Source organism: Burkholderia sp. Bp9015, assembly GCF_003853505.1.
Taxonomy (GTDB): domain Bacteria; phylum Pseudomonadota; class Gammaproteobacteria; order Burkholderiales; family Burkholderiaceae; genus Burkholderia.
Genome location: NZ_QTPZ01000017.1, coordinates 1 through 55853, shown reverse-complemented (window position 1 = coordinate 55853; position 55853 = coordinate 1). Strand labels below are relative to the sequence as shown.

Annotated in this window: 50 protein-coding genes and 1 pseudogene (1 of these 51 running past the window's edge); 19 read left to right on the top strand and 32 right to left on the bottom strand. The window is 69.3% G+C overall.

The annotated features are described in order from the left end of the window. The 5 genes from DIE12_RS19400 to DIE12_RS19380 form a co-directional block, all read right to left on the bottom strand. Window positions 1–691 carry the 5' portion of an SDR family NAD(P)-dependent oxidoreductase gene (locus tag DIE12_RS19400; protein ID WP_124520372.1) on the bottom strand. 53 nt of this gene lie to the left of the window's left edge, so 691 of the gene's 744 nt are visible here — the first part of the coding sequence; its start codon is at window positions 689–691; its stop codon lies beyond the left edge, outside the window. 56 nt (window positions 692–747) lie between these two features. Next, window positions 748–1872, bottom strand: a complete 1125-nt coding sequence (locus DIE12_RS19395; protein ID WP_124520371.1) for an amidase — start codon at window positions 1870–1872, stop codon at window positions 748–750. Window positions 1873–1902: 30 nt separating this feature from the next. After that, window positions 1903–2373 carry a nuclear transport factor 2 family protein gene (locus DIE12_RS19390; RefSeq protein WP_124520412.1) on the bottom strand — a complete coding sequence of 157 codons (471 nt, stop codon included), beginning with the start codon at window positions 2371–2373 and terminating at the stop codon, window positions 1903–1905. Window positions 2374–2498: 125 nt separating this feature from the next. After that, the gene (locus DIE12_RS19385) at window positions 2499–2876 is read right to left on the bottom strand and encodes a hypothetical protein (RefSeq protein ID WP_011356094.1); all 378 of its coding nucleotides are present in this window, start codon (window positions 2874–2876) and stop codon (window positions 2499–2501) included. A 53-nt stretch (window positions 2877–2929) separates the two neighbouring features. Then, complete coding sequence (locus DIE12_RS19380; protein ID WP_124520370.1) at window positions 2930–4123, bottom strand: acyl-CoA dehydrogenase family protein; 1194 nt, start codon at window positions 4121–4123, stop codon at window positions 2930–2932. A gap of 127 nt (window positions 4124–4250) precedes the next feature. Here DIE12_RS19380 and DIE12_RS19375 point away from each other — a divergent pair, with 127 nt between their 5' ends. After that, window positions 4251–5807, top strand: coding sequence for an ATP-binding protein (locus DIE12_RS19375; RefSeq protein ID WP_124520369.1), 1557 nt, complete (start codon window positions 4251–4253; stop codon window positions 5805–5807). Between the two features lie 107 nt (window positions 5808–5914). Here the strand turns inward: DIE12_RS19375 and DIE12_RS19370 are convergent, their stop codons facing one another. From DIE12_RS19370 to DIE12_RS19355, 3 genes are all read right to left on the bottom strand, one after another. Then, window positions 5915–6301 carry a 2-hydroxymuconate tautomerase family protein gene (locus tag DIE12_RS19370; protein ID WP_044845361.1) on the bottom strand — a complete coding sequence of 129 codons (387 nt, stop codon included), beginning with the start codon at window positions 6299–6301 and terminating at the stop codon, window positions 5915–5917. 318 nt (window positions 6302–6619) lie between these two features. Further along, window positions 6620–7120 (bottom strand): aromatic-ring-hydroxylating dioxygenase subunit beta, encoded by a 501-nt coding sequence (locus DIE12_RS19360; protein WP_124520368.1) that lies wholly within the window; start codon window positions 7118–7120, stop codon window positions 6620–6622. Beyond that, window positions 7120–8403 (bottom strand): Rieske 2Fe-2S domain-containing protein, encoded by a 1284-nt coding sequence (locus DIE12_RS19355; RefSeq protein ID WP_044845359.1) that lies wholly within the window; start codon window positions 8401–8403, stop codon window positions 7120–7122. The genes DIE12_RS19360 and DIE12_RS19355 overlap by 1 nt, the downstream gene beginning before the upstream one ends. A gap of 139 nt (window positions 8404–8542) precedes the next feature. Between DIE12_RS19355 and DIE12_RS19350 the strand changes: the two genes are divergently transcribed. The 3 genes from DIE12_RS19350 (at window position 8543) to DIE12_RS19340 (ending at window position 10593) form a co-directional block, all read left to right on the top strand. Beyond that, a complete protein-coding gene (locus tag DIE12_RS19350; protein WP_124520367.1) occupies window positions 8543–9463 on the top strand; it encodes a LysR family transcriptional regulator in 921 nt (306 codons plus the stop codon). Window positions 9464–10008: 545 nt separating this feature from the next. Next, on the top strand, window positions 10009–10347 hold the full coding sequence (locus tag DIE12_RS38115; RefSeq protein WP_185640967.1) for a hypothetical protein: 339 nt from the start codon (window positions 10009–10011) through the stop codon (window positions 10345–10347). A 9-nt stretch (window positions 10348–10356) separates the two neighbouring features. Continuing rightward, window positions 10357–10593: a hypothetical protein gene (locus DIE12_RS19340; RefSeq protein ID WP_124487663.1), complete on the top strand. Its 237-nt coding sequence runs from the start codon at window positions 10357–10359 to the stop codon at window positions 10591–10593. Between the two features lie 58 nt (window positions 10594–10651). Here DIE12_RS19340 and DIE12_RS19335 read toward each other — a convergent pair whose 3' ends face one another. Together DIE12_RS19335 and DIE12_RS19330 are read right to left on the bottom strand one after the other, a co-directional pair. Further along, window positions 10652–11632 carry a PDR/VanB family oxidoreductase gene (locus DIE12_RS19335; protein WP_124520366.1) on the bottom strand — a complete coding sequence of 327 codons (981 nt, stop codon included), beginning with the start codon at window positions 11630–11632 and terminating at the stop codon, window positions 10652–10654. 288 nt (window positions 11633–11920) lie between these two features. Further along, on the bottom strand, window positions 11921–13324 hold the full coding sequence (locus tag DIE12_RS19330) for an MFS transporter (protein WP_124520365.1): 1404 nt from the start codon (window positions 13322–13324) through the stop codon (window positions 11921–11923). Window positions 13325–13734: 410 nt separating this feature from the next. Here DIE12_RS19330 and DIE12_RS19325 point away from each other — a divergent pair, with 410 nt between their 5' ends. Further along, complete coding sequence (locus DIE12_RS19325) at window positions 13735–14865, top strand: porin (RefSeq protein WP_124520364.1); 1131 nt, start codon at window positions 13735–13737, stop codon at window positions 14863–14865. Between the two features lie 32 nt (window positions 14866–14897). On the opposite strand, the gene DIE12_RS19320 is transcribed toward DIE12_RS19325, so the two are convergent. Further along, window positions 14898–15929: a LysR family transcriptional regulator gene (locus DIE12_RS19320; protein WP_124520363.1), complete on the bottom strand. Its 1032-nt coding sequence runs from the start codon at window positions 15927–15929 to the stop codon at window positions 14898–14900. After that, window positions 15926–16900: an AraC family transcriptional regulator gene (locus DIE12_RS19315; protein ID WP_124520362.1), complete on the bottom strand. Its 975-nt coding sequence runs from the start codon at window positions 16898–16900 to the stop codon at window positions 15926–15928. The genes DIE12_RS19320 and DIE12_RS19315 overlap by 4 nt, the downstream gene beginning before the upstream one ends. Before the next feature lie 149 nt (window positions 16901–17049). On the opposite strand from DIE12_RS19315, the gene DIE12_RS19310 reads away from it, so the two are divergent. Together DIE12_RS19310 and DIE12_RS19305 are read left to right on the top strand one after the other, a co-directional pair. Continuing rightward, the gene (locus tag DIE12_RS19310) at window positions 17050–18156 is read left to right on the top strand and encodes an NAD/NADP-dependent octopine/nopaline dehydrogenase family protein (protein WP_124520361.1); all 1107 of its coding nucleotides are present in this window, start codon (window positions 17050–17052) and stop codon (window positions 18154–18156) included. Beyond that, window positions 18153–19163 (top strand): 3-hydroxybutyryl-CoA dehydrogenase, encoded by a 1011-nt coding sequence (locus tag DIE12_RS19305; protein WP_124520360.1) that lies wholly within the window; start codon window positions 18153–18155, stop codon window positions 19161–19163. The genes DIE12_RS19310 and DIE12_RS19305 overlap by 4 nt, the downstream gene beginning before the upstream one ends. A gap of 110 nt (window positions 19164–19273) precedes the next feature. Here DIE12_RS19305 and DIE12_RS19300 read toward each other — a convergent pair whose 3' ends face one another. The 8 genes from DIE12_RS19300 to DIE12_RS19265 form a co-directional block, all read right to left on the bottom strand. Next, complete coding sequence (locus DIE12_RS19300) at window positions 19274–20611, bottom strand: MFS transporter (protein ID WP_044845351.1); 1338 nt, start codon at window positions 20609–20611, stop codon at window positions 19274–19276. Window positions 20612–20783: 172 nt separating this feature from the next. Next, on the bottom strand, window positions 20784–21830 hold the full coding sequence (locus DIE12_RS19295; protein ID WP_124520359.1) for an ABC transporter substrate-binding protein: 1047 nt from the start codon (window positions 21828–21830) through the stop codon (window positions 20784–20786). After that, window positions 21827–22978, bottom strand: coding sequence for an FAD-binding oxidoreductase (locus DIE12_RS19290; protein ID WP_124520358.1), 1152 nt, complete (start codon window positions 22976–22978; stop codon window positions 21827–21829). Before DIE12_RS19290 ends, DIE12_RS19295 begins: the two co-directional genes overlap by 4 nt. After that, a complete protein-coding gene (locus DIE12_RS19285; protein ID WP_124520357.1) occupies window positions 22971–24410 on the bottom strand; it encodes an NAD(P)/FAD-dependent oxidoreductase in 1440 nt (479 codons plus the stop codon). Before DIE12_RS19285 ends, DIE12_RS19290 begins: the two co-directional genes overlap by 8 nt. Further along, a complete protein-coding gene (locus DIE12_RS19280) occupies window positions 24407–24754 on the bottom strand; it encodes a (2Fe-2S)-binding protein (protein ID WP_124520356.1) in 348 nt (115 codons plus the stop codon). The genes DIE12_RS19285 and DIE12_RS19280 overlap by 4 nt, the downstream gene beginning before the upstream one ends. Beyond that, window positions 24754–25548 (bottom strand): ABC transporter permease, encoded by a 795-nt coding sequence (locus DIE12_RS19275; protein WP_124520355.1) that lies wholly within the window; start codon window positions 25546–25548, stop codon window positions 24754–24756. The genes DIE12_RS19280 and DIE12_RS19275 overlap by 1 nt, the downstream gene beginning before the upstream one ends. After that, window positions 25545–26543, bottom strand: a complete 999-nt coding sequence (locus tag DIE12_RS19270; RefSeq protein ID WP_124520354.1) for an ABC transporter permease — start codon at window positions 26541–26543, stop codon at window positions 25545–25547. Before DIE12_RS19270 ends, DIE12_RS19275 begins: the two co-directional genes overlap by 4 nt. Beyond that, window positions 26544–27626 (bottom strand): ABC transporter ATP-binding protein, encoded by a 1083-nt coding sequence (locus tag DIE12_RS19265; RefSeq protein WP_044845344.1) that lies wholly within the window; start codon window positions 27624–27626, stop codon window positions 26544–26546. It abuts the gene before it with no gap. 294 nt (window positions 27627–27920) lie between these two features. Here DIE12_RS19265 and DIE12_RS19255 point away from each other — a divergent pair, with 294 nt between their 5' ends. The 6 genes from DIE12_RS19255 (at window position 27921) to DIE12_RS19230 (ending at window position 34072) form a co-directional block, all read left to right on the top strand. Next, complete coding sequence (locus DIE12_RS19255; protein WP_044845343.1) at window positions 27921–28811, top strand: IclR family transcriptional regulator; 891 nt, start codon at window positions 27921–27923, stop codon at window positions 28809–28811. 315 nt (window positions 28812–29126) lie between these two features. Beyond that, on the top strand, window positions 29127–30242 hold the full coding sequence (locus DIE12_RS19250) for a porin (RefSeq protein WP_409362233.1): 1116 nt from the start codon (window positions 29127–29129) through the stop codon (window positions 30240–30242). A 39-nt stretch (window positions 30243–30281) separates the two neighbouring features. Then, complete coding sequence (locus DIE12_RS19245; protein ID WP_124487649.1) at window positions 30282–30494, top strand: DUF3311 domain-containing protein; 213 nt, start codon at window positions 30282–30284, stop codon at window positions 30492–30494. After that, window positions 30491–31969, top strand: coding sequence for a sodium:solute symporter (locus tag DIE12_RS19240; RefSeq protein WP_044845341.1), 1479 nt, complete (start codon window positions 30491–30493; stop codon window positions 31967–31969). Before DIE12_RS19245 ends, DIE12_RS19240 begins: the two co-directional genes overlap by 4 nt. Before the next feature lie 103 nt (window positions 31970–32072). Next, window positions 32073–33557: an amidohydrolase family protein gene (locus DIE12_RS19235; RefSeq protein ID WP_124487648.1), complete on the top strand. Its 1485-nt coding sequence runs from the start codon at window positions 32073–32075 to the stop codon at window positions 33555–33557. Between the two features lie 131 nt (window positions 33558–33688). After that, window positions 33689–34072 (top strand): hypothetical protein, encoded by a 384-nt coding sequence (locus DIE12_RS19230; RefSeq protein ID WP_124487647.1) that lies wholly within the window; start codon window positions 33689–33691, stop codon window positions 34070–34072. 112 nt (window positions 34073–34184) lie between these two features. On the opposite strand, the gene DIE12_RS19225 is transcribed toward DIE12_RS19230, so the two are convergent. The 7 genes from DIE12_RS19225 to DIE12_RS19195 all read right to left on the bottom strand — a co-directional run bounded on the left by DIE12_RS19225 (window position 34185) and on the right by DIE12_RS19195 (window position 42991). Continuing rightward, the gene (locus DIE12_RS19225) at window positions 34185–35747 is read right to left on the bottom strand and encodes a methyl-accepting chemotaxis protein (RefSeq protein ID WP_124487646.1); all 1563 of its coding nucleotides are present in this window, start codon (window positions 35745–35747) and stop codon (window positions 34185–34187) included. Between the two features lie 435 nt (window positions 35748–36182). After that, window positions 36183–37682: an alkaline phosphatase family protein gene (locus DIE12_RS19220; RefSeq protein WP_124487645.1), complete on the bottom strand. Its 1500-nt coding sequence runs from the start codon at window positions 37680–37682 to the stop codon at window positions 36183–36185. Between the two features lie 313 nt (window positions 37683–37995). Beyond that, window positions 37996–38766, bottom strand: a complete 771-nt coding sequence (locus DIE12_RS19215; RefSeq protein WP_124487644.1) for an ABC transporter substrate-binding protein — start codon at window positions 38764–38766, stop codon at window positions 37996–37998. Between the two features lie 150 nt (window positions 38767–38916). After that, window positions 38917–40146, bottom strand: coding sequence for a cyanate transporter (locus tag DIE12_RS19210; RefSeq protein WP_124487643.1), 1230 nt, complete (start codon window positions 40144–40146; stop codon window positions 38917–38919). A 202-nt stretch (window positions 40147–40348) separates the two neighbouring features. Continuing rightward, window positions 40349–41725, bottom strand: coding sequence for an FAD-containing oxidoreductase (locus DIE12_RS19205; RefSeq protein ID WP_124487642.1), 1377 nt, complete (start codon window positions 41723–41725; stop codon window positions 40349–40351). Between the two features lie 226 nt (window positions 41726–41951). Next, window positions 41952–42527: a hypothetical protein gene (locus DIE12_RS19200; protein ID WP_124487641.1), complete on the bottom strand. Its 576-nt coding sequence runs from the start codon at window positions 42525–42527 to the stop codon at window positions 41952–41954. Continuing rightward, window positions 42527–42991, bottom strand: a complete 465-nt coding sequence (locus DIE12_RS19195) for a GNAT family N-acetyltransferase (protein ID WP_044845332.1) — start codon at window positions 42989–42991, stop codon at window positions 42527–42529. Before DIE12_RS19195 ends, DIE12_RS19200 begins: the two co-directional genes overlap by 1 nt. A 178-nt stretch (window positions 42992–43169) precedes the next feature. On the opposite strand from DIE12_RS19195, the gene DIE12_RS19190 reads away from it, so the two are divergent. Continuing rightward, a complete protein-coding gene (locus DIE12_RS19190; protein ID WP_044845331.1) occupies window positions 43170–43808 on the top strand; it encodes a LysE family translocator in 639 nt (212 codons plus the stop codon). 279 nt (window positions 43809–44087) lie between these two features. Here DIE12_RS19190 and DIE12_RS19180 read toward each other — a convergent pair whose 3' ends face one another. After that, the gene (locus DIE12_RS19180) at window positions 44088–45299 is read right to left on the bottom strand and encodes a hypothetical protein (RefSeq protein ID WP_124487640.1); all 1212 of its coding nucleotides are present in this window, start codon (window positions 45297–45299) and stop codon (window positions 44088–44090) included. 489 nt (window positions 45300–45788) lie between these two features. Between DIE12_RS19180 and DIE12_RS19175 the strand changes: the two genes are divergently transcribed. Genes DIE12_RS19175 through DIE12_RS19160 form a run of 4 tightly spaced genes read left to right on the top strand, consistent with a single transcriptional unit; the run spans window position 45789 to window position 50876 of the window. Next, window positions 45789–46538: a DUF3348 domain-containing protein gene (locus DIE12_RS19175; RefSeq protein WP_124487639.1), complete on the top strand. Its 750-nt coding sequence runs from the start codon at window positions 45789–45791 to the stop codon at window positions 46536–46538. A 10-nt stretch (window positions 46539–46548) separates the two neighbouring features. Continuing rightward, entirely contained in the window at window positions 46549–49596 is a 3048-nt protein-coding gene (locus DIE12_RS19170; RefSeq protein WP_124520352.1) for a DUF802 domain-containing protein, read from the top strand. A 3-nt stretch (window positions 49597–49599) separates the two neighbouring features. Further along, window positions 49600–50244 carry an OmpA family protein gene (locus DIE12_RS19165; protein WP_124487637.1) on the top strand — a complete coding sequence of 215 codons (645 nt, stop codon included), beginning with the start codon at window positions 49600–49602 and terminating at the stop codon, window positions 50242–50244. Beyond that, a complete protein-coding gene (locus tag DIE12_RS19160) occupies window positions 50241–50876 on the top strand; it encodes a DUF2894 domain-containing protein (RefSeq protein WP_124520351.1) in 636 nt (211 codons plus the stop codon). Before DIE12_RS19165 ends, DIE12_RS19160 begins: the two co-directional genes overlap by 4 nt. Before the next feature lie 30 nt (window positions 50877–50906). Here DIE12_RS19160 and DIE12_RS19155 read toward each other — a convergent pair whose 3' ends face one another. The 4 genes from DIE12_RS19155 to DIE12_RS19140 all read right to left on the bottom strand — a co-directional run bounded on the left by DIE12_RS19155 (window position 50907) and on the right by DIE12_RS19140 (window position 55476). Next, a complete protein-coding gene (locus DIE12_RS19155; RefSeq protein ID WP_124520350.1) occupies window positions 50907–51479 on the bottom strand; it encodes an NADPH-dependent FMN reductase in 573 nt (190 codons plus the stop codon). Window positions 51480–51533: 54 nt separating this feature from the next. Continuing rightward, window positions 51534–52211, bottom strand: a complete 678-nt coding sequence (locus tag DIE12_RS19150; protein ID WP_185500348.1) for a histone acetyltransferase — start codon at window positions 52209–52211, stop codon at window positions 51534–51536. A gap of 586 nt (window positions 52212–52797) precedes the next feature. Further along, window positions 52798–54081, bottom strand: a complete 1284-nt coding sequence (locus DIE12_RS19145) for an isoprenylcysteine carboxylmethyltransferase family protein (RefSeq protein ID WP_124487633.1) — start codon at window positions 54079–54081, stop codon at window positions 52798–52800. 120 nt (window positions 54082–54201) lie between these two features. Continuing rightward, complete coding sequence (locus DIE12_RS19140) at window positions 54202–55476, bottom strand: collagen-like triple helix repeat-containing protein (RefSeq protein WP_221624281.1); 1275 nt, start codon at window positions 55474–55476, stop codon at window positions 54202–54204. Between DIE12_RS19140 and DIE12_RS38945 the strand changes: the two are divergent. After that, window positions 55388–55853, top strand: a pseudogene (locus tag DIE12_RS38945) (highly repetitive protein); the annotation flags it as partial. The gene DIE12_RS19140 and the pseudogene DIE12_RS38945 overlap by 89 nt on opposite strands.

Here is a 55853-nt window from a genome sequence, read left to right as displayed (position 1 = left end):
GCGCGTCGCCCGACGCGAGCAGCACGGCCGCATCGGCGACGAAGCCGGCCGACCCGAGCTTGCCGCCCGGCAGGCTCGCGAGCACCTGCCGCAGCTTGTCCGGCGCGACGCTCTCGTACACGATCGGCAGGTCGAGCGGCCCCGGCGAGATCGCGTTGACGGTCACGCCTTGCGCGGCGAGGTCGCGCGCGAACACCTTGGTCAGCGTCAGCGTGCCGCCTTTCGCGGCCGCGTAGTGCGCGCCCGTCGCCGAGCCGCCGTTCTGCCCGGCGAGCGACGCGATGTTGACGATGCGGCCCGCACCGCGCGTCGCGAAATACTGGCCGAACACCTGGCAGCCGAACAGGACGCTGCGCAGGTTCACGTCGATCACCTGGTCGAACTGCTCGGCCGTGATCTCCATCGCGGGCACGACCTTCGATGCGCCGGCATTGTTGACGAGCACGTCGATCGCGCCCCAGCGCGCGACGAGCGCGTCGCGCGCGGCTTCGAAATCGCGTTTCGACGTGACGTCGAGCGGCAGCGCGACTGCGCGTGCGCTGCTCGCGTCGAGGTCGCGCGCATGCGCGTGAATGGCGTCGACGGCGATGTCGGCCAGCGCGACGCGATAGCCGGCCGCATGAAAGCGTTCGGCGATGACGGTGCCAAGCCCGCGCGCGGCGCCGGTGACGAGGACGACTCGGTCTGACATGGTGCGTGATTCCGTTGGTTCGCGGATCGTGGCCACAGCCGCGCCCGCATCGTGGTTCATGCGGCGAGCGCCGCTTCGAAGTGCGCGGCGACCGCGCACACGTGTTCGTCCGCGCCCTTGCGTCCGACGATCTGCAGCCCGGCCTTCAGCGGCGTTCCCGCGAGCGGCAGCGGCAGGCTGAGCGCCGGATGGCCGCTCAGGTTGAACGGCCGGATCAGCGACGACATTGCGATGACCGATACGCCGTCGCGTGCCTGCCGAAGCGTGATCGGCAGCGCGGGCAAGGTCGGCAGAACCAGCACCTCCGCGCGCTCGAGCGCGGCATCGACCTGCGCCGTGAAGCGCGCACGCACGGCTTCCGCTTGCGCGAGCGCGGCGGGGGGCGTCGTCGCGGCCGAGCGCAGCCGCGCATCGAGATCCGCGCCGAGCTTGCCGGTTTCGACGAGATGACCGAATGCACGCGACGTTTCCGCGTTGATGACGGCAAGCCCCGCGGCGAACGCATCCTGCATCGCATCGAGCACGACGTCGTGCGTACGCAGGCCCGACGCGCCAATCGCCGCGTCGAGCGCGGCCGCGATGGCCGGCTCGGCCTCAACGATCACGCGTGCGACCGTGCAGCCGGCAACGGGTGCCGCCGCGCGTGCCCGGTCGAAGCCCGGCGCGATGGCGGCCATCACGGCCGCAAGCGTGCGGATGTCGCGCGCGAACGGCCCGACACAGTCGAGTGTGGTGACGTCCGGCGCGACGCCGTGCCGCGACACGCGGCCGAACGTCGGCTTGAGCCCGGCCACGCCGCAGCAGGCGGCCGGCCCGCGGATCGAGCCGCCGGTATCGGTGCCGAGCGCGGCGTCGACGGCGCCGAGCCCGACGAGCGATGCCGACCCGCTCGACGAGCCGCCCGGGATGCGCGTCGGATCCTGCGGATTGACCGGCGTGCCCGTGTAGTCGTTGATGCCGGTCATGCCGAACGCGAGCTCGTGCATGTTCGCCTTGCCGGCGATCTGCCAGCCGGCGTCGAGCAGCAGGCGGACCACGTCCGCGTGCTGCGCGGCAGGCGCTGCGTCGGCAAGCGCGCGGCTGCCCGCGCGGGTCGGATGGCCGGCGATGTCGATCGTGTCCTTGATCGCGATCGTCGGGCCCGGGCCGCCCAGCGTGAAGGTGTCGATGAAGCCTGTCATGGTCGATGGCGTGCGAGTGCGGTGAAGGGTTCAGGCGTGCGGCGCGGCGGCGAGCGGCCACGGGCCGTCGAGCACGCGCTCGGTGCGGAAATGGCGGATCAGCCAGGTCGCGCTGTCGGGGGCCGGCGCGAAATCGATGGTCAGCCGCGCGGCGATCAGCTCGGCCGTGCCGTCCGCGTAGCGCGACGCCTGCAGCATGATCCAGCGGCCGCGCGCGCTTGCATGGTCGGCGCCGACGTCGATCGACTCCGACGTCAGGAAGTGCAGGTTCGCCGAGAAATGCGATTCGGGCGGCAGATAGCGGCGCAGCATCGCGACGATCGCGTCCGTGCCTTCGAGGCGGCCGAACTTGCGCGCGTACTGCGGGCCGATGCCTTCCCACACCGCGTCGGCCGTGAATAGCGCGGCGAGCGCCGGCCCGTCGCCGGCATCCTCCGGCACGTCGCACAGCGCCATGTAGCGCGTGATCGTCGCGCGTACCGCGCGTTCGGCGTCGAGCATCGCCACGCGCCGCGCGAGCGCGTCGAGCGCTTTGACGGCTTCGCGTGCGTCGGGCGCTTCGCGTGCGTCGGGCGCTTCGAGCGCTTCGAGCGCGCGCGTCGAATCGGGTCCGGTCATCGCGCGCCTCACGCCGCGGGCTTCGCGGCCGGCGGCACGGTCAGCGCACGGCCGACCCGCGCCTCGATCTTGCCGTAGCGCCACAGGTTGTATTCGCCGACGGGCGTCGTGCGATACAGGTTGCATACCGCGACCGTCGTGTCGAAGTCGGCGACGTCGGCCATGATGTAGAACGTCCACGGCGCGCCGTCGGCCTGGCCGACGACGAGGCGATCGTCATCCATCACGCCGAGCACGCGCACGCCGGGCATCGCCTCGACGGCGGCGAGCATCGCGCCGTACGCTTGCCACACTTCGCCGATCTTCTCGCGCGGCAGGTCGAAGAAGTTTTGCGACACGCCGCAGCAGAACAGCACGCGCAGCGGCAGCGGATTCGAATCGGACATGAAAGGTTCTCCTGAACAATGCGTTGTGCGGCGTCGAAGCGAATCGACGCGGATTACAGATAGCCGGGAAACGGCGTGACGCCGGTGAACACCGCACCCGCGCCGTCGAAGTTGCCTTCGCCGAGAAACGCGTGCTGCGTGACGACCATCGCGTCGCGCAGCAGGCGCTGCAGCGGATGCGTGCGATAGATCGCGGCCGTGCCGCCGAGGCGGTACGCGCGCTCGACGACGCTCGCGCCTTCGCGGGCGATATGCGTGGCCGCGAGCCGCAGCAGGCTGACCTGCTCGGGCGTGACCGGGTTGCCGGCCAGGATCGACTGCCAGACCGAGTCGGTCGCGTCGTAGAAGAACGCGCGCGCCGAGCGCAGCTGCGCTTCTGCCTTCGCGAGCTCGATGCGGAAATACGCGCGATCGGCGAGGCGCGGGGCGCCGGTGGTCGTCTGGCGGCCACCCGACATCCGGTTCGCGACGTCGAGCGCCGCGCGGGCCAGCCCGAGGTTGACCACGGCGAGCACCTGCGCCGCATACGCGACGGTCGGATAGCGGTACAGCGGCTCGTCGACGGTCGGCTCGCCGCCGCGCACGAAGGTCCACGCGTCGGGCACGAAGCGGTCGTCCACGCGCAGGTCGTGGCTGCCGGTGCCTTGCATGCCGACCACGCTCCAGTTCTCGACGATCTCGACGTCGGCGGCACGGAACACGGCCGTGCGCGGCTTGTTCGGCGCGGCGTCCTGCGCGCCGGGCACCGCGATGCCGACGCCGAGCCAGTCGGCGCCCTTGCAGCCGCTCGCGAATTTCCACGTGCCGTTCACGCGCCAGCCGCCGGGTGCCGCCTGCGCCGGCTGGACCGGGAACAGCCCGCCCGCGAATACCTGGTCGGGGCCGCCCGCGTACAGCTCGGCCTGCGTGGCGAGCGGCAGCGCGGCGAGATAGACATTGGCCGAGCCGAAGCTCGCGACCCAGGCGGCCGACCCGTCGGCGGTCGCGATCCGCTCGATCATGTCGAGGAACGCGGTGGGCGCGAGCGCATCGCCGCCGAAGCGGCGCGGCGTGCCCGCGCGATAGATGCCGGCCTCCTTGAACAGCGCGATCACGTCGCGCGGCACGTGCGACAGGCGGTCGAATTCGTCGCGGCGCGCGGCGACGGTCTCGATCACCGCGTCGAGCGGCGACACCCGCGCGGCCGCTTCGCGGACCGCATGCGGCGAGGGGGACGCGGCGTCGATGGCGAGGGCGGCGTTGGGCATGAGTGGCTCCTGGGAATGGGGTTCGAAAGACGATGCAATCAGTCTAGAAACGCCGAAAACACGCAGCAATTGGTGCGTAAGGCCGCGCGACTGGTGTGGCTCCGTGCCGGACTAAAGAAATCTTCAGATGCGGGCCGTGCACGCCGGTGCTATGTTGGACATCCGGCCGCGCGACGCCGCGCGCCTTCAACCGAATCCGCTCATGAGCTTCCCCGACGAAGACGATTTCCACCGGCTGCTCGACGCATTGACGACCTGCGTGCTGCTGCACGACGCGCAGACCAAGGCGATCGTGTGGGCGAACCGCGCCGCGTGCATCGCGCTCGGCTTTTCCGTCGAGGAGCTGCTGCCGCTGAAGGCGCCTGACATGACGCGTCCCGAACCGAAATACCGGCGCGAGATCGGCGTGGGCGCGATGGATCGCGCGATTGCCGAAGGGCGGCCGCAGGTGTACGAGTGGTGCTATCGGTCGCGCACCGGCGTCGACATGCTGTCGGAGGCGATCGCGACGCACGTGCCGCTGCGCGGGCGCGACGTCGTGATGGTGCAGTTCCGCGACATCAGCGCGGAGGAGGCGATCCGTCAGCAGCTGCGCCGCTACGAGGCGCGGCTGCGCGAATTCATGCAGGACCTCGACGAAGGCATCGCGGTCGTGACGCCGAACGGCGGCGCGCAGTTCATCAGCGAGTCGGGGCGCCGCGTGCTCGGGCTCGCGCCCGACGAAGCGCTCGGCGGCGTGCTCGACTACTGCACCGCGGCCGATCGCGACCGGCTCGTCGCGCAGCTGCGCGATGCGCCGTCGACGTGCCCGTCCGAGCCGCAGCGCTACCGCTTCGTGCGGCGCGACGGCTCGGCGTGCTGGCTGCGCATCACGTGCCGGCAAGTCGAGATCGAAGGCGACCTCGACGGCTTGCTCGTGCATTTCCGCGACGTCAGCGACGAGGTCGCGATCGAGGAGGCGCGCCGCGCCGAAGCGCGCATGCTCGAATACGCGGGCCGCTACAACGCGATGGGCGAGATGGCGACGGTGATCGCGCACGAGCTGAGCCAGCCGCTCGCGGCCGTGCGCAACTTCATCGAGGGTGCGGTGCAGCGGCTGAACACGCGCGGCGCCGTCGACGATGCGATCTGGGGGCTGCGCAGCGCGGACCGGCAGGCCGAGCATGCGGCGCTGATCATCAAGAGCGTGCGCGAGTTCATCGTGAAGCGCGAGCCGGTCGTCGCGCTCGCCGACCTGCGCGAGATCCTCGCCGACGTCGCGTATTTCATCGAGCTGCGTGCGAAGGAAGCGGGCGTGACGGTCGCGATCGTGCAGGCCGACAAGCCGCTGCCGATTCGCTGCGAGCGTGTGCTGATCGGGCAGGTGATCCTGAATCTGGCCTTCAACGCGATCGAGGCGTTCGCCGGCTGCGCGCGCGCGCCGTGCACGCTGACGCTCGGCACCGCCGACGTCGGCGGCCACGCGGAGCTGCGGGCGATCGACAACGGGCCCGGTATCGCCGAAGGGGCGCACGACCGGCTGTTCGACGGTTTCTCGTCGTCGAAGGCCGGCGGCAACGGGATCGGGCTGTCGCTGTGCAAGAGCATCGTCACGCGTCATGGCGGGCGCATCGGCGCGAGCCCGGCCGAAGGCGGCGGGCTCGACTGTCGCGTGACGCTGCCGCTTGTCGGTACGCAGGCGTAACCGGTGCGTCGCGGCGCAAGCGTAACGGGCGCCATGCACGTTGCGCGCATCACTCGTATCACGCACATCGCGCACATCGCGACCGGCCAGCGACGCGCGGCACACGATCAGCGCCCCAGCGCCCGCGCGGTTTGACCACCGATCCCGAAGTCGGTGTTCGGGATGTCCTTGATGATCACGCGCGTCGCCTGCAACGGCGCATCGAGCACGTTCGCGCCGGCGTCCGACAGCGCCGCGATCAACGCGCGTTTCTGCTCGTCGGTGCGGCCGGCGATCAGGATCGCGACGATCACCGGCAGCGACGGCGGTGCGCCATCGGCGGCCGTGCGGCCGCCAAGGCCGATGTGCGTGGCGGGCAATTCGGTGAGCAGGACGCGCACCGATTCGAGCGGTGCGCCGATCGCGTCGACGGTCGCGCCGCTGAGCCGCGCGATCAGCTCGGCCTTGCGCGCGTCGTCGTGGCCGGCCGGCAGAAAAACTTCGAGTGTGGGCATGGTCGTCCGGAAAGGTGAAGGTGGCCGGCTCACCGTTGCGCTGGCGACGGCGAACCGGTGGCCGCTTGCAGCAGGAAGCCGATCTCGCTGCGCGCATCGGTCGAGCCGATCAGGTGGACGACCGTTTCCGCATTCGAGTGTGGGCTGGGTCGTCCGGAAAGGTGAAGGTGGCCGCCTCACCGTTCCGATCGCGCCGAGTGATTCGGCCGAACCGATCGGACGGACGACCGTTTCCGCATTAGAGTGTGAGCATGAGCGTCCCGAAAGGTGAAGGTGGCCGGTTCACCGTTGCGCTGGCGACAGCGAACCGGCGGCCGCTTACAGAAGGAAGCCGATCGCGCTGAGTGCCTCGGTCGAGTCGATCAGGCGCACGACCTTCTCCGCTATCCGCATTTCGCCGTCCGGGTCGATGTGCAGCTTGTGCGTGACGTCGGCCGCGAACAGCGTCGCGACGCCGCGCTTGTACGCGACGACGACCTGCGCGGATTTCAGCTCGACCATGCCGGCGCTGCTGCTCTCCAGCGTGAAGCGCGACACGGTGCGCACCGTGCGCGCCGCGTCGGTCGCCGACGCCGAGTAACCGGACAGCATCCGCTGCACGCGCTTCTCGCGCATGTCCTGGTCGTCGAACACGTAGTTGAGCGTCGCCGCGAAGTCGGTGGTGTCGGGATCGATCGGCACCACGTAGTGACCGGCCGGATCCCACAGGTCGAGCCATGCGCGATAGTCTCGGCGGTCGAGCAACTCGGCTTCGCGCCACACGAATTCGACCGCGCGGGCGAAGGTCTGCTCGGAAAAGAGGGCGTTGCGGTCGTCCATTACTGTTGCTCCATCATCTTGCGCCATTGCTGGTAGGCCTCGCGCATGCCCGTCTCGTCGGTCGCATGCGCGGTCTTTTCGCCGTTCGCGGCGGTCGTCTCGCGGTTCAGCCCGCGGTTCACGAGGATCGGCACGTCCGGCCCCGCATGCGCGCCGCGCTGCACGCGCTCCCATGCTTCCGCGTCGTCGGGGCTGCCGAAGCCGAACGGTCCCTGGAAATGCTCGTGAATCCGCAGCCGCTCGCGATTCGCTTCGTCCGGGCCGCCATCCATCGCGAGCGCGACGTGACGGATCTCGGTTTCGTTCGCGGAGATCGGCCGCAGCACGCGGAAGAACGCCATCGACAGCGCAAGGTTCGGGAACAGGTTCAGGTTGAAGCCGACGCCCATCAGCGAGCGCACGATGCGGCGCACTTCGTCCGGCGTGTGGCGCTCGGCGAGCTTCGCCGCGAGCGGCGCGAAGCGTTCGGGCAGCGGCGCGCCGTCGTCCTGGTCGAGATCGATCAGCTCGGGCATCAGCACCGCGAGGCTGTGACCGTTGCCGAGCCCGCGGCAGAAGGCGTCCTCGCTCGTCATGAAGCTCGTGATCGCGGCCGCCGTTTCGTCGTCGATCGACTTCATCCACGACTTGTGCACGACGGGGAAGTGATAGAGGTCGGTCGTGTTCTCGAGCTGGATCTTCCAGTTGCCCTTGAACTTGAACTTGTGCTCGCCGTTCGCCTTGATCGGGTAGCCGGCACCCTGCTTCATGAACAGGTCGATCCACGGCTTCGCGCCGCCGAGGAAATCCTCGAGCGGTTCGATGGCGTCGTTGAAGCTCGCGAAGATCAGCCCCTGGTACACGCCCACGCGCAGCTTCACGAGCGGCAGGTCGCCTTTCTCGCACACGCCTTCGTAGCCGTCGCCGTACGGCAGCGCGCGCAGCGTGCCGTCGAGCGCGTACGACCAGCTGTGATACGGGCACGTGAAGCCCTTCGCGTTGCCCTTGTGCGATTCGCACACGGTCGCGCCGCGGTGGCGGCAGCGGTTCTGCAGCACGTTGATCTCGCCGGTCCTGTCGCGCACGACGATCACCGGCTGGCGGCCGATCGTCGTCGTGACGAAGTCGCCCGGGTTCGGCAGCTCGCTCTCGTGCGCGACCCAGATCCAGGTGCGGTAGAAGATGCGGTCGAGCTCGGCCTCGAACAGCGCGGGGTCGTGATACATCGCGGGCGCGATGCGGTCGGGCTGCGCGAAGCCGTGCAACGCGCGGGTGTCGATCGTCTGGGTGGGAATGTCGCTCATCGTCGTCGTGGGGAAAGAGTCGCGAAATCGGGCCGCGTCACGCGCGGCATCGGGTACCCAGTCTCGTCTTCCTCTACATATCCGTCAAATTGATCTAAAATTGCCGATCAAATAAATGCGGCAAATGATGGAGGTCACGATGACATCGGTCGATCATCTCGATCTGAACCTGTTGCGGGTGTTCCAGGCGATCGTCGAGGAGCGCAGCCTGACCAAGGCCGGCGAGCGGCTCGCGCTGTCGCAGCCGGCCGTCAGCTATTCGCTCGGGCGGCTGCGCACGCTGTTCGACGATCCGCTGTTCGTGCGCACGCGCGCGGGGATGCAGCCGACGCCGGTCGCGCTCGAACTCGCGGGGATCGTCGGCAAGGCGCTCGACATGGTGCGCGTCGCGCTGCGCTATGCGGAGCGTTTCGATCCGGCGTCGAGCACGCGCACGTTCCGGCTGTCGCTGTCGGATGCGGGCGAGATGGCGTACTTGCCGGCGATCTGCCAGGCGCTGCGCGAGCGCGCGCCGCGCGTGACGCTCAGCGTGCAGCCGCTGCCGGTGGAGGAGATCGAGGAGGCGCTGCGCGCGAGCCGGCTGGACTTCGCGATCGGCAACCTGCCGGAGCTGATGCCGCGCACGCGCCACCAGCTGCTGTTCGAGGAAACCTACGTGTGCATGACGGGGCGCCGGCGCGGGTTGCCGGCCGGTGCGGCGCTGAGCCTCGAGCAGTTCGTGCGCGCCGCGCACGTCAACGTGAAATCGGTCGAGCACAGCCACCACGCGCTCGACGACGCGTTGCGCGCGCAGGGCGTGGGCCGCAACATCGCGCTCGAAGTGCCGCACTTCGTCGCGCTGCCGAGCGTGCTGTCGGTGACCGATCTCTATGCGACGCTGCCGAAGCGGCTCGCGCGGATCCTGAACCGCGACAACGCGTTCCGGCTCTACGAGCTGCCGGTCACGCTGCCGCCCGCGTCGGTCACGATGCACTGGCACGAGCATTTTCACGAGGACGAGGGGATCGCGTGGATGCGCGCGCTGCTCGCCGAGATCGTCGAGCGGTTCGACGACGCGTGACGGTCGGGCTGCGTGAGCGCGTCAGAGATCGAGGAGGACTGCTAAAGTATCGGCTTCGAAGTGCTAGGCCTGACGTTGAGAGAGCAACGTTATGTTCTGCAAAGCCGATACGGAGAACAGGATTCATGGCTTCAGTGACGATTGATCTGGGTGCCGGAAAGCGCGCTACGCTCACGCGTGCGTCACGTTCAAGCGGTACCAGCTTGTCCGCCAGTCAACGCAGCGACGTGTCCGAATTAATGTTGCACTAGCCGAAATACAGTGGTCTGACCACGAACGTGCTGACATACCTTCGCCAACTTGGCCTAGACGCACTCCAAGGCACTCCGCTTGATGCGCTCAAGGCTGCCATCGAAAATGGACGCGTGGCGGTACAGATCGAACGACAAGCGGTTGGTGGTGGGGGTTCGGCTGGAGGTTCTGCCACAACTCCGCCATTCCCAAAAGCCAATAGGCTCGCCAGTGTGCCGAGAATGGCCCCGCTACCGATAGACAAGCCCTTGCCTGGTTGGGCGACACCCAGCGATGTGTCTGCGGGCGAGCTCATGAGCTATCTGCAGAGTGTTGTCTCGGGCGGTGCAGGTGGTGCGGCCGCGATGGCGGGCGGCGCGGGCTTCGCTGATTCGACTTCGCTCAGTGAGGCATCGCCATTCGATTTTTCGCCAGATGCGTTGGGAGACGCGGTTCAAGTCGCGGGTGTCGACCGAGGCGATATGATGGCCTGCGACATCATCAAGGCTGAGTGCAAAGGCTCAGTGTTGCGCGAGTTCCCAGGGCAATATCTGAATTCGACGCTCAACGAGATTCAAGGTGATGCGAGCGATGGCATCAAAGAGGCGCGTAAGGCGCTCAAGTTGCTCAACGATAACCGTTTCAAGAAATAGGTGCCCGACATGACCCCCAACACACTGTTCGATCTGCTCGATCAGCTCGAATCTGCGAAGATCCACTACACCCTGAGCCGCAACCGACCGGATACGGTGCTGGTTTCGATCACGGTGGTCGGGATGCGGGTAGAGGTTGACGTGTTCCGAGACGGGCACACCGAGGTTTGCATCTTTCGCGGCACGGAGGAACCCACGGACGATGCGAATGAGCTCGAACGTATCATCGAAGCAAATCGGGATTGATTGCTGAGCGCCGCGCGCCCGCATCTTCCGACGCATTGCACCGATGATACGGGGCGCATCACAGATCGAGAACGAGCACCGCCGAGCGCGCCCGCGACACGCAGCAGCAGATCACCGTGTTGCTCGCGCGCTCGGCCTTGCTGAGGCAGTGGTCGCGATGATCCGGCTCGCCGTCGAGCACCGGCACCATGCAGGTGCCGCACACGCCTTCGCCGCATGACGTATCGACCTCGACGCCGATGCGCGCGAGCGCGTCGACGATCGACGTGCCGGGCGCGACGCGCACCGCTTGGCCGCTGCGCTGCAGGCGCACTTCGAAGCCTTCCGCCGGGGCGGCATCGACAGCGGCGTCGGCCGCGACGGGTTCCGCCGCGAAGCGTTCGAGGTGAATCGCGTCTTCCGGAAGCCGCGTGGCTGCCGCCGCGACGACGGCATCCATGAACGGCCCGGGCCCGCACGTATAGACGTGCGCTTTCGCGTCGATCGACTCGACGCAGCGGCTCAGTTCGGCCGCGAGCGCATCGGGTGCGATCCCGTAATGGAAGGTCACGCGCGACGCGAACGGTTCGGCCGACAGTTCGTCGACGAAGGCCGCGTGTTCACGGCTGCGCGCGAAGTAGTGCAACCGGTAACGCGCGCCGCGCTGCGCGAGCGCGTACGCCATCGACAGCAGCGGCGTGATGCCGATCCCGGCCGCGACCAGCACATGCTCGCTCGCGTCGTCGGCCAGACGAAACAGGTTGCGCGGCGCGCCGATCGACAGCTCGGCACCGACGCGCACGTCGTCGTGCAGCGAGCGCGAGCCGCCGCGCGACTGCGCTTCCCTCTTCACCGCGAACAGGTAGCTGCCGCGCTCGTCGGGGCGGCCGCACAGCGAGTATTGCCGTGTGACGCCGGACGGCGCGGTGACGTCGATATGGGCACCCGGCTCGTACGCGTCGAACGGCTGGCCGTCGACGCGCGAGACCCGGAAACAGCGGATGTCCTGCGCCGCGTCGATCAGCGCGTCGATCCGGACCTGGTGGCGGTTCGCTTGCATGGGGTGTTCCGTGGGGTAGAAGAAACCGGCGCGGCGGATACCGCGCCGTCATGCAACCGAGAATAAGGACGGGCATCGCATAAATCAAATCGATAAAAAAGCGATGCCAGAATCAGTGGGGTGGATGATGGTCGGCGACCAGCATGACGGCCGCGGCGTCGACGATCGCGCAGGCGGTGCGCCGAACACGCGATCGCTGAACAGCGCGACTTCAGCGTGCGGCCGCGGCGCGGCCACCGTCGACGGCCGCCTCAGCCGAAGCCGAAGCCGACGCTGACCACCGCGACTTCAGCGTGCGGCAACGGCGCTGCCGCCGTCGACAGTCGCATCGGCCGAAGCCGAAGCCGACGCATGGCCGCGTTCGCGCTCGAGGCTGCGTCGATACTGCCGGCAGCCGACGGCCAGCAACATCGCGGCGAGCGTGGCCGCCGCGATGTTCACGATCGACATCGAATGGCCGACCGCCGCCGGCGCGCCGAACACGCGATCGGTGAACAGCGCGACGACGGTCGTGCCGATCCCGAGCGCGATCAGGTTCGACACGAGCAGGAACAGCGCGGAGATCTGCGCGCGCATCTGGTTCGGCGCGAGCGTCTGCATCGCGGCGGTCGACGTCGGCATCGGGAACGACGCGAAGAACATCGCGACGACGAGCATCGCGAGCGATGCCGGCAGGCTGTCGAGCTGCGTGAACAGCGTCGCGGGGATCACCATGCACGCGGCGCCGATCGCACCGGCGCGCATCGGCGCATCGGTGCGGCCGCGGCGCAGCAGCCAGTCGTTGAGCCAGCCGCCGCAGAACACGCCGGCGGTATTCGCGACGAGCAGCACGATGCCGAGCGTGTAGCCGGCTTCGACGGCCGTCATCCCGAAGCGGCGGATATAGAACGCGGGCGTCCAGCTCAGCAGGCAGTACAGTGTCATCGCGTAGAACGAGAAGCCGAGATAGTGGCACGCGAAGGTCGCGCGATGCGTGCCGACGAAGCGCAGCGAATCGCGCATCGACACGCGCCGCACGGCGCCCGAGCGGTCCTGCGCGAGCCCCTTGCGCTGCGGGTCGCGCACGGTCGCGGCGAACAGCAGCGCGACGAGGATCCCCGGCAGCCCGACGATCAGGAACGTGACCTGCCACGCATGCACCTGCCCGACGACCGGCAGCGTGAACGCGCTCGCATGCTTGAGCAGCGCGATTACGTAGCCCCCGATCAGGAACGCGACGCCGCCGCCGATGAACGAGCCGAGCGAATACACGGCGATCGCGCGGCCGAGCTTCTCCTTCGGGAAGTAGTCGGCGAGCATCGAATACGCGCCGGGCGACAGCGCGGCCTCGCCGATGCCGACTCCCATGCGCGCGACGAACATCTGCACGAATTGCTGGCTGAGCCCGCATGCGGCGGTCGCGACGCTCCACAGCGCGATGCCGAGCGCGATGATGCGCGGGCGCGCGTAGCGATCGGCGAGATACGCGACGGGCAGGCCCATCACCGCGTAGAACAGCGAGAACGCGAAGCCGTTGAGCAGGCTGAACTGCGTGTCGGTCAGGTGCAGGTCGCGCTTGATCGGTTCGATCATCAGGACGAGCACCTGGCGATCGACGAACGAAAAGACATACGCGAGCATGCAGATGACGACGACATACCATTCGTACGTATAGCGCTTGCCGTCGGCAGCGCGGGCCGTGGGTGCGGACATGCGGATTCTCCAGGAGCGGGCGATGGAAAAGCGCGGCGCGGGCCTCGCGGGCCGGGTGCCGTCGCGGTGCGAAAGCGTGCGGGTGACACGATCGGAGACGCAGCGTAGTCGGCTAAATTCGGCCGCCATAGCCGGAGTGACAGCCGCGCCACACGGACATTTACCGACGCGGATAAAGAAAACACCGAGGCCGTGCGCGCGGGCCGCCGCGCGGCGCACGTGCGGCGGCGCGTGCGCGCATCATGCGGCGCGTCTATAAGCGTTATAGAGCGCATTGCGTCGACGTCCGAAATTGTCGTTCCTAGACTCGGCCCGTTTTTGATCGGCAGCGTTCGCATCCGAATGCGAACGCGCTTCATGTCAAACGGCGCGATGCCGACAAGCGCCGGCATTTCCACGGGACGACCAAGATGAACCATTCGAACGGGCGGGCCGACCGGCTTGCCGTACCGCTTGCCACGCTGGCGGCCGCGCTCCTTGCGTGCGCATCGCTGCCGGCTGTCGCGCAATCGAGCGTGACGCTCTACGGCCGCATCGACACCGCGATCGAATATGCGAACGCCGGGCCGAGCCACGTGATGCGCGTGGGCAGCGGCAACCTGTGGGCGTCGCAGTGGGGGCTGAAGGGTGTCGAGGATCTCGGCGGCGGCTACGCGACGATCTTCAAGCTCGAGGACGGCTTCAACGCGGCGAGCGGCGCGCTGTCGAACGGCAGCGCGCTGTTCGGCCGCGAGGCGTGGGTCGGCATCACCGGGCCGTTCGGCGGCGTGCAGTTCGGCGAGCTCTACACGATCGTGCACACGACGCTCGTCACGTACAGCCTGCCCGGGCTCGGCGCGGGCCTCGCATGGGGCAACGCGACGAACAACTTCGTCGGCCCTGCGTTCCTGCGCGTGCGCAACTCGCTGCGCTACACGTCGCCGCGTTACGCGGGCTTCATGCTGCGCGCGATGGCCGCGCGCGGCACCAACGGCGCGGCCGGCCAGCCGGCGACGCTCGGCGACACGTACGGCGCGGGCCTCAACTACGTGCGCGGCGGGTTGTCGGTCGACGTCGACTACATGCAGCAGAAGTTCAGCCCGGTGGCGGCATCCGCGCTCGGCGTCACCAGTTCGGCCGCGAACGGCAACTACACGGTCGGCGCGATTTCGTACGACTTCAACGTCGTGAAGGTCGCCGCGCTGTACATGCGGCATCGCGGCGGCCCCGACGTCGCGGCCGCGATCGACAGCCAGAGCGCGTATCCGCACAGCGACACGATGGAACTCAGCGCGACGGTGCCGATCGGGCGCGCGGCGCTGCTGCTGAGCATCGGCCACTACCGGAAGGTCGCCGACAGCGACGGCAACGCCGATTCGTACGGCATCCGCTTCGACTATCCGCTGTCGAAGCGCACGGTGCTGTACACGGGGGCCGCGATGGTGCGCAACGGCGCGCACGCGCGCTTCGTCGTCAATGGCGCGGCGGGCGGCGGCGTCGCGGTCGCGAAACCCGGCGCGACCGCCAGCTCGATCGTCGCGGGCATCCTCACGGCGTTCTGACCGCCGAGGCCGGCCTGCGCCCGCCCGCGCCGCTATGCGCAGGCGGGCGGTTGCGGCGCGAGCCATGCGTCGAACGGCGCCTGCCGGCCGATGTCGAACAGCTCCAGCAGCAGCGCGCGCAGCCACCGATGGCCCGGGTCCGCGTCGAAGCGCCGGTGCCAGTACGCGTTGACGGCCCATTCGCCGGCGCCCGCGATCTCGTAGAGCGTGCACGGCTGGCGCGCCGCGAACGTGAGCGCGACGGTCTCCGGCAGGATCAGCGCGTAATCGCCGTGTTCGAGCAGCGCCGGCACCACCAGGAAGTCCGGCAGCGCCGCCCGCACGCGCGGCATCAGGCCGTGTCGTTCCAGCAGCTGCATCGATTGCGGATGCGCGGTCACCGCGACGAAGCGCAGCACGTCCGGCGCGTCGCCGTCGAGCACGAAACCGCCGGGCAGCGCGAGGCGCTGCGCGGTGCGGCGCGGCATCAGCAGCACGCAGCGTTCGTGCAGCAGCGCGGTCCGCTGGAAATGGCTCGATGCGTCCGCGAAATGACCGAGCGCGAAGTCGATGCGGCCCGATTCGAGCGCGACGTTGAGCTGGCATTCGTCGACGTGCAGCGTCTCGATCACCGCTCCCGGCGCGCGCCGGTCGAATGCCGCGAGCAACGTCGGCAGGAACGCGCTCGCCGCGAAGTCGCTCATGTGCAGCCGGAACACGCGCTGGGTGCTGTCCGGCGCGAAGCGCGAGCCTTCGTCGAGCACGTCCTGCAGGATCGCGAGCGCCTTGTCGACCGATAGTGCGAGCCGTTGCGCGCGCGGCGTCGGCTCGACGCCGGTGCCGGTGCGCACGAACAGCGCGTCGCGAAACATCAGGCGCAGCCGGCCGAGCGCGTAGCTCACCGACGGCTGCGTGACGCCCAGCCGCAACCCTGCGCGGCCGACGTGCCGTTCTTCGTACACCGCGCGAAACGTCTTCAACAAGTTCAGGTCGAGGTCCTGCACGCGCAGGCCGTCGGGCGCGTCCGCGTCGTGCGCCGCGGGTTCGGGGCGGGCCGGCGGCCGGCCGGTGGCGGAGTGCGTCATGGTGCTTGCCTCGCGGTGACGGAAGGCAGGTGGCCGTAACGCCGCGCATACGCCTTCGCGAAATGGCCGAAGCCGTGAATGCCGTGCGCGATCAGCACGTCCGTCACGCTGCGCGCGTCGCCGCGCTGCAGCGCGGCGTGCACCGCGGCCAGCCGGCGCTCGCGCACGTAGGCGGCCGGCGTGGTGTTCAGGAACGCGCGGAACGCATGCTGGAGCGTGCGCGGCGCGACGCCCGCGACGGTAGCCAGCGCGGCGAGCGCGAGCGGGTCGCCCAGGTGCGCGTCGACGTGGTCGCACGCGCGGCGCACGTGCGCCGGCAGCGGCGGCGTGCCGCGCGCGAGCGCGGCGCTGTACGAATGCGGCAGGTGCGTGAGCAGCAGCGCCATCAGCCACGCGGTGAGATCGGCGCCGAACGTCGTGATCGACGTGCCGATTCCCGGCTGCGCGCCGAGCCGGCACAGGTATTCGAAGGTCGGCAGCACGAGCGCCGCGCCCGCACCGTTGCCGCCGGCCGCGAGATCGAACTGCAGCGGCCGCGTGAGCGTCGTGTGCAGCATGTCCTGCAGCTTGCGCTCGAGTGCGCCGCGTTCGAGCCGCAGCACCAGGTTGCGGCAATCGGGGCTCGTGCTCAGGCGGCTCGCGAGCGCCGGCGACGACACCGTCAGCTGGCCCGGCCCGGCGCGTGCGACCACGTCGCCGGCCTGCAGCTCACATGCGCCCGACAGCGTCAGCCGGAACAGGAAATGCCCGGCATCGTCGCCGAACTCGATGCGCGTCTCGCGGCCGTAGCAGAGCTCGAGCAGTGCGCCGTGATGCAGCGGCACCTCGTACAGCTCCGCATGAAACGGATCGCGGCCGTGCGCGGCCATCCGGTGCGGCCCGAGCCGGTGCGCGACCGCGCGTTCGACTTCGTCGGGCGCATGCAGCGTGCCGAGCCGGTTCGGCGCATGTCGGGAAAGGGCGATATCCATGCGGTGGCCTCGTGTCGGATGGATGGATGCGACGTCGTGCGCATCGCCGCGATTGCGTTGCGCGAACGGGCGCGCCGTTGCGCGTTTTGAAGCGACGCGACGTGCGCCGCCGCGTAGTCTCGGCAACACTCACTCACCGGGAGACGACGATGAAGGTATGTGTACTGGGGGGCGGCCACGGCTGCCATGCGGCCGCGATCGACCTGTTCGAGAAGGGCCACGACGTGACATGGTGGCGGCGCGACCGCGAACCGCATGCGCGGCTGCGCGAGCTCGGCGCCTTGGAGGTGACCGACTATCGCGGCAGGCGTGCCGTGCCGCTCGGCGACGCACCCGGCGCGATCCGCCTGAGCGACGATCTCGCGGCCGCGCTGCGCGGCGCGCGGCTCGTCGTGGTGCCGCTGCCGGCCGTCTCGCACGATGCGCTCGCCGCGCAGGTCGCGCCCCTGCTCGAGGACGACCAGGTCGTGTTCCTGCCGCCCGGCACGTTCGGCAGCGTCGTGTTCGCGCGTGCGGCGGCCGATGCCGGCAACCGCGCGCGCGTCGCTTTTGCCGAGACCGGCACGCTGCCGTACCTGGTACGCAAGCATGGCGACAACGCGGTCGTGATCAGCGCGTATGCGACGCGCCTGCCGACCGGCGTGTTTCCCGCGAACGCGGCGGCCTGGGCGTTCGACGTGCTGCGCGCGGGCTACCCGTCGGTCGAGCCGGTCGAGGATGCGCTGTCCGGCGCGCTGATGAACGCGGGCCCGGTGATTCATCCGCCGCTGATCCTGATGAACGCCGGGCCGCTCGAACACTTCGACGCGTGGGACATCCACAACGAAGGCACGCAGCCGTCGATCCGCCGCGTGACGAATGCGCTCGATGCCGAACGCATCGCCGTGCGCGAGGCACTGGGCTACCGCGCGCCGCATTTCCCGCTGGCGGACCACTACGCGACCGACGGCGACGAATGGATGTACGGGCGCGGCGCGCACGGCAAGCTGACCGACAGCGGCGACTGGCGCGAGAAGATCGATTTGCGCACGCATCGCTACATGCTCGAGGACACCCGGCTCGGGCTGTCCTTTATCGTGTCGTGCGGGCGCTGGGCCAACGTGCCGACGCGCGTTGCGCAGGGGCTGCTGAGCGTCGCGTCGGCGGTGACCGGCCGCGACCTGTATGCGCAAGGGCGCACGCTGGAGGCGCTCGGCCTCGCCGCGCTGTCGCGCGACGCGATGCGCGCGCTGCTCGATGCGGGGTACGCCGCATGACGCCCGCCGCCGACGTGACGCGCGTGCACGTGCTCGGCGCGGGACGCATGGGGCAGGGGATCGCGCTCGTCTTTGCGTTCGCGGGCCTCGACGTGACGCTGATCGACTTCAAGCCGCGCGACGCGCAAGGCCGGCGCGTATTCGAGGATCGCACGCGCGGCGAGATCGCGCGGCCGCTGCATGCGCAGGTGGCTCTCGGCCGGATCGATGCCGACCAGGCCGCGGCCGTCGTCGCCCGCATCGCACTGGTCGCGCGTGAGGGCGCGGCGCCCGCCCTGCGCGACGCCGGCATCGTGTTCGAAGCGCTGCCCGAAGTGCTCGACGCGAAGGCCGACGCGCTGCGCTGGCTCGGCGCACATGTCGATGCGCATGCAACGATCGCGTCGACGACGTCGACGTTCGTCGTCACCGAGTTGCAGCGTCATGTCGCGCACCCCAAACGGATGCTGAATGCGCACTGGCTGAACCCGGCGCTGCTGATGCCGCTCGTCGAGATCAGCCGCAGCGACGCGACCGATCAGCGGGTCGTCGACGCACTGGCCGCGCTGCTCGAACGCGTCGGCAAGAAGCCGGTGATCTGCGGGCCGGCGCCCGGCTACATCGTGCCGCGCATCCAGGCGCTCGCGATGAACGAGGCGGCACGCATGGTGGAAGAGGGCGTCGCGAGCGCCGAGGACATCGACACGGCGATCCGCACCGGCTTCGGCCCGCGTTTCGCGGTGCTCGGGCTGCTCGAGTTCATCGACTGGGGCGGCTGCGACATCCTGTACTACGCGTCGACGTATCTCGCCGGCGAGATCGGCCCGCGCTTCGCGCCGGCCGACAGCGTCGTGCGCAACATGGCGGCCGGGCGCGACGGCGTGCGTAGCGGTGCCGGGTTCCACGACTATGCGCAGGTCGACGTGCCGGCCTACATGCGGCAGCGGCTCGGCGAATTCGCGAGGCTGCTCGACCACCTGGGACTGGCGCCCGAGTTCGACGGCGCGCGGCGCAGCACCGACGCATAGCGCGGTCGTCGCGGCCGGGTGCGATCGTCGCGCCGCGCACGCGTGCATGCGGTACCGCAAACCGCTGTGTCGTTCGCCGGCCGGAAGCGTCGCGTGCGCGGCGGCTACGCTCATGCCGCGTCGCCGCGCGTGTCGGCAGCAGGCGCGCCGCGCGTCTCGCGCATCACGCACAGCGTCGCGACGGTCACGAGGCCGAGCGCCACGAGGAACAGCGACACGGGCCACGACGCGTGATAGCGCGCGAGCAGTGCGGTCGCGATCAGCGGCGACATGCCACCCGCGAAGATCGACGCGACTTCATGGCCGAGCGCGACGCCCGAATAGCGCACCTCGGTGCTGAACAGCTCGCCGACCAGCGCGGGCAGCGTGCCGATCATCGCGCCGTGGCTCACCGCGGTGCCGACCGTCAGCGCGAGCCACACGAGCGGCGTCGCACGCGTGTCGAGCAGCCAGAAGAACGGAAACGCGCACGCGACGAGGCTCAGCGCGCCGATCAGGTACACGGGCTTGCGGCCGATCCGGTCGGACAGCCGGCCCCACGCGAGCATCGCGCCCATTTCGACGATCATCGCGATCATCACGCCGGTCAGCATCACGCCGTTCGGGATGCCGACGTATTTGCCGTAGACGAGCGAGAACGCGAGGAAGATGTATGCACCGCCGTTTTCGGCGACGCGCAGCCCCATCGCGAGCAGGATTTCCTTCGGATGGCGGCGGATGCATTCGACGATCGGCAAGTGCGTGTGCGCGCCGCGCTTGCCGGCCTGCTCGTAGTCGCGGCTTTCCGGCAGGTGGCGGCGAATGTAGATGCCGATCGCGAAGATCGCGATGCTCGCGAGGAACGGCAGCCGCCAGCCCCAGGTGCGGAACGCGTCGTCGGGCAGCGCCTGGGCGGCGAGAAACGCGGCCGACGACAGCACGAAGCCGCCGCCGACGCCGAGCTGGCTCCACGCCGCGTAGTAGCCGCGCTGCTCGGGCGGCGCGTTCTCGCTGATCATCAGCACGCCGCCGCCCCATTCGCCGCCGGACGCGATGCCTTGCAGCAGCCGCAGCACGACGAGCGCCGCCGGCGCCCACAGGCCGACCTGCGCGTAGGTCGGCAGCAGGCCGATCGCGAACGTCGACGCGCCCATGATCAGCAGCGTCCACACGAGCGACGCCTTGCGGCCGTAGCGGTCGCCGACATGCCCGAACACGATCCCGCCGAGCGGCCGCGCGACGAAGCCGAGCGCGAACGCGGCGAACGCTGCGAGGCTGCCCGCGAGCGGCGACGCGCCGGGCGGAAAGAACACGTGGCCGAACACGAGCGCGGCGGCCGTGCCGTAGACGAAGAAGTCGTACCACTCCATCGCGTTGCCGGCGACGGAGGCGATGACGATGCGGCGAAGCTGCCGGTCGGCGAGCGGCCGGGCGGCGCTCGGGGATTGCATGGTGTCGGTCGGGTACATGGCGGACTCTGAAGGGGGCGGGTGCGTGCCGTCTCTGCGACGCATGCGGCACTGCGGGCTAGTGTTGTCGGCACCGCCGCCCCGGTCAAATCCGCAGAAAAAGGGGAGTGTCATCACTCCCGCAAATGATGGTCGCGGCGCGCACGGCCGTACCCGCGCACGCCGGCGCCCGTCACCGCTCGATCTGCCGGTTCCAGCGCGTGTCCCACTGCGCGCGGCGGGCGTTGATCGCCGTCCAGTCGACCACCGTCAACTTGCGCACCAGATCGTCGACGCTGCCGAGGCTTTGCTGCATCGCAGCGGGCATCTTCGCGAGGCGATTGGTCGGGATCTGCTTGCCGGCTTCGGCCGCCTTCGTCTGCGCGGGTGCGGACAGCAGGAACTGCGCGAGCTTCTGGGCCAGTTGCGGATCCGGGTTGTTCGCGACCACGCACAGGTCGACGAGCAGCAGCACCGGGCCTTCCTTCGGGTTCGCATACGCGACCGGAATGCCCTTGTCCTGCAGGTCGCCGACGCCGGTCGGCGTCAGCGGGAACAGGCCGGCCTCGCCGGTCTGCACCATCTCGGAGATCTTCGCCGAGTTCGGGATGTACTCGACGACGTTCGGCCCGACCGTGCTCGCCCACTTGCTGAAGCCGGGCTCGACGTTCTGTTCGCTGCCGCCGAGCAGCCGGTTGATCGCGAGAAATCCGTGCAGCCCGAACGTGCTGCTCGACGCGGACTGGAACACGACCTTGCCCTTGTATTTCGGGTCGGCGAAATCCATCCACGACGTCGGCGGCGCCCAGCCTTTCTCCGCGAACAGTTTCTTGTTGTACGCGATGCCGGTCATGCCGAGCTGCACGCCCGCGCCGACGTCGTCCTTCATTCGCGCGAACGGATAAAGCTCCTTCAGTACCGGCGAGTCGTCGAGCTTCTGGCATACACCGAGGCTGACCGCGCGCGCCATCACGCCGTCGTCGAGGAACGCGACGTGGATTTGCGGTTTGTTGCGGTTCGCGAGCAGCTTCGCGAGCACGTCGGACGAGGTGCCGGGCACGACGATGACCTTCACGTTGTTCGCCTTCTCGAAGTCGGGCAGCACCTGGCTCGTATAGGCCTTTTCCATCGGGCCGCCGTTCATGCCGACGTAGATCGTCTTGGTTTGCGCGAACGCCGGCGCGCCGGCGCCTGCGAGGCAGAGGGCGGCAGCCGCCGCGATCGTTCCGAGCAGTTTCATCGTTGGGTCTCCTCTTGACGGAAAGGGGCGGTCGGCGCGGCTTGGGGGAAGAAGCGGCCGATCGAGAATGCATCGAGTGGCGTGGCGGTTTCGCCGATTGTGACGAGCTCGGCGAGCACTTCGCCGACGCCCGGCGCGAGCAGGAAGCCACCGCCGGAAAAGCCGAACGCATGCAGCAGGTTCGGCGTGGTACGGCTAGCGCCGATGATCGGGTTGTGGTCGGGCGTGCAGCCTTCAACGCCGCTCCACGTGCGGATCAGCAGCGCGTCGCGCAATGCGGGCAGCAGCGCGCACGCATCGCGCATCACCGCGCGCGTCGTGTCGACCGACGGCTGGCCGAACTCGCCGTCGCCGCGGCCGCGCCCGCCGCCGATCACGCAGTTGCCGCGCTCGACCTGCCGGGCGTACACGCCGCCGCCGTACACGCCGAGGTTGTGCGTGATGAACGGCGGCAGCGGTTCGGTCACCCACATGTTCGGGTAGATCTGCTCCATCGGCACGGCTTCGCCGAAGCGCTCGGCGATCGTGTTCGCCCATGCGCCGGCCGAGTTGATCAGCCACGTCGAACTGAACGCACGGCCGCCCGCAACGACATGAAAACGCGTGCCGTCGTGCCGGGCGTCGTCGACCGGCGTGTGCTCGAACACGTCGGCACCCGCTGCGCGGGCCGCGCGTGCGAACGCGGGCGACACGACGCGCGGGTTCGCGTGCCCATCGGTCGCGCACAGCGAGCCGCCGACCGCCGCGCGGCCGAGCCACGGGTAGCGGCGGCGGAACGCGTCGCCGCGCATCACCTGCAACGGCACGCCGTGCTCGCCGGCAAGCGTCGCGTAGGCATCGAGCGCATCGAGATCGGCGTCGCTGCGCGCGAGCCGCAAATGACCCGACACGACGAATTCGCCGTCGATGCCGATCAGCTCGGGCAGGCGATCCCAGATGCGCCGCGCGCGCAGCGCGAGCGGCAGTTGTTCGGCGGGGCGGCCCTGGCAGCGCACGCCGCCGTAGTTCACGCCGCTTGCCTGCGCGCCGCAGTCGCGGCGCTCGAACAGCGCGACGCGCAAGCCGTGCCGCGTGAGCGCCAGCGCAGCCGAAGCGCCGACGAGCCCGCCGCCGACGATCGCGACGTCGTAGTGACGGCGTTCACTCATCGCGTGCCTCGTCGGGAATCGCCGCGACATCGTCGCCCGCGAGTGCGGCGGAGATCGGGAACGGCTTCACCGGCGGTTGCGCGCGCAACCGGCCGACGTCCGCGAGCGCGCGGCCGGTTTCCGCGGCGAGCACGAGTGCGGTCGCGTCGCCGCACATGCGGCCCTGGCAGCGGCCCATCCCGGCGCGTGTCAGCGCCTTCAGCCGGTTCAGCTCGGTCGCTTCGCCACCGCGGATGCAGCGTCGCAGCGTACCCGCGTCGATGTCCTCGCAGCGGCACACGATCGTGTCGTCCGGGCAGCGCGCGGCGAGTGCGGCGGGCGGCGCGAACGCCGCTTCGAGGCCGGCACGGAACGCGCCGAGCCGGGCGAGCGTGCGATCGAGCGTCGCTACATCGGGCTTGCCGGCCAGCGACGGCGACGACATCGCGACACCCGCATCCCCGAGCAGCGCGAGCGCCGCGCGTCGCCCGGACGCCTCGGCCGCGTCGGCGCCTGCGATGCCGGCACCGTCGCCCGCCACGTAGATGCCGCGCACCGACGTGCGGCCGGCCGTATCGCGTTCGGGCAGCCATGCGCGGTTGAGCGGATCGAAACGGAACCGGCAGCCGGCGAGATCCGCGAGCTGGGTCTCGGAACGCAGCCCGAAGCCGAGGCCGAGCGCATCGCAGTCGAGCATCCGCGGCGGCGCGTCGCCGCCGGCCGCGCGCCATGCGAGGCCCGTTACGTGCCGCTCGCCGAGCACGCGCTCGAGCGTGACGCCGGTTTCGATCGCGACGCCGTGCGCGCGCAGCCAGCCGATGTAGTACAGCCCCTTCGCGAATGTGGACGGCATGCGCAGCAGCGCGGGCGTCGCGGCAGCCTGCCGGCGCAGCGGGCTCGTGTCGAGCACGGCCGCGACCTGCGCGTCGGCCTTCGCGTACTGATAGGCGACGAGATACAGCAACGGCCCCGTGCCCGCGAACACGATGCGGCTGCCGATCGCGCAGCCCTGAGCTTTCAGCGCGACTTGCGCGCCGCCGAGCGTATAGACGCCCGCGAGCGTCCACCCGGGTACCGGCAGCATGCGATCGGTCGCGCCGCTCGCGACGATCAGGTGCGAGAACGGCACGGTCGTTTCGCGGCCGTCCTGCAGCGTGTCGACGCGGCCCGCGCCGCACGCCCAGGCGAGCGTGTTCGGCCGATAGTCGACGTGCGGTAGCAACGCGGCCATGGTGCGGTGCACGGCATCGGCCTTCGCGGCCTCGAAGCCGTACAGCGCGCGCTTGCCGCGCGCGAACGCGCCGTCGGCCGGCGGCTGGCGATAGATCTGCCCGCCCCAGCGCGCGTTCTCGTCGATCACGATGGGGCGCAGCCCCGCGTCGACCAGCGCCTCGGCCGCGCGCACGCCGGCCGGCCCCGCGCCGACGATCACCGGCCGCAGTGCGTCGCTCATGATGCGTCTCCGGCCGTGGCGGGCTGCGCGCCGGTGAGAATCCGCATGCCATCGGCGATCGGCGTCGAGCAGGCGCGCACGCGGGCGCCGGCCTCGGTGCGGACCCAGCAGTCCTGGCACGCGCCGATCAGGCAGAAGCCCGCGCGCGGCTTGCCGCTGAATTCGCTCACGCGCACGCGGCGCTGCGCGACGAGGATCGCGGTGAGCACGGTGTCGCCGGCGAGCGCGTGCGCGGGGCGGCCGTCGAGCGTGAACGCGACGGCGGCGCGCTCGCGTTCGGCGACGCGCACGAATTGCGCGCCGTCGTCCGCGTTGTCGGTGGAGCGGGAAACGAAGGTCGTCATCAGTGTTGGCCGATCAGGATGCGGTTCAGGCCGTACACGCGATCGAGCAGCAGCATCGCGCCGGCGGTGATGAAGATGACCAGCGCCGATACCGACGCCATCATCGGATCGATCGATTCGGTCGCATACATGTACATGCGCACCGGCAGCGTGACCGTCTGCGGCGACGTGACGAAGATCGACATCGTCAGCTCGTCGAAGCTGTTGATGAACGCGAGCAGCCAGCCGCCGGTGATGCCAGGCAGGATCATCGGCAGCGTGATGCGGCGGAACGTCGTCCACGGGTCGGCGCCGAGCGAGCACGCGGCCTGCTCGATGCTGCGGTCGAGGCCCGCGACGGACGCGAGCACGAGCCGCATCACGAACGGCGTGATGACGATCATGTGCGCGAGCACCAGCCATGCGAACGAGCCAGTCGCGCCGATCAGCGCGAAGAAGCGCAGCAGCGCGATGCCGAGCACGAGGCCGGGAATCACGAGCGGCGACAGCAGGAGGCCGTTCAAGAACGCGCGGCCGGGAAAGGTCGCGCGGCCGATCGCGAGCCCGGCGGGCAACGCGATGGCGAGCGACAGCGTCGCCGACGCGAATGCGAGCTTCACGCTGTTGGCGAACGCGGTGACGAAGTCCGGATAGTGGAGGATCGCGCGGAACCAGCGCAGCGACAGGCCATGCGTCGGCAGCGTCAGCGTTTCGTCAGGCGTGAACGCGACCAGCACGACGATCGCGAGCGGCGCGAGCACGAACAGGATCACGAGCGTATGGAACGCCAGCGCAATGGGGCCGTTCTTTCTCATCGGGAAGCGCCTCCGAGGCTGCGCGCATAGCGGCGTTCGAGCACGCGGTAGTAGGTGAGCATCACGACGAGGTTCGCGACGAGTAGCAGCACCGCGATCGTCGCGCCGAGCGGCCAGTTCAGCGAGCCGAGGAATTCGTCGTAGACGGCGGTCGCCGCGACCTTCAGGCGGCGTCCGCCGAGCAGGCCGGGGATCGCGAAGGCGCTCGCCGACAGCCCGAACACCATCAGGCTGCCCGACAGCACGCCCGGCATCAGCTGCGGCACGACGATGCGGCGCAGCGTCGTGAACGGCGACGCGCCGAGCGACAGCGCCGCGTGCTCGGTCTGCGGATCGAGCCGCTGCAGTGCCGTCCAGACGGGAATCACCATGAACGGCAGCATCACGTGGACGAGCGCGATCACGATCGCGAACGTCGTGTACTCGAGCTTGTACGGCCCGAGGCCGACGAGCCCGAGTGCCTGGTTCACGAGCCCGGTCGTGTTCAGCAGCATGCTCCAGCCGAACGCGCGCACGACGACCGACACGAGCAGCGGAGCAAGGATGACGAGCAGGAACAGCGAGCGCCACGGATCGCGCATCTTCGACAGCACGTACGCTTCGGGTGTGCCGATCGCGACGCAGATCGCGGTGGTCAGCGTGGCGATGCCGAACGTGCGCGCGAAGATCGTGTGGAAGTACGACGTGCCGAGCACCTCCGCGTAGTTGCCGAGCTGGAAGGCGGCGATCGGACCTGTGGCCGGGTCGTAACGGTAGAACGTGAGCGCGAAGGTCATCGCGAGCGGCACGAGCACGAGCGCCGCGAACAGTGCGAACGCGGGCGCGCACATCAGCCACAGCGGCGCGTGCGCACGCCACGTCGCGCGCAGCGCAACGCTGCCGGTGCGAAGCGGAACGGCGTCGGCCGCGTTGGCCGCCGCGGTCGCGGCCGCGCCCGATGGCGCGAGCCCGGCCGGCGCGCCGTCGGTCGAAAGCGGACGGGTAGGCTGTCGCATTCAGGCCTCCCGGCGCATCACGCGCACCGCGTCGCTGTGCCAGTCGACGCCGACCGGCGCGCCTTCTGCGAGCGGCTCCGCGCCTTCGTTCTGGCAGCACACGAGCACTTCGCCGAGCGCGCTGTCGACGCGGTACAGCCACTGGCTGCCGAGGAAGAAGCGGCTCGTGACGGTCGCGGCGAAGCGGCCCGCGCCGGGTGCGCACAGTCGTAGCTTCTCGGGACGGATGCACACCGACACGGCATCGCCGATGCGCACGTCGCGCTCGCGCGCCGGCAGGTGCACGGTGCGGCCGGTCTCCGCGAGATCGTGGCCGAGATCGATGCGGATCGCGTCGCCGTCGTGCGCGACGATCGTGCCGGGCAGCAGGTTCGCCTTGCCGATGAACTGCGACACGAAGTGGTTCTCCGGGCGTTCGTACGCGCGGTACGGCGTGTCCGTCTGCGTGATGCGGCCGGCTTCCATCACGACCACGCGATCGCTGATCGACAGCGCTTCCGATTGATCATGCGTGACCATGATCGTCGTCGTGCCGATCTTGCGCTGGATCGCGCGCAGTTCGAACTGCATCTCCTCGCGCAGCTTCGCGTCGAGGTTCGACATCGGCTCGTCGAGCAGCAGCACCGGCGGCTCGATCACGACCGCGCGCGCGATCGCGACGCGCTGCCGCTGCCCGCCGGACAATTCACGCGGAAAGCGGTGCGCGAGCGCATCGAGGCGCACGAGCGCGAGCGCCGCGCGGATGCGCTCGGCGCGCTCCGCCTTGTCGACGCCGCGCATGTCGAGCCCGAAGCCGACGTTCTCCGCGACGCTCATGTGCGGAAACAGCGCATAGCTCTGGAACACGATGCCGAGCCCGCGGCGGTTCGGCTTCATGTGCGTGATGTCCTGCCCGTCGAGCGCGATGCGGCCCCGGGTGACGTCGACGAAGCCGGCGATCATCTGCAGCGTCGTGGTCTTGCCGCAGCCCGACGGCCCGAGCAGCGACACGAATTCGCCTTGTTCGACCGACAGGTTGACGTCGGCGACGGCGGTGAGCGCGCCGAACGATTTCGTCAGATCCGTAAGCGTGAGAAACGACATGGAGCACTCCGGGTTCGCACACCGCATGGCCGGTGCGTCATTGACGCGGACTCTAGCCAGCCATATTTCGGAGCGTCAATTTGGAATTCTGCTCAACGAGATGAATTTCAGAAAAATTCCAGTGAACGGAATGCTTTGCTGGGTCGCCGGCAAATCGTTCCGTTGAATGAAGGGCGGGCAGGTGGTGAAAGACGCGCGTCAATCCCGTGCACACCCGGATGCCGCGCGCATTTTGGCGACACGACAATGGCAGCTGATGTATTCCGTTCAATGAAATCATCGAGGAGAATCCGCATGCAGGAACCGCATTCGCCCGGAACGTCGCGTGCCGTACGCATGCCGGCCGCGGACGAGGACGCCGCCGTCGATGCGGCCGGCGCGCCGGGCACCGGCATGCTGCAGCGTGCGTTCGCGATCCTGCGCGCGCTGGCCGGCATGCAGCAGGACGGCGTGCGTGTCACGCACCTCGCGAAGGCCGTCGGCCTCACGCAGGGCACCGCGCACCGGATCCTGCAATCGCTGATCGCCGAAGGGATGGTCGAGCAGGACGAACAGTCGAAGCTGTACCGGCTGAGCGTCGACTTCTTCGCGCTCGCCGCGCTGGCCGGCAACCCGAGCAGCATGCGCACGCTGTGCCGGCCTGCGCTGCTGCGGCTGTGCGCGAGCCTCGGCGAGACGATCTTCCTGCTCGTGAAGAGCGGCTTCGACGCGGTGTGTCTCGATCTGTGCGAAGGCCCGTTCCCGATCCGTTCGTTCACCGGGGACATCGGCGGGCGCATTGCGCTCGGCGTCGGGCAGGGCAGCCTCGCGATCCTCGCGTTCCTGCCGGAAGCCGAGCGCGAGGAAGTGATCCGCTTCAACGTGCCGCGCATTCGCGGTTACGGCGTGCTCGACGAGGTCTACCTGCGCACCGAGATCGAGCGCGTGCGCGAGCTCGGCTACGCGGGCCGCAACAGCGGCGTGCTCGACGGGATGGCCGGCGTCGCGGTGCCGATCCTCGATCGCACCGGCTACCCGGTCGGCGCGCTGAGCGTTGGCACGCTGGCGTCGCGGCTCGGCGACGACCGGATGCCGATGGTCGTCGAGCTGCTCCGGCGCCAGGCCGATGCGATCGGCCCGCGCACGAATCCGTTCGACGCCGCGTTGCGGCGGCCGATGCACGGTCTATCCGGGAAAACCGCATAGGCGCGTCGCGCGTTACCGTTTCGTCAGCTTGCTTACGCGAGCCATTCATGTCTGAGCAGAATGCGCCGCGTCCGGCGGGCTTCCATGCTTTCTATCGGCTTGCAGACGCGCGCATTCGCCGCCCGTTTCCCCTTCATCCGTCTCCATTCGATTTTCAACTGCCGCCCAGTTGAACATTTCATTTCTTGATGCGACTGCGGCTGGATACCATCCAGCCACTGTCTATACAAGCCGACCGGCGCGTATGGCCAGCATCAACAAAACACAACATCGACAAGACGGTTTGGAGAGGAGATGACGGAGATGGTGCGAACGATGAGCAGGAAGACGGGCGTCGCGTGCATGAGCGCAGCCATGGCGATGAGTTTCGCCGGCGCCGCGCACGCGCAGTCGACGGTGACGCTGTACGGGATCGTCGACGCCGGCGTGACCTACACGAACAATTCGAAGGGCCATGCGCTGTGGCAGTTCACGGGCGGCAACGAATCGGGCCCGCGCTGGGGCTTGATCGGCAGCGAGGATCTCGGCGGCGGCCTGAAGGCGAACTTCCGGCTCGAGAACGGCTTCAACGTCGCGAACGGCGCGCTCGGGCAGGGCGGCCGGATGTTCGGCCGCTCCGCGTGGGTCGGCCTGAGCGGCGCGAACTGGGGCGCGGTGACGCTCGGCCGCCAGTACAACTCGACGCAGGACATCCTCGGCTCGCTGCAGATGAGCAGCTTCCTCGCGCAGTACTCGACGCACCCGTTCGACAACGACGACATCAACAACAGTTTCCGCACCAACAACGCGGTCAAGTACGTGTCGCCGACGATCGCGGGCCTGCAGGCGAACCTGATGTACGGGTTCTCGAATTCGACGGGCTTCTCGAACGACAACTCGTGGAGCGCCGGCGTCACCTATACGCACGGGCCGCTCAATGCAGGCGCCGCCTATGCGCGCGTGAACCATCCGGCGGCCAGCGCGACGGGCGCCGTTGCGTCCGACAACTACTACCCGGGCTCGGCGTCGGTGTTCGGCGCCGGTCTGTCGAGCGCGGTGCGCCAGCAGATCTGGGGCGCGGGCGGCAATTACACGATCGGCGCGGCGACGCTCGGGCTGCTGTACACGGGCTCGAACTTCGGCCAGGCAACGGGCGGCGCGCTGCGCTTCAACAACTACGAAGGCAGCGTGCGCTACCTGATCACGCCCGCGCTGATGGCCGCGGCCGGCTACACCTATACGAAGGTCGCGCGCGGCGCCGACGACGGTCATTATCAGCAGGTGTCGGCCGGCCTGCAGTACCTGCTGTCGAAGCGCACCGACGTGTACGTGAACGGCTTCTACCAGAAGGCGTCGTCGGGCGTGGGCCACGCGTGGATCGACGGGACCGACGGGCCGTCGTCGACGACGTCGCAGGTGGCGGTGGTGGTCGGCATCCGCCAGAAGTTCTGATGCGCTGACGCGTTCGCGCGTCTTCCGGAGGAGACATAGATGAAATTCAGACTGTTGCTGGCGGCGCTGCCGTTCGTCGGGATGTACACCGGCGGCTCGATCGCCGAGGTGCGGCCGCTGCTGTTCGGCCTGCCGTTCCTGCTCGTGTGGAACCTGATCTGGATGGCGGCGACCGCCGCGATCCTCGCGATCCTGTTCCACCTCGACGAGCGCGACGTGGCCCGCGACGGCCGCACGGGAGACGCGCGATGAACGCCTCGATCATCATCATCGCGGCATTCGCCGTGTTCGCGCTCGCGATCGGCGTGATGGCGCGGCGCGGCCGCAAGCTCACGCTCGAACAGTGGGCGGTCGGCGGGCGCGGCTTCGGTTCGCTGCTCACGTTCCTGCTGATGGCCGGCGAGGCGTTCTCGACGTTCTCGTTCCTCGGCGCGAGCGGCTGGACCTACAGCAAGGGCGTGCCCGCGTTCTACATCCTGTCGTACGGCTGCCTCGCGTTCGTGATCGGCTACTGGATGCTGCCCGCGGTGTGGCGCTACGCGAAGGCGCGCGGGCTCGTGTCGTTCGCCGACTACTTCGCGTCGAAGTACGACAGCCGCGCGATCGGCGTGCTGGTGTCGGTCGTGGCCGTGTTCGCGATGGTGTCGCTGCTGATGATCCAGCTGCGCGGCCTCGGCGTGATCGTGTCCGAGATGTCGTACGGGCTGATTCCGCAAGCGGCCGCGATCTGGATCGCCGCGACGCTGATGGCCGTGTACATGGTCGTGTCGGGCATCCACGGTTCGGCGAGCATCGCGATCTTCAAGGACGTGCTGATCCTCGCGATCGCGATCTTCCTCGGCCTGTACCTGCCGATGCACTACTACGGCGGCCTCGGCGAGATGTTCGCGAAGATCGACGCCGCGCATCCCGAACTGCTGCGCATGCCCGAGCACGGCTTCAACCTGAGCTGGTACAACTCGACGATCCTGCTCACGTCGCTCGGCTATTACCTGTACCCGCACGGCTTCACCGCGATCTACGTCGCGAAGGACGAACGCGCGCTGCGCCGCAACGTGATCCTGATGCCGCTGTACCAGGTGCTGATCGCGTTCCTGTTCCTCGTCGGCTTCGCGGCCGTGATGACGGTGCACGGGCTCGAAGGCGCGCAGACCGATCTGGCGCTGCTGCGTCTCGTGAAGCAGACGTTCCCCGCGTGGTTCGTCGGCATCGTCGGCGGCACGGGCCTGCTGACCGCGCTGGTGCCGGGCTCGCTGATCATGCTGAACGCCTCGACGACGATCGCGCGCAACATCTACCGCGAAGGCTTCGCGCCGAACGCGACCGACCGCGAGGTGACGCGCGTCGCGCGGATCGCGCTGCCGATCTTCACGCTGGTGGTCGTCTACTTCGTGCTGCGCGGCGGCGCCACCTTCGTCACGCTCGCGATCTTCTCGTCAAGCCTGCTCACGCAGCTCGTACCGATGCTCGCGTCGAGCTTCCTGAAGCGGCCGTTCGGCACGCGGGAAGGCGCGTTCGCGGGGATCGTCGCCGGTGCGATCGTGATCGCGCTGACGAACTACTACGGCGTGACGCTCGCGTCGCTGTTCCCCGGCGCATCCAGCACGCTGACGTCGATCAACCCCGGGCTCGTCGCACTCGCGGTGAACGCGGTGGTGTTCATCGCGATCAGCGCGGCGCAGCGCAAGCTGAAGGCGCGCGTGGCCGCGCCGGCCCGCTCCGCGTGACGACCCGATCGGCGTGCCGCCGCCGAACCGCCGGGCGACTGCCCGGCGGTTTTTCCGTGCGGCGGCGCCCGGCCCCTTCTAACTACAACAGGACACCGAAACGATGACGACCGAGGACAAGGCCGACGACCAGGCCGACGACCGGCGTGAAGCGATCGACACCCTGATCGCGAACGGCTGCGTGATCACGATGGACCCGCAGCGGCGCGTGATCGAGAACGGCGCGGTTGCCGTGAGGGGCGATCGCATCGTCGCCGTCGGCGACACCGCCGAATTGCAGGCGCGCTTCCGTGCCGCGCGCACGATCGACGCACGCCGCAAGGCCGTGCTGCCGGGCCTGATCGATGCGCATGCGCACGCGGGCCACGCGATGCTGCGCACGATCGGCGGCGCGGACGGCGATGCGTGGTCGGCCGCGGCCGAGACGATCTATACGCGCGCGTCGGACGAGGCGTTCTGGGAAACCGAATCGCATCTCGCGGCGCTCGAACGGCTGAAGGCCGGCGTGACGACGGGCGTGTCGCTGCTCGGCGGCGGCAACTCGATCATGCGCGTCGACGATCCCGTCTACGCGCGGCGTCATTGCGATGCCGTGGTGTGCACCGGCACGCGCTCGATCGTGGCCGTCGGCCCGTCGCGCCCGCCCGCGCCGCGTGCATACACACGCCACACGCCGGACGGCGGCGAGACGCGCGACATCGATTTCGACACGATGTACGACGTGTGCGAACGCATCGTCGACGAATGCCACGGCGACGCCGACGGGCGGATCCGGATCGCGATCACGCTGCCGGTGTACGGGCCCGAGCACGACCCGGAACTCGCGCAGTACGAGCGGGATTTCCGCGATCAGGCCGCACGCTACGGCGCGCTAGCGCGCGAGCGCGGCCTGACGTTCACGCAGGACGGCCATCGCGCCGGCACGCTCGCGTTCGCGCATCGCGAGCTCGGGCTGCTCGGCCCGACGTCGTTCATGTCGCACAGCATCGACCTGACCGACGACGACATCGCCGCGTGCGTGGAAACCGGCACCGCGATCGTCCACAACCCGAGCGCGATCATGTCGATCATCGGCCGCTGTCCGGTGCCCGAGCTGATCGATGCGGGCGTGACGGTCGCGATCGCGTCGGACGGCGCCGCGCCAGATCGCGGCTACGACATGTTCCGTCACATGTGGCAGTGCATGCACTACCATCGCCGCCATTTCCGCGACCCCGACGTGCTGCCGCACGGGAAGGTGCTGGAGATGGTGACGATCGACGCGGCGAAGGCGCTGTCGCTCGATCACGAGATCGGCTCGCTCGAAGCCGGCAAGCTCGCCGACCTCATCCTCGTCGACCTGTTTCGCCCGCACATGATGCCGATGAACATGCCCGTGTATCGCGTCACGTGTTTCGCGAACGCGGCCGACGTGTGCATGACGATGGTCGGCGGCCGCGTGCTGATGGAGGATCGGCGCGTGCTGTCGGTCGACGAGAACGCGATTCTCGAGCGCGTGATGGAAGTCGCGGAGACGATGATCGAGCGCAGCGGGTTGCGTCGCCTGCTCGACGAACCGAAGACGCTGTGGGGGCGCAGCCGCTACTGAACGATGCCGCGCGGGCAGGCATTTGCGCGGTGCGATGTCGGCAAAGCCGGTCCTTTCGGGGCCGGCTTTTTTTCTGGTTTCGCCGCCGACGGACATGCTAGGATTTCTCTCAAACAACTTCGGAGACAGCTATGCCGTTCATCTGCGAAAACGTTGAATGTCGTGCCGTGCTGGCGCGCGGGCAGGTCAAGTCTCGCCAGGATGATGCGGGATGGTGCTTCTACTGCCCGGACTGCAAGGCCAGGAACGAGTTGATGGCGATCGGCACGGCCGGTGGCTCCGTCGAACTGGTTCAGCCGGAGCGAGCGAGCCCGCCGCACAAGGTCGTCGCGACGGCCCGGCCACTGGACGACGGCAAATACGCGGCGCAATTGCGCGTTCAGCGGGCGCTGGCGGTGAGGGGAACCTACGCGGCCGAAGAGCACTGGGATCAGCTCGGCGTATTCCCCGATGCGCAGGAGGCTGTCGAGCATGCGAAGTCGTTCGCAACCGACCTGCTGGAGCGGGCGGTCTAGTCACACACGGCACACCGCACACCGGCGATCCACCTGTTTCCCGTCACGACACCGGGCTGCGGCCCGGGTGGCGTGACGGGCCGGCCAGCCCGCGACGGGCCGGACCGTTACATCACGCCGCCGCCGCTTCTCGCAGACGGAATTGCGCGACGGCATCGCTGAGCCGCGCGCCCTGATCCTCGAGCGACAACGCCGCGGCGGCCGCTTCCTCGACCAGCGCGGCATTGCGCTGCATCGTCTGCTCCATCTGGATGACCGCGGCATTCACCTGCTCGATGCCGGCGGACTGCTCGTCGAAGGCGATGCTCGTTTCGCCCATGATCGCGTTCACGCGCTCGACCGCGACGACGAGCTCGGTCATCGCCGAACCGGCGAGCGCGACGAGACCGCTGCCGTCTTCGACGCGCTGCGCGGAATTGCCGATGAGTTCGCGAATCTCCTTCGCCGCCGATGCGCAGCGCTGCGCGAGCCCGCGCACCTCGGTCGCGACGACGGCGAAACCGCGCCCCTGTTCGCCCGCGCGCGCCGCTTCGACGGCGGCGTTCAACGCGAGGATGTTGGTCTGGAATGCGATGCTTTCGATCACGCCGACGATGCCGGAAATCCGCGCGGAGCTGTGCGAGATCGCCGACATCGTCTCGACGACGCGCTGCATCGCGTCTCCGCCCTTTGCCGCGATGCCGGCCGCACCCTCGGCGTAAGTGCGCGCATCGCGTGCGTTGTCCGCGTTCTGGCGCACGGTTGCCGTCAGTTGCTCCACGCTCGCCGCGGCTTGCTGCAGCGAGACGGACTGCTGCTCGGTGCGCGCGGACAGGTCGACGTTGCCGCTCGCGATCGTGCGCACGTCGCCGACGATCGTCTCGGTGCTCGCGCGCACCTGGCTCACGGTTTCGACGAGGCCGTCCTGCATGCGCTTCAATGCATTCAACAGATACGCCATTTCGTTTTCGCCCGGAATGACGACCGCGCCGGTCAGGTCGCCTTTCGAGATCCTGTCGAAATGCGCGACGGCGAGATGGATCGGCGCGATGATCGCCTTCGCGAGCACGCGCTGCGCCAGGAAGCCGACGACCAGCGCGAAGGCGGCGACCGCCGCCATGGCCCACACGATCCGGTGGAAGCGTTCGCCGGCCGCGTCGTAGCGCGCCTTCTGGCGCGCGACCTGGAACGATTCGAGCGCATCGATCGCTTCCTGGTAGGCGGTGAAGAGTGCCGGCGGCGCGGTGCGGTGCGTGTCGAGGAAGTCGAAGGCGTTGTCGTGGTCGAGTTGCGACATCGCTTTCAGGAAGACCTGATCGAGCAAGGTGCGACGGCGCTGCTGCAGCGTATCGAACAAGGCCTGCTCGTCGGCGTCGCGCGCATGCAACCGCGAGTACGCGTCCAGTTCGTCGTCGCTCTGCTTGAGGAGCGTGTGGAGCTGCGCGATTTCCGCCTTCGCGGGCTGGCCGGCGCTGATGATCTGCGCGACGTCGCTGACGCGTTCGCGCAGCACGAGCATGCGCTCCGAGCTGGTTTTCAGGTGCAGCAGCGACGCGGTGTCGTCGCGGTACATCGCTTCGAGCGAGCCGTTGCCGGCGTAGAGCGCGGCGATGCACGCGCCGACGACCAGGACGAGCAGCGCCGTATAGCCGGCGACGGTCGCGACGAGGCCGCCGCGGATGGTGAGTTTTCGCATGACGTTCCCTTGCCGGCGGCCCGACGGGCGGCCGACGGCGGATGTGGATTCCGGATCACGAACGACGACGGGCGCCGCGTTGAAAGACGGGGCGCCGGGACTGCGAACGGGTTAACGGCGGGCCGGGCGCGGAGGTTTTATCTGCACGCGACGCGAATCTGGATGATTGCGACAGCGGGGGACGGAGGGTGGATGCACGCGCGTGAAGCGCGCCGCGCCGATCGTCGAGGCCACGTCGCATGCGCCGCTCGGGATGCACGCGAATTGTCCGTGGCCCCGGCCATCTGCTAGTTGCCATCACCCAGTCGCGACCGGATCTCGGCGATCGACCGATCGCGCTGATACGTGGCGAACTGCCGGGTGTTGCCCTACGGATCCCCGGCCATCGCTCGCCTGTCGCCGTATCGTGTGTCGACCGCCGCCTCCATGCGGCCGTCAGCCTCCGGTCCTGAACCCCAGTGCCGCGGCCTTCGCGCGCAACTCGGCGAAGCGGTCGACCGCCGGATTGGTTGCGGGATTGGCCGCCGGATTGGCCGCCATTTGCGACGGATCCACGCCGGTAACCGAACCGGGCGACGACGGCGCGGTCGTCCCCGGACACGTTCCGCCGAACGGACCTTGCGGGACCGTGAACGCCGGCGCGTCCGTGCGCGGCGCGTCGTTGAAATCGAGCGCGTAAGCGAGATTGAAGGTCGCCGGATCGCTGCCGCGCACGCCGAGCGGCTTCAGCCCGAAACGCCATTGCAGCAGCGCGTGAATCGAACTCGGGTCGAACGGGTAGCGCGTCACCGAGCCTGCCCGCACGCGCGGGCCGAGCAGGGCGAGCGGCACGCGAAAGCCGAGCTTGCCGTCGTTGCCGAGCGCGAGCTCGTTGTTGCTGATCGGCCGGATCGGCGGCACCGCGTGCTCGAGAAAACCGCCCCACTCGTCATATACGACGATCATCAGCGTGCGGTTCCAGGTGGGACTCGTGCGCAGTGCGTCGTACACCTGGTTGAGAAACGCCTGCCCGTCGCGGATGTCCGCATGCGGATGGTCGTCCGCGGACGCACCTTGCAGCTCGCCCGCGAAAACCGGGTCGACCATGCAGAACGGCGGCAGCGTTCCCGCCGCCGCATTCGCCAGGAAATCCGCGAACGCATGCGAGATGCCGAGATAGCGCGTGCCATACAGCGCGGTGAACGGCACGTCGTGGTAGTAGTAACTGCAACCGATGCCGGCGTCGCTCAGGTTGTCCCAGATCGTGCGCAGCGACGAATTGTCGGGGGTATCGGTGAGGCGGTCGGTGGCGCCGCTGTGCAGGTAGAGGCGATTCGGAAACGTATTGGTCAGCACGCCGCTGAAGTAGAAGTCGCCGATGGTGTAGCTGCTTGCCGCCGCGCTGAAGAACGGCAGGTCGGCCGACGTGTAATAGCCGATGGGCAGCAGGTCGCCCTGGGTCAGGCTCGTCCCGGGCGTCAGGAGCCAGCCGTTCATCTCGCCCGCAGCCAGTTGCGTGCGCGCGCCCTGGTAGGTGTGGTTCGGGTCGTGGTACGCGCATGCCTGATAGCCGTAGGCGGGATTCGCCGACAGCGGAAACGGTGCGTTGGTCCCGCCGAACGCGTCCCTGAACTGCCGATTGGCGGGCATCCCCTCGGCACCCGGCACCCAGCTCATGAAATGGTCGAACGATCGATTTTCCATCGTGACCAGCACGATGTGATCGATGCCGGAACTCGCCGGATCGGGCAACGCCGGCCGCGGCAGGCTGTAGCGATTGCCGCCGTTCGGCGACGGCGTGTCGCCGATCGATGGGGCGCGCGCATTGCCGTCCACGGCCGATATGCCGTCCCCTCCGCCGCCGCAACCCGGCAGTGCGACACTGCCGGCCACCGCGGCAACGCCGGCGAGAAAGCGGCGGCGATCGTAGCGGCGATATGCATTCGTCTCGTCCATGACAACGTCTCCTTCGTTATTGAATGCGGCGCTGGCCAGCCGATCGCGCATCGCGGCAGCCGCGAAGCGACGCGCGCTCGCCGTTCGAACAGGCGAGCGGGCGCAAGGCGCAAGCTTCGTGCCTGTCGCTGAACAGGTGGCACTTCGTCGGTGATTGCGAATAGCGAAGCCGTCGTCAGACGATGGGTCGATGCCATTGCACCGGGCCTGGGTCGAAAGGCGTTGACGAACCGGTTCCGGAAAAGAAGAAAGGGGGCGTCGCACTCGCATGCGCCGCCCCCTTTGAGCCACCGGCCGCAACCGGCCGAGTCCGTCAGTTGTAGATATCGAACGAGAAATACTTCTTCGCGATCCGCTGATACGTGCCGTCCTGGATCAGGCTGGCGAGCGCCTGGTTGATCTGCGTGCGCAGCGCGTCGTCGTCCTTGCGCACGCCGATCGCGGAACCGACGCCGAGCGTCTTCGGATCATGCAGCGGCGGCCCCGCGAACGCGAAGTTCGCGCCCTTCGCGGTCTTCAGGAAGCCGAGATCGGCCTGTACCGACGACTGCAGCGACGCGTCGAGACGACCGGCAATCAAATCCTGATAGACGAGGTCCTGCGTCTGGTACGTGCGCACGATCACGCCCTTCGGTTCCCAGTACGTGCGCGCATAGGTCTCCTGCGTCGACCCCTGTTCGACGCCGACGCTCTTGCCGGCCAGCGACTCGGCCGTCGGCTGCAGGTTCGCGCCGCGTCGCGCGACGAGGCGTGGCGGCACGTTGTTGATCTTGTCGGTGAACGCGATCTGCGCGAGGCGCTTCTCGGTCACGCTCATCGACGACAGCACGCCGTCGAACTTGCGCGCCTTCAGCGCCGGGATCATCCCGTCGAAGGCGTTCTCGACCCACACGCAGCGCACCTTCATGCGTTCGCAGATCGCGTTGCCGAGGTCGATGTCGAAGCCGACGAGCGTGCCGTCGGGTGCGAGCGATTCGAACGGCGCGTAGCTGGGATCGACGCCGAGGCGCAGGACGGCCGGGTCTTTCGCGGCGGCGGCGGCGGCCGTCAGCGCGAGCGCGACGGCGATGACGAGCTTTTTCATGATTGTCTCCTTACCGATTGATGTCGTTCTGGGGTGAAGCGAATGGCGGCCGATGGGCGTGACGGCCCGCGCCCGGCCATGCGCGGGCGGCTGGACGAGCGCCGCAAGCGGCCGGCGATCGTCCGGATCAGGGAAGCCGATGTTGCGGTGTCAGCGCGCCGCGCCGGTGACGCGCGCCATGCTGCGCCGGTAACCGGCGGGCGAGAACGTGGCGTTCAGCGCGGCCATCGACGCGATCACGCCGAGATGCATCCACCACGCGATCGCGAAGCCGCCGCCGGCGTCGCGCAGCCAGCCGATCAACCACGGGCTCGCGGCGACGGTCAGGAAGCCGACGCCTTGCACGAACGCGGCGAGCGCACCCGCGAGCCGCGCATCGGGCAGGTGATCGAGCGTGACGATCAGGCTCATCGAGAAGAAGCCGCCGAGCCCGATGCCGACGCTCGCGACCCACATCCACGGCGCGAGCGCGGGCATCGTCGCGAAGCCGGCGAAGCCGGCCGTCTGCAGCGCGAGCGTGAGCCACAGCACCGGGCGGCGATCGTGCGAACGTTTCGCGAACATCGGCATCGCGAGCGCGCCGGCCGCCTGGAACAGCGCCATCCACGCGAGCAGGTTGCCGCTCGCCTGCGGGTTCATGCCGACGCTGCGATAGAACGCGGGCAGCCACGCGACGAGGCTCGCATAGCCGCTGTTGCTGAGGCCGAAGAACAGCGCGAGTTGCCATGCGCGCGGAATGCGTACGAACGCGGCGACGGGCGCCGATGCCGCCGCCGCATGCAGCGCGTCGCGCGGCGCCTTCGCGCGCCACAGCGCGAGCGTGACGAGCGCGGGCACGGCCCACACGGCGAGCGACAGATGCCAGCCGCCGCGCGCGGCGAGCCACGGACTCGCGACCGCGCCGAACGCACCGCCACCGACCAGCGCGGCCGAATAGAGGCCCATCGCGAGCGGCAGCCGGTCGACGAACCAGCGCTTGGCGAGGCCCGGCGCGAGCGACTGCACCACGGCGACGCCCGCACCCGCGACGATTGCCGTGACGGCCAGTCCGGTGCTGCCGTCGCTCCACAGGCGCGCGGTACAACCCGCGGCGATCAACGCCAGCGCGGCGAGCAGCGCGCGTTGCTCGCCGAAGCGCCGCGCGAGCCCGACGCCGAGGCCGGCGACGACACCCATCAGCACGAACGGCAGCGTGGTCAGCAGCGCCGCCGCGCGGAAACCGAGGCCCGTGTCGGCACGCACGAGGTCGAGCACGGGGCCGAACGCGGTCAGGAACGGACGCAGGTTGAGCCCGGCCAGCACCAGCAGCGCGAGCGCGCCATAGGACACGGAAGCCGCGTGCGGGCGGGAAACGGCTTGCGCGGTGCCGGGGTCGGTCATCGGAATGCTCCAGAGGGGGCCGGTGGCCCTGTGATGCGATGCCGAAAGGGTAAAGGCGCGCTCGTCCAGGTGAAAATTAAATATTCGACTGGCGATCAGTGCGGTTTGCGATGGCACGGCGCCGCGTGACGGGGCCGGATGGGCAATGTGCAGCGCGCGTGCATAACGGGCGCGCAGGATGCACGCCCGTTTCCGCGATCCTTCATTCGACCGGATGCAGATCCTGCAGCAAGGTCGGCACGAGCTCCGACACGGTCGGGTGGATGTGCATCGTGCGGCTGATCGTCGTGTACGGCGCGCCGGCGGCCATCACGTCGAGCATGCCGTGCACGACCTCGTCGCCGGTCACGCCGAGGATCGACGCGCCGAGAATCGCATGGCTGTCCGCGTCGACGATCACCTTCATGTAACCCAGGCTCTCGCCTTTTTCCACCGCACGGCCGACGCGCGTCATCGGCCGCGTGCCGACCAGCAGCCGGCGGCCGGTCTGCTTTGCTTCCGCGAGCGTCATGCCGATGCGGGCGAGCGGCGGATCGATGTACATCGCGTACGCGTTGATGCGGTCGGACACCTTGCGCGGATCGTTGTCGAGCAGGTTGGCCGCGACGATCTCGTAGTCGTTGTACGCGGTATGCGTGAACGCGCCGCGCCCGTTGCAGTCGCCGAGCGCCCAGATGCCGGGCACGCTGGTGCGCAGCTGGTCGTCGACCGTGATGTAGCCGCGCGCGTCGGTCGCGACGCCGGCCCGCTCGAGCCCGAGATCGTCGGTGTTCGGCACGCGGCCGACCGCGAGCAGCAGGTGCGAGCCCGCGACCTCGCGGCGGCCGCCGGTGCAGTCGAGGCCGACCGCGACGCCGTCGCCGTCGCGCCGTGCGCTCAGGCAGTTCGCGTCGAGCTGCACGTCGATGCCTTCGTTCTCGAGAATCTCGCGCACGGCCTGCGACACGTCCTCGTCCTCGCGATGGATCAGGCGCGCGCCTTTCTCGACGATCGTGACCTTCGAGCCGAAGCGGCGGTACATCTGGCCGAATTCGAGCCCGACGTAGCTGCCGCCGATGATCACGAGATGCTCCGGCAGGAAGTCGACGTCCATCATCGTCGAGTTGGTCAGATAGGGCACCGAGTCGAGGCCCGGCATCGACGGGATCTGCGCGCGTCCGCCAACGTTGATGAAGATGCGTTCGGCCTCGAGCACGTCGTCGCCCACGCGCACCGCATCGGGCCGCTCGAATCGGGCATGACCCTGAAACACCGTCGTGTGGTCGAGCCCGCGCACCCATTGCTCGACGTTGTGGTTCGAGCGGCCGGAGATCCGGTCCTTGCGCGCCTTCACGGCCTTCATGTCGACGCTGACGGGGCCGACCGACACTCCGTACTCCTGCGCGCGCCGCGCGAGTTGCGCGGCATACGCGCTTGCGATCAGCGTCTTGGTCGGGATGCAGCCGGTGTTCACGCAGGTGCCGCCGAAGCGGCCGCGTTCGACGATCGCGACTTTCATGCCGGCGCCGGCGAGCCGTGCGGCGAGCGGCGGCCCGGCCTGGCCCGTGCCGATGACGATCGCATCGAAGTGTTGCGTCATGACGTCCTCCTGCGCTGGTTCAACGTGGGAAGGGACCACGCGCAAGCCGCATGCCGCGCCGGCGCGCGCCCGAACGACGACGAGCGCCTATGGTAGACCGGTTGGCGGGGGGAGGCGAGTCGTACGGATGCGGGCGACGCGGAACATTGTTCATGACGGCCGGCAGGCTTCATGGCCGGCGGCAACGCGGCTGCGCGCCGGTTGAGGATTGCGCTGCGCGGGTCCTTCAGTCCTTGCGCCGCCATTGGCCGAACGATACCGGCCGGTGCGCATCGGCGCGCGTGACGGTGACTTGGTCGGGCTGCTCGTCGAGCGGAAACGATTCGGTATAGATCTCGCTGGAGAACAGCCAGCCGCGGGTGCGCGGGTCGTAGCGGAACGTCACGAAGTCGCTCCAGTGTTGCCCGCAGGCGACGAAGTTCTGCACGGTGAAATAGCGGCCTTTCACCGCGAGGCCGCTGTCGGCGGCGTCTTCGGGATCGAACGGATCGCACTGGCCGCCTTCGTTCGCGCGCAGGACGACGTGGTCGTTGCGCGCGGCGAGCCGGTACGCGCGATCGGGCTGCTCCTCGAAGATCAGCAGCGGGCGCGGCGACGGCTGCGCGCGCGTATCGGCTTCGCGATGCACGACGACGAGCAAGCTGCGCCGTCCGTTGCCGAGGTCCGGCCCTTCCTGTACAACGAGCGGCCGGTAGCCGGACGGCAGTTGCGTCGCGACCGATGGCGGCAGGTCGCCGGCGCGTGCGCCGGACGACAGTGCGGCGAGCAGCGCAACCAGGGCGCAGCGTGCGGTGGCGATCATCACAGATCCCGCCCGAGGAACTCGGTGCCTGGCACCGGATTGAACGCGACCGGCGGCGCGGGCGTGAAGCCGAGCGAACCATACAGTTGCCGTGCGGCGACGAACTCGGGCAGCACGTCGAGGCACATCCGCGCATAGCCGGCCGCCTTCGCGTCGCGCAGCAGCCGTTCGACGAGCTGGCGGCCGACGTTCAGCCCGCGCGCGTCTGGGCGCACGTACACGCGCTTCATCTCGCACGTCGTCGCGTCGATTTCCCGAAACGCCGCGCAGCCGACCGCGCGCTCGCCGTGCCATGCGAGCAGCAGTTGCCCGCGCGGGGCCGCGTATTTGCCCGGCAGTGCGGCGAGCTCCGGCTCGTAGTCCTGGAACGCGAGGCTGACGGTGGGGCTTGCGATGTATTCGCGGAAGATCGCTTCGACGACGGCGGCATCGTCGGGATAGCGGGCGGCGCGGATCTCGATCATGGGGCGGGGCGCGAGGGCGGGAACGGCAGCCAGCATAGCAGCGCGCGGGCGCTTTCGGCGGGCGGCGAAGCGTGCCAGAATCGTCGGCTTCAGCGTCGGCGATCGATGCAATGCGACTCGATTCTCGACGCGACACGCAGGCGCCGGCATGTCGGCGCCGTCGACCAAGGAGACTTCGATGACTGCATCGGCTGCCGTACTCGCCATTCTGGCCGCGCTGTGGCTTGGCGCAATGATTCCGGGACCGAGTTTCGTGCTGGTCGCCCGCAATTCGATCGGGCTGTCGCGCCGCGACGGGCTCGCGACCGCGCTCGGCATGGGTGTCGGCGGGATCGCGTTCGGCGGCGTCGCGCTGGCCGGGCTCTATACGCTGCTGCAGGCGGTCGAATGGCTGTACGTCGGGCTCAAGGTGGCCGGCGGCGCATACCTGATCTACATGGCGTCGAAGATCTGGCGCGGCGCCGACCGGCCGATCGCGATGGACGACCCGCAGGCCGTCGTCGCCGGCAGCGCGCGCAAGTCGTTCTGGACCGGCCTCACGACCCAGCTGAGCAATCCGAAGACGGCGATCTGGTACGGCAGCATCTTCGCGGCGCTGTTGCCGCAGCATCCGCCGCTGTGGTGCTACCTGGCGCTGCCGCCGCTCGTGTTCGGCGTCGAATTCGGCTGGTACACGATCGTCGCGCTGTGCTTTTCGACCCGCCGGCCGCGCGAACTCTACCTGCGCGCGAAGAAGTGGGTCGACCGCGTCGCGGCCGGCGCGATCACGCTGCTCGGCCTGCGGCTGATCCTGAACGCGCCGAAAGCGGGGATCTGACGGCAGGCGGTGCCGCTCGCGCGCACCGCCGTTTCATTCCCGACGGGCATGCCGGTGCGGCCGGTCATTCCGGCCGATGGCGGGACGGTCCGAGCCGGGCGATTCTTTTGGGTCCATCCGCCCCGTCCGCCCCGTCCGCCCCGTCCGCCCCGTCCGCCCCGTCCATCCGCCCATCCGCCCATCCGCCCATCCGCCCATCCGCCCATCCGCCCAATCCGCCCAATCCGCCCAATCCGCTCAATCCGCTCAATCCGCTCAATTCGCCCGCGCGAGCGCGCGTCACACCGCCGGAAACCGCTCCAGCAGCGCCGCGAACCGCGCCTCGTCCGGAAACGCCTTCACTTCATACCGCACCGGCCGGTGCGCGGTGGCCGTCATCAGGTCTCCACACGCGTCCCGCAGCGCGGCCATCGGCACGTGCGCCGACTGCCGCGTCGCTTCCCGGTACAGCACGACGATGTCCGTCTCGGGCAGCAGCGTCGGCACGCCGTCGCTCCACACGCTGACACTGAACAGCTCGCCGTTCTGCCGTCGATACACGGTGTAGGTCGCCACGAAGATGTCGGTGCCGTCCCGCTTGTGCAGCTCGTCCAGCTGCGTGCGCTGATCCTGGTAGTCGCCGGCGAGTTCGTCCACGCGCAGCGCGTGCAGCTTCGCCTCCAGTCCTGCCGGGATGAAGTTCCGCCACGCGGCGCCGTCCCAGCGCAGCATCAGCGGCGGCAGCGGACGCGGCTGCGCGCGCGCGTGTTCGGCAAGTTCGACCATCGTCGCGAGACCGGCCGTGTTGCGGTCGCCGGTGAGCAGCAGCACGGCCCGGTTCGGCGCCATCACGACCGGCGCGCCGGAGATCGGCTGGCGATGCAGCAGGTCGGTCAGCAGCAGCCGCGACGCGTCGTAGTAGTCGCCGAACTGCGACAGGAACACGCCGTCGCGCAACGCGACCCACGGTGCCGACGACGCGCCGCGCAGGTTGTCGATCGCGATGTCGCAGGCGGCGTCGAAGCTGACGCCCCATTCGGCGAGCCGCGCGCTCGTCAGCCGCGCGACGCTGAATTCGCCGTCGTACGCGATGCCGATCTCGAGGTTCTCGCACAGTGGCCGGAACGCCACCTCCGACGCTTCGGGCTGTCCGGCGAGCTGCAGCGCGACCGTGCCGCGCTCGGTCGCGCTGCGGATCACGGGGCGCAGCCGCGCGCGCACGTCGGCGAAGTTCGCCGGAATCTCGTGCTGCATCATCGCGTTCGCCTGGCGCAGCAGCGTCGCTTCGCGCTCGGTGGGCTTCGCGTCCGCGTAATCGCGGAACAGGTTGTGGAGGTTGATGATGTTCGACGGGGCATCGGCTTGCACGAGTCGGCCCTTGTCGTGTTCGTGAAGCCACTCGCGCGTGTCGCCGGTCGCGCGCAGCGCGGCGATCAGGCGTTCGGCGAAGTCCTGCCGGCTGGGCGGTTTGCTGAAGCGCTCGCGCAGGCGCGCGACGAAGTCGGAAATCATCGTATGCGGTCGGGCGGGCCCGTCTGTTATTGATCTCTCGTTGTCGTGAGCGGCGGCACCCGTCTGCCGGGGGCGCGACGCCTGCGGCCCGCGGATATCGGCCTGATACCCGGAATGCGGCCGGTGGCGGCCCGCGCGCCGGCTGCATGGCGGCGCGGGCCCGCGTCGGACGCGATTCGCGTGGCGGGTGTCGCGATGGTACCGCACGTCCGTGATGGAAACGCGTGTGGGTGAACGTTTGTTGATGCGCAGGCGAGAGCACCGAACCCCGAACCGGCCCGCGCCCGCCCGCTCCGGTTCTGGAACGCGGCCCGACTCGTCGCCTGACCGACGCCGGCGCACCGGGAAACCCCGACAACCGCCCCGCGAGCCTTGTACGGCGGGCGTTCGCGCCGGTTGCACGGCGTGCCGGGCCGGGCTGCTTCCCCGATTCTGGCGGCCGACCTCCCGACGACGTGTAAACTGCTGCCTTTTTTGACGGTTTGCAGCATGGTGCAAGCACCCCCGCGCCCGGCACTGAGCGGCCCGACGCTCGTCCGGCTGCTCGCGCGCCTGACCGATGCCGACGTCGCGGAATCCCGGCAGACGCTGTCGGACCGCCTGAGCCAGTGGCTCGGCTGGACCGACGCGATCACGCTGTCGTCGGCGCTGAATGCGAGCCCGCCCGGCGTCGCGGCCGGCGTGCGCGGTTACGACGCCGAGCGCGACTGCGCGCGCGTGCGTCACGACCTCGCGCAGGCGATCACGGCCGCCCACCGTCCGCGTACGCGGCGGCGCCCCGGCGAAATGCCGCCGCCGCCCGCCGACACGGCGGACTTCGCGGATTTCCGCCAGAGCTGTCTGTCCCTGCAGCAGGAAATGGAAACGGCGATCGGCCAGTTGCGCGGCCGCCTGCGGGTCGCGCTGGCCGCGCGCGCGTCCGGGATGGCGCGGCTCGCGGCGCTCGACGCGATCATGGAGCGCGTGCTCGGCGCGCGCGAGCGCAGCCTGCTGTCCGCCGTGCCCGCGCTGCTCGGCACGCGCTTCGAGCGGCTGCGCGACGCGGAACGGCAGGCGCTGGCCGACGCGCAAGCGGCGGCCGCTGCCGATCCCGACGGCGACGCACCGCCCGCTGTGGCGATCGTGCCCGGCACGTGGCTCGACACGTTCCGCAACGAGATGCAAAGCATCCTGCTCGCCGAACTCGAAGTCCGGTTTCAAACGGTAGACGGGCTGCTCGCGGCCCTTCGTACCTGCTAATCCCTACGCTATGTCCAGAATTCGTCTTGATCTCGTTGTCTTCATCGCCGGCCTGCTCGCAGTGTGCTGGATCGGCGTCGGCTATGTCGCGTCGAACCCGCTCGCGACGGCCGTCACGCTGCTGATCGGCGCGTGCTACGTCGCCGGTGCGTGGGAGCTGCGGCGCTACCGGCAGGCGACCGCCACGTTGTCGCGCGCGGTGGCCGGGCTGACCGAACCGCCGGCGCAGCTCGACACCTGGCTCGACACGCTGCCCGCGGGCCTGCGCGGCGCCGTGCGGGCGCGCGTCGAAGGCGCGCGCGTCGCGCTGCCGGGCCCGTCGCTGACGCCGTATCTCGTCGGCCTGCTCGTGCTGCTCGGCATGCTCGGCACGCTGCTCGGGATGGTCGTCACGCTGAAGGGCACGGGCGCCGCGCTCGAAAGCGCGACCGACCTCGACGCGATCCGCGCGTCGCTGATCGCGCCGGTGAAGGGCCTCGGCTTCGCGTTCGGCACGTCGATCGCGGGCGTCGCGACGTCGGCGATGCTCGGCCTCCTGTCCGCGCTCGTGCGCCGCGAACGGCTCGACGCGGGCCAGCAACTCGACGCGAAGATCGCGACGACGCTGCGCGTGCATTCGTCCGCACACCAGCGCGACGAATCCTTCCGGCTGCTGCAGCGCCAGGCCGACGTGATGCCGGCCCTGGTCGACCGGCTGCAGACGATGATGACGACGCTCGAGGCGCGCAGCGTCGCGCTGCACGATCGCCAGATCGAAAGCCAGCAGGCGTTCTTCGATCGGACCGAGCGCGCGTATGCGGGCCTGGCGTCGAACGTCGGCGATGCGCTGAAGGAAAGCGCCGCCGAGAGCGCGCGCGTCGCCGGTGCCGCGCTGCAGCCGGTCGTCGCGGCGACGATGACGGGGCTCGCGCAGGAGATGGCCGCGTTGCGCGACACCGTGACGGGCGCCGTGCAGCGTCAGCTTGACGGGCTGACCGACGGTTTCGAGAAGACCACCGGGAACGTGACGGCCGTCTGGAACCGCGCGCTCGACGAGCAGCGCCGCGCGGGCGACACCGTCGCGCAGCAATTGCAGACGACGCTCGGCCAGTTCACCGACACCTTCGCGCAGCGGTCGACGGACCTGCTCGACGGCGTCGCGACGCGCCTCGAATCGACCGAAAGCCGGCTGTCCGACGCGTGGCGCGATGCGCTCGCGCGCCAGGAGCAGGTCGGCGCGACGCTGGCCGGCCAGCATGCGCAGGCGCTCGGCGAAGCCGCCGCGACCTTCGAGCGGCATTCCGGCGCGGCGCTCGCCGCGATGCGCGAGTCGCATGCGGGGCTGCAGACGCAACTGGCCGCGCGCGACGAGGAACGCCTGACGGCGTGGAATGCGTCGCTGACGGCGATGGCTGCGAAGCTCGGCGACGAATGGCAGCGCGCGGGTGCGCACAGCGCGGGCCGTCAGCAGGAAATCTGCGATGCGCTCGCACAAACGACGCGCGATCTCGCGGCACAGGCGTCTACGTTCGAACAACGTTCGAGCGACCTGCTGTCGACGATCCGCGAGTCGCATACGGGCTTGCAGACGCAACTCGCGGCACGCGACGAGGAACGTCTGTCCGCATGGAACGACTCGCTCGCCGCGATGGCGACGAAGCTCGGCGACGAGTGGCAGCGCGCGGGCGTGCACAGTGCGGGCCGTCAGCAGGAAATCTGCGATGCGCTCGCACAAACGACGCGCGATCTCGCGGCACAGGCGTCTACGTTCGAACAACGTTCGAACGATCTGCTGTCGACGATTCGCGATTCGCACACGGGGCTGCAAACGCAACTGGCCGCGCGCGATGAGGAGCGCCTCTCCGCATGGAACGACTCGCTCGCCGCGATGGCGACGAAGCTCGGCGACGAGTGGCAGCGCGCGGGCGTGCACAGTGCGGGCCGTCAGCAGGAAATCTGCGACGCCCTTGCACAAACCACGCGCGATCTGACCGCACAAGCAGCGACGTTCGAGCAACGTTCGAACGACCTCCTGGCGACGATTCGCGAATCGCACACGGGCCTGCAGACGCAACTGGCCGCACGCGACGAAGAACGCCTGTCGGCATGGAACGATTCGCTGGCCGAGATGGCTGCAAAGCTCGGCGACGAGTGGCAGCGCGCGGGCGTGCACAGCGCGGGCCGTCAGCAGGAAATCTGCGACGCACTCGCACAAACGACGCGCGATCTCGCGGCACAAGCGTCTACGTTCGAACAACGCTCGAACGACCTGCTGTCGACGATCCGCGATTCGCACGCCGGCCTGCAAACGCAACTGGCCGCGCGCGACGAAGAACGCCTGTCCGCATGGAACGACTCGCTCGCCGCGATGGCCGCCGCGCTGCGCGACGAATGGGCGCAGACGAGCGCGCAGGCCGCGACGCGCCAGCAGGACATCTGCGACACGCTGACCCGCACCGCGAACGACATCACCGCGCAGGCGCAGGTGCATGCAAGCGACACGATCAACGAGATCTCGCGCCTCGTGCAGGCCGCATCGGAAGCGCCGAAGGCCGCGGCCGACGTCGTCGCCGAACTGCGCCAGCGCCTGTCCGACAGCATGGTGCGCGACACCGCGATGCTCGAGGAGCGCAGCCGCCTGCTCGCGACGCTCGAGACGCTGCTCGGCGCGGTCAATCACGCGTCGACCGAACAGCGCACCGCGATCGACGCACTCGTCAGCACGTCGGCCGACCTGCTCGAGCGCGTCGGCGCGCGCTTCAACGACACCGTCGATGCCGAAACGCGCAAGCTCGATTCGGTCGCCGCACAGGTCACGGCCGGTGCGGTCGAGGTCGCGAGCCTCGGCGATGCGTTCGGTGCGGCCGTGCAGGTGTTCGGCGAGTCGAACGACAAGCTGCTGAACCACCTGCAACGCATCGAGGCCGCGCTCGAGAAATCGCTCGCGCGCAGCGACGAGCAGCTCGAGTACTACGTCGCGCAGGCGCGCGAGGTGATCGACCTGAGCATGATGTCGCAGAAGCAGATCGTCGAGGACCTGCAGCAGATCGCCGGTCGGCGGGCATCGGTCGGAGCGTAACGCATGCACGACGAAATCGACGACGGCGCGCCTTCCGCGCCGGTGTGGCCCGCGTTCGCCGACCTGATGTCGGTGCTGCTCGGCGCGTTCGTGCTGGTCCTCGTCGGCGTGATCGGCATGCAGTTGCAGCTCACGTCGAAGCTCGAGGAAGCCGTGCGCGCGCGCCAGCAGGAAGCGCAGCAGCGCAAGTCGCTCGAGGAGGCGCTGGCCGGGCCGCTCGCGGCCGGCCGCGTCACGCTCGTAAACGGCCGCATCGGCATCAGCGGCAACGTGCTGTTCGCGCTGAACTCCGACCAGTTGCAGCCCGAGGGCCGCGATCTGTTGAAGACGCTGGCTGCGCCGCTGGCCGCCTACCTGACGACGCGCGACGAGATCCTGATGATCAGCGGCTTCGCCGACGACCAGCAGGTGCGTGCCGGCAACCGCCAGTTCGCGGACAACTGGGAACTGTCGGCCAAGCGCGCGCTGACGGTCACGCGTGCGCTGATCGACGCCGGCGTGCCGGCGAAGTCGGTGTTCGCGGCCGCGTTCGGCTCCGAGCAGCCGGTCAGCTCGAATGCGGACGATGAAGGCCGCGCGAAGAACCGCCGCGTGGAGATCGCGCCGGTGCCGCGCAAGACCGCGTCGAGCGGAGGGAAGGCGAAGTGACGGACGACGCGACGCACGTGCGCGCGACGCTCGACGCGTGGCGCGAGCAGGGCGCCGACCGGCTCGATCCGGTGCGCTTCCATCGGCTCGACGCGCTCGAGAAGCGCGCGGCCGCGCTCGACGGCGATGCGCGCGCGTTGCTCGATGCGCGGCTCGCGATGCTGCTGGAAGGGTTTGCGCAGATCGTCGCGCGAGCCGGTGAAGCGGCAGCCGCCAGCTCGGCGGCGCAAGCGAACGCGCAGGCGCCTGTGCGTGGTGCGATCGGCGGGCTCGTCGAGCGCCTCGCGCGCGATGCAGAGGCTGACCGGCGCGGGATCGATCCCGCGCTGATCGACTACTTCCGCGCGATGTGGTCGAAGGTCCGCACCGAACAGCAGTACCGCCAGTCGCTCGACCAGGTGCCGCGCAACGCGGGACCGCTCAATTCGAACAGCCTCGTGCACCGGTCGCTCGCGACGATGCGCGAGCTGTCGCCGGAATACCTGCAGCAGTTCCTGTCGTACATCGATGCGCTGGCGTGGCTCGAGGATCTGGCCGGCGGCGGCGCGCAGCCGGAGAAGGAGGCGCCGCGCGCGAAAGCCGCGAAGACGCTGAAACCGGCGAAGAAGACCACGCGCACCAAGGTGCGATAACGCACGCGATTGCGTCGCGCCGATCGCTGTCTAGCGAGCGGTCGCCTGCTCGTCGATCGCCGCGCGCAGTGCGTGCAACGCGTCGGTCAGCGCCGACGCGAACGGCGGATGCGCTGCGATGCCCGCCGCGTCGAGCCGGCTGCCGAGGATCGGCAGCGTGATCGACGCGCGCTCGACGATGCACGCCGACATCACCGACAGCGTTTCCCGCAGCGCCGCGTCCGCATGCGTCGCGCGCGGCGACGCGTTCAATACCGCGACCGGCTTGTACACGACGGCCTCGCATCCCACGATCCAGTCCAGCGCGTTCTTCATCACGCCCGTCACGCCGTGCGCGTATTCCGGGCTCGCGATCAGCACGCCGTCCGCGGCATTCAGCCGCTCGATCAGGTCGCGCACCGCGGCCGGCGACGGATCTTCGATATCGGGGTTGAACAGCGGAAACTCGCCGAGACGATCGAAACGCGTGATGCGCATCCCGCGCGGCGCAACGCGGGCGGCTGCGTCCAGCAGCGCCGCGTTGTACGACTGTGCACGCAGGCTGCCGCACAGCGCGACGATGTCGATGCGGCGCTCGGAATCGGTTCGGGGTTCGGTAGCCATCAAGGAGCGTAGGGGTGGGGGTCTTGCGCGGCGACGGCGCGCGGATCCGCCGGATTATCGCATCGGCGCGTGAGCGACGTGCCGCGCGTCGGCGACGCGGCGCAGGTGATGCGATTCGCGTCCGTCCCGCGGCAACGGCGTGTCCTGACCCCGGGTGGCAACCGTGTCGCGCATCCCGGTTGCCCGTGCCAGGTCACCGAGTGTCCATCCGTCGCCGAGCAACAGGCGGCGCGTATGCAGCGCACCGTACACGTCGTCCGCGACGGTTTCGCCGAGATAGCGCAGCGCGCGGCCTTCGACGTCGACGAAGCCGTGCCGGTAGTCGTGCGCGAGCGCGGTCCACAGCTGTGCCGCGCCGACCGATTGGCGTGCGCCGCTGATCAGGCAGAGACCCGCGTCGAGTCCCCATCGATACAGCGTCGTCGCAAGCCCCTTGCGTTGCGCGGACCCGCGCAGCCGCGTATGCGGCGCGCGCAGGTAGCGGTCCGCGCGGCGCGGCAGTTCGGGAAGCCGGTTGAAGATCGTGTAGCCGGCGAGCTGCCGCGCCGACGGATCCTCGACGTAAAGGAAATATTCGCCGTCGGCCTCGCGGTGGCGGACGATCAGGCCCGAGTCGCCGAGCGCGACGGCCGGCAGGCCGTGCAGGCGATGGCCCGGCTGGTTCAGACGCGCGTGGAGCATGTCGAGTTCATCGTCGATGTCGTGCTGGGAATGCTGTACGTCGATACGCATGGCAAAAGGCGCCCGTCCCGGGCGCATCGAGAAAGGGGTTCATCGCAAACGGGAAAGGAAATGGCAGCGGCCCCCGGGCTCGACGTGCGAGCCGGGGCCGCGAATCAGCTGGGGATGTGCTGGAAACCGGCGGCGATCGCGGCGAGGCCCGCGATGCAGAGTGCGAACAGGATCAGGACTTTGTGGATCACGCCTCTCTCCTCATGAACGCGCGGCGCCGAACGGCGGTGCCGCGGAGACGGTGATGGCGGGCACGGCCCGCGCGGCCGTCGTGCGGGACGACGGTCGAAGGTCCGGGCGGCAGGCGCGCGGACGGTCAGCACCATACGCGACGGGCACGGGGCGGGCAACCGGACGGCGGGAGAAAAGCGACGAAACGCGGGGAATCGGGGGTGTTTCGCGACAATCGGTCGCAAGGGGCGGATGTGTCGATGTCGCTTGTCGGTGTTTGTCTCGAAATCACATCCGCTTCATGGCAAACGGATTTCACCAGGATCGGACCGTGGGAGCGGGCACGTCCACGGATCGCCGAGCCGCAACGACCTTCTTCACCCGGTGGTTGCGGCGATCTCGTCGCGCCGCCGCCTCACCCTGCCTGCCGCACTCCGAACGCCCGCCTGACCCGCGCGAACAACCCATGCTGCGCGATCCATTCCGCATACGCGCGATAGTCAGGATCACGCATCAAATGACGTTCCTCCGTCTTCGCCCGCGTGTAGTAGATCAGATTGACCGCGACGAGCCCCGCGCAGTGCATCAGCCCGACCTGCCAGCCGAGCGGCTCGACGAACGGCACCGACACCATCCAGTACGACAGGTTCTTCGTGATGTACGCCGGATGCTTCGTGAAACGATACGGGCCCGACGTGATGATCCCGCGGTTCGTGAGGTTCGAGAAACGCAGCCCGAACGAGATCGTCGACAACGCATAGGTCATCAGCAGCAGGATGATCACCGCGCCCCAGATCACGCGCAGCGTCGGCGCGGACAGCAGCCAGTTGTCCCAGAACAGCGAGCCTTCGTAGCGGATGTAGTTGTTCGAGATCAGCGACCAGAACGGCTGGTAGCACATCAGCGCGGCGACCCAGCCGAGCGTGGTCGGCTCGACGGTGCGCACGTGGCTGTCGAGGATGCGGAACGTGCACAGGTAGCCGACGGTGCCGAACATCAGGTCCATCGTGAACGACAGGTCGTACAGGAACACGAAGGTCGCGATCGTCATCGGCGCGTTCACTGCGTGCGCAAGCGATGCGCTCAGGTGATCGGCGTCCTTCGACAGGTAGACCGTCATCAGCGGCAGGAAGAACGCCTTCACGCCCCAGCCGGCGAGCATCTCGCGCACGGGCTGCCAGCTCGCGGGCTGCTCGCGGCGGAACAGGTAGCGGCCCCACAGCAGGTACGCGTCGTCGGTCTCGCGCTGGTGGCGATCCATCCACGCGAAGTAGAACGGCGCGGCGACGATCACGTACGGCGCGAGCGAGCGCAGCAGCGACCAGAACGGCAGGTAGAACGCGCCGTGATATTCGGGCAGCAGCCAGTAGATCGCGGCGATGCCGGCGTAGATCGACGTCAGCGCGCCGAGCCGCGTCGCGACGCGGGCGAGCCCGAGCGGGCGCACGGCCTGGCGCGACAGTCCCGCGCTCGGGCGCAGGTAGACGCGCGAGATGAAGATTTCGTGCAGCGCGATCGTGCCGATGATCGCGAGGCTGGCGACGACCGCGCGCGTGGCCGCATCGAGGCTCGGCTGGTCGCGCGTGATCCACAGCGCGAAGAGACCGGCCGCGATGCCGAGCAGGCCGGCGCGGAACGGCGTGGCGGAACGGGGCGGGCGGTCCTGGACCGCGGCGATGCCGTCGAGCGTGGAATTCATGATCGGATCCTCGTCGGGATGACGGCCGGCGCCCCCGCTTGGCGGGTGGCGCCGGCCATCGGCCGGGCTTTGGATTGGTATGTGCCCGGCCATTGGCCTGTGGTTCTGATACGTGACGCGTTACTTCTTCGGGGCGGTGCCGAGCAGGCCGCCGAGCAGGTTCGTCACCGGTGCCAGCAGGTTGGTCGCGCCAGCCGCGGTGCCGCCGTTCGAACTGCCGGTCAGGCCGGCCGTGACGGTGCCGCTGCCGGACGGCGTCGTCACCGTGCCGGCCGCGCCGCCCGGGCTGGCCGTGCCGACTGCGCCGAGCGTGCCGACCGCCGACGTCAGCGAGCCCGTCAGCGTGCCGACCGGGCCGCTCGTCAGCGCACCGCCGAGGTTGCCGGTCAGGTTGCCGCCCGGCGTCGTGACCGTGCCGGTGAGGCTTGCGCCAAGCGGCGTCAGCGAATTGACGAGGCCGGTGACCGGTGCCAGCAGGCTGCCGGCGCCCGAGCTGCTGGTACCGCTCGTGCCGCTGGTGCCGCCCGTACCGCTCGAACCGAGGCCGCCGAGGGCGCCCGTCACCGTGCCGAGCAGGCCCGTGATCGGCGCGAGCGGGCCGCCGCTGGTGCCGCTCGTCCCGCTGGTGCCGCCGGAGCCGCTCGAACTGCTGCCGCCGCCGAGGGCGCCCGTCAGCGAACCGAGCACGCCCGTGATCGGGGCGAGCGGGTTGGTGCCGCTGCTGGAACTGCCGCTGGACAGCAGGCCGCCTGTCGACGACACCGTGTTGCCGAGCTGGGACACGCTGTTGCCGGCGCTCGTGCCGACCGGGTTGCCGGTCGCGCTGCCGACCTGCGTACCGGCGAGGCCGAGGCCGCTGCCGAGCGTGTTCAGCAGGCCGCTGAGCGGGGCGCCGAGCAGGGTCGCGTTGCCGAGCGTCTGCGTGGCGCCAGGCGTCGTGACGCCGCCGGTCAGCGTGTTGGTGATCGGGTTGATCACGCTGCCGAGCTGCGTCTCGAGTTGCTGCACCGGCGCGCTGTTCAGCGCCGTGTTGAGCGCCGATGCGGTGGAGTTGACCGCGGTGCCGACCGTGTTGACGAGACTGCCGACCAGGGTCGTCGCCGGCGCGAGCGGCGCCAGCGGACCGGTGCCGAGGCTCGTCACCGCGTTGCCGAGGTTGTTGACGGCGCCGCCGGCGCCGGTCAGCAGGCCGGTGGTCGACGTGAGCGTCGGGCCGAGCGGGTTCGGCGACACGCCGATCGAGCCGAGGCCGGCCGCGACGCCGTTGCCGAGCGACTGCACGCCGCTGCCGAGGCTGGTGACCGCATTGCCGATGCTGGTGGCCGTCGTCGGGTTCGTGCCGGGGACCTGTACGCCGCCGATCTGCGACCCGCCGTTCGCGACCGTCGTGCCCAGTGCCGTGACGAGCGTGCCGGTTTGCTGGAGGACGTTGCCGAGCGGGGTGGCGCTGGTGCCGGAGGTGCCTGAAGTACCGGAAGTGCCTGAAGTACCGGAAGTACCGGAAGTGCCCGACGTGCCGGACGTGCCGGAAGTGCCCGACGTGCCGGACGTGCCGGAAGTGCCGGACGTGCCGGACGTGCCGGACGTGCCCGAGGTGCCCGACGTGCCCGACGTGCCGGACGTGCCCGAGGTGCCCGAGGTGCCCGACGTACCGGAAGTGCCCGAGGTGCCGGAAGTACCCGACGTACCGGAAGTGCCCGACGTGCCCGACGTACCCGAAGTCCCCGAAGACCACGACGACCACCACGACGACGAGGAGGACCACGACCACC

What these genes read in the sequence shown, in the direction of transcription:
- DIE12_RS19395 (WP_124520371.1), bottom strand. Translation starts at nt 1,872, where the DNA reads ATGACAGGCTTCATCGACACCTTCACGCTGGGCGGCCCGGGCCCGACG.
- DIE12_RS19390 (WP_124520412.1), bottom strand. Translation starts at nt 2,373, where the DNA reads ATGCTCGACGCCGAACGCGCGGTACGCGCGACGATCACGCGCTACATG.
- DIE12_RS19385 (WP_011356094.1), bottom strand. Translation starts at nt 2,876, where the DNA reads ATGTCCGATTCGAATCCGCTGCCGCTGCGCGTGCTGTTCTGCTGCGGC.
- DIE12_RS19380 (WP_124520370.1), bottom strand. Translation starts at nt 4,123, where the DNA reads ATGCCCAACGCCGCCCTCGCCATCGACGCCGCGTCCCCCTCGCCGCAT.
- DIE12_RS19375 (WP_124520369.1), top strand. Translation starts at nt 4,251, where the DNA reads ATGCGGGCCGTGCACGCCGGTGCTATGTTGGACATCCGGCCGCGCGAC.
- DIE12_RS19370 (WP_044845361.1), bottom strand. Translation starts at nt 6,301, where the DNA reads ATGCCCACACTCGAAGTTTTTCTGCCGGCCGGCCACGACGACGCGCGC.
- DIE12_RS19360 (WP_124520368.1), bottom strand. Translation starts at nt 7,120, where the DNA reads ATGGACGACCGCAACGCCCTCTTTTCCGAGCAGACCTTCGCCCGCGCG.
- DIE12_RS19355 (WP_044845359.1), bottom strand. Translation starts at nt 8,403, where the DNA reads ATGAGCGACATTCCCACCCAGACGATCGACACCCGCGCGTTGCACGGC.
- DIE12_RS19350 (WP_124520367.1), top strand. Translation starts at nt 8,543, where the DNA reads ATGACATCGGTCGATCATCTCGATCTGAACCTGTTGCGGGTGTTCCAG.
- DIE12_RS38115 (WP_185640967.1), top strand. Translation starts at nt 10,009, where the DNA reads ATGAGCTATCTGCAGAGTGTTGTCTCGGGCGGTGCAGGTGGTGCGGCC.
- DIE12_RS19340 (WP_124487663.1), top strand. Translation starts at nt 10,357, where the DNA reads ATGACCCCCAACACACTGTTCGATCTGCTCGATCAGCTCGAATCTGCG.
- DIE12_RS19335 (WP_124520366.1), bottom strand. Translation starts at nt 11,632, where the DNA reads ATGCAAGCGAACCGCCACCAGGTCCGGATCGACGCGCTGATCGACGCG.
- DIE12_RS19330 (WP_124520365.1), bottom strand. Translation starts at nt 13,324, where the DNA reads ATGTCCGCACCCACGGCCCGCGCTGCCGACGGCAAGCGCTATACGTAC.
- DIE12_RS19325 (WP_124520364.1), top strand. Translation starts at nt 13,735, where the DNA reads ATGAACCATTCGAACGGGCGGGCCGACCGGCTTGCCGTACCGCTTGCC.
- DIE12_RS19320 (WP_124520363.1), bottom strand. Translation starts at nt 15,929, where the DNA reads ATGACGCACTCCGCCACCGGCCGGCCGCCGGCCCGCCCCGAACCCGCG.
- DIE12_RS19315 (WP_124520362.1), bottom strand. Translation starts at nt 16,900, where the DNA reads ATGGATATCGCCCTTTCCCGACATGCGCCGAACCGGCTCGGCACGCTG.
- DIE12_RS19310 (WP_124520361.1), top strand. Translation starts at nt 17,050, where the DNA reads ATGAAGGTATGTGTACTGGGGGGCGGCCACGGCTGCCATGCGGCCGCG.
- DIE12_RS19305 (WP_124520360.1), top strand. Translation starts at nt 18,153, where the DNA reads ATGACGCCCGCCGCCGACGTGACGCGCGTGCACGTGCTCGGCGCGGGA.
- DIE12_RS19300 (WP_044845351.1), bottom strand. Translation starts at nt 20,611, where the DNA reads ATGTACCCGACCGACACCATGCAATCCCCGAGCGCCGCCCGGCCGCTC.
- DIE12_RS19295 (WP_124520359.1), bottom strand. Translation starts at nt 21,830, where the DNA reads ATGAAACTGCTCGGAACGATCGCGGCGGCTGCCGCCCTCTGCCTCGCA.
- DIE12_RS19290 (WP_124520358.1), bottom strand. Translation starts at nt 22,978, where the DNA reads ATGAGTGAACGCCGTCACTACGACGTCGCGATCGTCGGCGGCGGGCTC.
- DIE12_RS19285 (WP_124520357.1), bottom strand. Translation starts at nt 24,410, where the DNA reads ATGAGCGACGCACTGCGGCCGGTGATCGTCGGCGCGGGGCCGGCCGGC.
- DIE12_RS19280 (WP_124520356.1), bottom strand. Translation starts at nt 24,754, where the DNA reads ATGACGACCTTCGTTTCCCGCTCCACCGACAACGCGGACGACGGCGCG.
- DIE12_RS19275 (WP_124520355.1), bottom strand. Translation starts at nt 25,548, where the DNA reads ATGAGAAAGAACGGCCCCATTGCGCTGGCGTTCCATACGCTCGTGATC.
- DIE12_RS19270 (WP_124520354.1), bottom strand. Translation starts at nt 26,543, where the DNA reads ATGCGACAGCCTACCCGTCCGCTTTCGACCGACGGCGCGCCGGCCGGG.
- DIE12_RS19265 (WP_044845344.1), bottom strand. Translation starts at nt 27,626, where the DNA reads ATGTCGTTTCTCACGCTTACGGATCTGACGAAATCGTTCGGCGCGCTC.
- DIE12_RS19255 (WP_044845343.1), top strand. Translation starts at nt 27,921, where the DNA reads ATGCAGGAACCGCATTCGCCCGGAACGTCGCGTGCCGTACGCATGCCG.
- DIE12_RS19250 (WP_409362233.1), top strand. Translation starts at nt 29,127, where the DNA reads ATGAGCAGGAAGACGGGCGTCGCGTGCATGAGCGCAGCCATGGCGATG.
- DIE12_RS19245 (WP_124487649.1), top strand. Translation starts at nt 30,282, where the DNA reads ATGAAATTCAGACTGTTGCTGGCGGCGCTGCCGTTCGTCGGGATGTAC.
- DIE12_RS19240 (WP_044845341.1), top strand. Translation starts at nt 30,491, where the DNA reads ATGAACGCCTCGATCATCATCATCGCGGCATTCGCCGTGTTCGCGCTC.
- DIE12_RS19235 (WP_124487648.1), top strand. Translation starts at nt 32,073, where the DNA reads ATGACGACCGAGGACAAGGCCGACGACCAGGCCGACGACCGGCGTGAA.
- DIE12_RS19230 (WP_124487647.1), top strand. Translation starts at nt 33,689, where the DNA reads ATGCCGTTCATCTGCGAAAACGTTGAATGTCGTGCCGTGCTGGCGCGC.
- DIE12_RS19225 (WP_124487646.1), bottom strand. Translation starts at nt 35,747, where the DNA reads ATGCGAAAACTCACCATCCGCGGCGGCCTCGTCGCGACCGTCGCCGGC.
- DIE12_RS19220 (WP_124487645.1), bottom strand. Translation starts at nt 37,682, where the DNA reads ATGGACGAGACGAATGCATATCGCCGCTACGATCGCCGCCGCTTTCTC.
- DIE12_RS19215 (WP_124487644.1), bottom strand. Translation starts at nt 38,766, where the DNA reads ATGAAAAAGCTCGTCATCGCCGTCGCGCTCGCGCTGACGGCCGCCGCC.
- DIE12_RS19210 (WP_124487643.1), bottom strand. Translation starts at nt 40,146, where the DNA reads ATGACCGACCCCGGCACCGCGCAAGCCGTTTCCCGCCCGCACGCGGCT.
- DIE12_RS19205 (WP_124487642.1), bottom strand. Translation starts at nt 41,725, where the DNA reads ATGACGCAACACTTCGATGCGATCGTCATCGGCACGGGCCAGGCCGGG.
- DIE12_RS19200 (WP_124487641.1), bottom strand. Translation starts at nt 42,527, where the DNA reads ATGATCGCCACCGCACGCTGCGCCCTGGTTGCGCTGCTCGCCGCACTG.
- DIE12_RS19195 (WP_044845332.1), bottom strand. Translation starts at nt 42,991, where the DNA reads ATGATCGAGATCCGCGCCGCCCGCTATCCCGACGATGCCGCCGTCGTC.
- DIE12_RS19190 (WP_044845331.1), top strand. Translation starts at nt 43,170, where the DNA reads ATGACTGCATCGGCTGCCGTACTCGCCATTCTGGCCGCGCTGTGGCTT.
- DIE12_RS19180 (WP_124487640.1), bottom strand. Translation starts at nt 45,299, where the DNA reads ATGATTTCCGACTTCGTCGCGCGCCTGCGCGAGCGCTTCAGCAAACCG.
- DIE12_RS19175 (WP_124487639.1), top strand. Translation starts at nt 45,789, where the DNA reads ATGGTGCAAGCACCCCCGCGCCCGGCACTGAGCGGCCCGACGCTCGTC.
- DIE12_RS19170 (WP_124520352.1), top strand. Translation starts at nt 46,549, where the DNA reads ATGTCCAGAATTCGTCTTGATCTCGTTGTCTTCATCGCCGGCCTGCTC.
- DIE12_RS19165 (WP_124487637.1), top strand. Translation starts at nt 49,600, where the DNA reads ATGCACGACGAAATCGACGACGGCGCGCCTTCCGCGCCGGTGTGGCCC.
- DIE12_RS19155 (WP_124520350.1), bottom strand. Translation starts at nt 51,479, where the DNA reads ATGGCTACCGAACCCCGAACCGATTCCGAGCGCCGCATCGACATCGTC.
- DIE12_RS19150 (WP_185500348.1), bottom strand. Translation starts at nt 52,211, where the DNA reads ATGCGTATCGACGTACAGCATTCCCAGCACGACATCGACGATGAACTC.
- DIE12_RS19145 (WP_124487633.1), bottom strand. Translation starts at nt 54,081, where the DNA reads ATGAATTCCACGCTCGACGGCATCGCCGCGGTCCAGGACCGCCCGCCC.